61 protein-coding genes, 1 tRNA gene and 1 other RNA gene (2 of these 63 only partly in view) are annotated in these 55,252 nt (G+C 58.2%); 44 read left to right on the top strand and 19 right to left on the bottom strand.

From position 1 onward, the window contains the following. The 4 genes from RYZ18_RS02815 to ssrA form a co-directional block, all read right to left on the bottom strand. A protein-coding gene (locus tag RYZ18_RS02815; RefSeq protein WP_317654857.1) for a methyltransferase type 12 crosses the window boundary here: on the bottom strand, nucleotides 1-320 show its 5' portion. Its footprint begins 241 nt before the window's first position; the window shows 320 of its 561 coding nt (coding positions 1-320); it begins with the start codon at nucleotides 318-320; its stop codon lies beyond the left edge, outside the window. A gap of 63 nt (nucleotides 321-383) precedes the next feature. Further along, complete coding sequence (locus RYZ18_RS02810; RefSeq protein WP_317654856.1) at nucleotides 384-881, bottom strand: SspB family protein; 498 nt, start codon at nucleotides 879-881, stop codon at nucleotides 384-386. Between the two features lie 79 nt (nucleotides 882-960). Continuing rightward, a complete protein-coding gene (locus RYZ18_RS02805) occupies nucleotides 961-1,317 on the bottom strand; it encodes a DUF4345 family protein (protein ID WP_317654854.1) in 357 nt (118 codons plus the stop codon). Between the two features lie 115 nt (nucleotides 1,318-1,432). Next, nucleotides 1,433-1,786, bottom strand: a transfer-messenger RNA (tmRNA) gene (ssrA, locus tag RYZ18_RS02800). A gap of 63 nt (nucleotides 1,787-1,849) precedes the next feature. On the opposite strand from ssrA, the gene RYZ18_RS02795 reads away from it, so the two are divergent. After that, nucleotides 1,850-4,144, top strand: a complete 2,295-nt coding sequence (locus RYZ18_RS02795) for an AAA family ATPase (RefSeq protein WP_317654853.1) — start codon at nucleotides 1,850-1,852, stop codon at nucleotides 4,142-4,144. Between the two features lie 131 nt (nucleotides 4,145-4,275). Here the strand turns inward: RYZ18_RS02795 and RYZ18_RS02790 are convergent, their stop codons facing one another. Continuing rightward, nucleotides 4,276-5,319, bottom strand: coding sequence for an extracellular solute-binding protein (locus RYZ18_RS02790; RefSeq protein WP_317654852.1), 1,044 nt, complete (start codon nucleotides 5,317-5,319; stop codon nucleotides 4,276-4,278). 282 nt (nucleotides 5,320-5,601) lie between these two features. Between RYZ18_RS02790 and RYZ18_RS02785 the strand changes: the two genes are divergently transcribed. From RYZ18_RS02785 to RYZ18_RS02755, 7 genes are all read left to right on the top strand, one after another. Further along, on the top strand, nucleotides 5,602-7,017 hold the full coding sequence (locus RYZ18_RS02785; protein ID WP_317654851.1) for a cryptochrome/photolyase family protein: 1,416 nt from the start codon (nucleotides 5,602-5,604) through the stop codon (nucleotides 7,015-7,017). A gap of 78 nt (nucleotides 7,018-7,095) precedes the next feature. Next, nucleotides 7,096-8,307, top strand: coding sequence for an SAM-dependent methyltransferase (locus tag RYZ18_RS02780; protein ID WP_317654850.1), 1,212 nt, complete (start codon nucleotides 7,096-7,098; stop codon nucleotides 8,305-8,307). An 8-nt stretch (nucleotides 8,308-8,315) separates the two neighbouring features. Continuing rightward, nucleotides 8,316-9,422 carry an NUDIX domain-containing protein gene (locus tag RYZ18_RS02775; RefSeq protein ID WP_317654849.1) on the top strand — a complete coding sequence of 369 codons (1,107 nt, stop codon included), beginning with the start codon at nucleotides 8,316-8,318 and terminating at the stop codon, nucleotides 9,420-9,422. 79 nt (nucleotides 9,423-9,501) lie between these two features. After that, on the top strand, nucleotides 9,502-10,530 hold the full coding sequence (locus RYZ18_RS02770; protein WP_317654848.1) for a cysteine synthase A: 1,029 nt from the start codon (nucleotides 9,502-9,504) through the stop codon (nucleotides 10,528-10,530). A gap of 2 nt (nucleotides 10,531-10,532) precedes the next feature. After that, nucleotides 10,533-12,860: a mechanosensitive ion channel family protein gene (locus tag RYZ18_RS02765; protein ID WP_317654847.1), complete on the top strand. Its 2,328-nt coding sequence runs from the start codon at nucleotides 10,533-10,535 to the stop codon at nucleotides 12,858-12,860. 8 nt (nucleotides 12,861-12,868) lie between these two features. Beyond that, on the top strand, nucleotides 12,869-13,585 hold the full coding sequence (locus tag RYZ18_RS02760; protein WP_317654846.1) for an alanyl-tRNA editing protein: 717 nt from the start codon (nucleotides 12,869-12,871) through the stop codon (nucleotides 13,583-13,585). An 86-nt stretch (nucleotides 13,586-13,671) separates the two neighbouring features. Continuing rightward, a tRNA-Ser gene (locus RYZ18_RS02755) sits at nucleotides 13,672-13,761 on the top strand. A gap of 746 nt (nucleotides 13,762-14,507) precedes the next feature. On the opposite strand, the gene RYZ18_RS02750 is transcribed toward RYZ18_RS02755, so the two are convergent. From RYZ18_RS02750 to RYZ18_RS02725, 6 genes are all read right to left on the bottom strand, one after another. Further along, nucleotides 14,508-15,146 (bottom strand): glutathione S-transferase family protein, encoded by a 639-nt coding sequence (locus RYZ18_RS02750; RefSeq protein ID WP_317654845.1) that lies wholly within the window; start codon nucleotides 15,144-15,146, stop codon nucleotides 14,508-14,510. A 63-nt stretch (nucleotides 15,147-15,209) separates the two neighbouring features. Continuing rightward, nucleotides 15,210-16,154 carry a glutathione S-transferase family protein gene (locus RYZ18_RS02745; RefSeq protein ID WP_317654844.1) on the bottom strand — a complete coding sequence of 315 codons (945 nt, stop codon included), beginning with the start codon at nucleotides 16,152-16,154 and terminating at the stop codon, nucleotides 15,210-15,212. A gap of 68 nt (nucleotides 16,155-16,222) precedes the next feature. Beyond that, nucleotides 16,223-16,903, bottom strand: a complete 681-nt coding sequence (locus RYZ18_RS02740; RefSeq protein ID WP_317654843.1) for a haloacid dehalogenase type II — start codon at nucleotides 16,901-16,903, stop codon at nucleotides 16,223-16,225. A gap of 145 nt (nucleotides 16,904-17,048) precedes the next feature. Continuing rightward, complete coding sequence (locus RYZ18_RS02735; RefSeq protein ID WP_317654842.1) at nucleotides 17,049-17,711, bottom strand: 2-hydroxychromene-2-carboxylate isomerase; 663 nt, start codon at nucleotides 17,709-17,711, stop codon at nucleotides 17,049-17,051. Nucleotides 17,712-18,359: 648 nt separating this feature from the next. Then, complete coding sequence (locus RYZ18_RS02730) at nucleotides 18,360-18,683, bottom strand: hypothetical protein (protein ID WP_317654841.1); 324 nt, start codon at nucleotides 18,681-18,683, stop codon at nucleotides 18,360-18,362. An 86-nt stretch (nucleotides 18,684-18,769) separates the two neighbouring features. Then, the gene (locus RYZ18_RS02725) at nucleotides 18,770-19,321 is read right to left on the bottom strand and encodes a TetR/AcrR family transcriptional regulator (RefSeq protein WP_317654840.1); all 552 of its coding nucleotides are present in this window, start codon (nucleotides 19,319-19,321) and stop codon (nucleotides 18,770-18,772) included. Between the two features lie 137 nt (nucleotides 19,322-19,458). On the opposite strand from RYZ18_RS02725, the gene RYZ18_RS02720 reads away from it, so the two are divergent. Genes RYZ18_RS02720 through RYZ18_RS02710 form a run of 3 tightly spaced genes read left to right on the top strand, consistent with a single transcriptional unit; the run spans nucleotide 19,459 to nucleotide 24,348 of the window. Next, on the top strand, nucleotides 19,459-19,956 hold the full coding sequence (locus RYZ18_RS02720) for a cytochrome b (protein WP_317654839.1): 498 nt from the start codon (nucleotides 19,459-19,461) through the stop codon (nucleotides 19,954-19,956). 4 nt (nucleotides 19,957-19,960) lie between these two features. Beyond that, nucleotides 19,961-21,259, top strand: coding sequence for an efflux RND transporter periplasmic adaptor subunit (locus RYZ18_RS02715; RefSeq protein WP_292267299.1), 1,299 nt, complete (start codon nucleotides 19,961-19,963; stop codon nucleotides 21,257-21,259). Beyond that, nucleotides 21,256-24,348, top strand: coding sequence for an efflux RND transporter permease subunit (locus RYZ18_RS02710; protein ID WP_317654838.1), 3,093 nt, complete (start codon nucleotides 21,256-21,258; stop codon nucleotides 24,346-24,348). Before RYZ18_RS02715 ends, RYZ18_RS02710 begins: the two co-directional genes overlap by 4 nt. A 103-nt stretch (nucleotides 24,349-24,451) precedes the next feature. On the opposite strand, the gene RYZ18_RS02705 is transcribed toward RYZ18_RS02710, so the two are convergent. The 6 genes from RYZ18_RS02705 to RYZ18_RS02680 form a co-directional block, all read right to left on the bottom strand. After that, the gene (locus RYZ18_RS02705) at nucleotides 24,452-24,838 is read right to left on the bottom strand and encodes a hypothetical protein (RefSeq protein ID WP_136340753.1); all 387 of its coding nucleotides are present in this window, start codon (nucleotides 24,836-24,838) and stop codon (nucleotides 24,452-24,454) included. Next, entirely contained in the window at nucleotides 24,835-26,154 is a 1,320-nt protein-coding gene (locus tag RYZ18_RS02700; RefSeq protein WP_317655797.1) for a recombinase family protein, read from the bottom strand. The genes RYZ18_RS02705 and RYZ18_RS02700 overlap by 4 nt, the downstream gene beginning before the upstream one ends. Before the next feature lie 5 nt (nucleotides 26,155-26,159). Continuing rightward, nucleotides 26,160-26,633, bottom strand: coding sequence for a DUF2924 domain-containing protein (locus RYZ18_RS02695; protein ID WP_317655796.1), 474 nt, complete (start codon nucleotides 26,631-26,633; stop codon nucleotides 26,160-26,162). 368 nt (nucleotides 26,634-27,001) lie between these two features. Beyond that, complete coding sequence (locus tag RYZ18_RS02690) at nucleotides 27,002-29,170, bottom strand: ATP-dependent RecD-like DNA helicase (RefSeq protein WP_317654837.1); 2,169 nt, start codon at nucleotides 29,168-29,170, stop codon at nucleotides 27,002-27,004. A gap of 38 nt (nucleotides 29,171-29,208) precedes the next feature. After that, nucleotides 29,209-29,454 carry a hypothetical protein gene (locus tag RYZ18_RS02685; protein ID WP_317654836.1) on the bottom strand — a complete coding sequence of 82 codons (246 nt, stop codon included), beginning with the start codon at nucleotides 29,452-29,454 and terminating at the stop codon, nucleotides 29,209-29,211. 2 nt (nucleotides 29,455-29,456) lie between these two features. Then, nucleotides 29,457-30,134, bottom strand: coding sequence for a LexA family transcriptional regulator (locus tag RYZ18_RS02680; RefSeq protein ID WP_317654835.1), 678 nt, complete (start codon nucleotides 30,132-30,134; stop codon nucleotides 29,457-29,459). A gap of 108 nt (nucleotides 30,135-30,242) precedes the next feature. Here RYZ18_RS02680 and RYZ18_RS02675 point away from each other — a divergent pair, with 108 nt between their 5' ends. From RYZ18_RS02675 to RYZ18_RS02580, 20 genes are all read left to right on the top strand, one after another. Continuing rightward, nucleotides 30,243-30,923, top strand: coding sequence for a hypothetical protein (locus RYZ18_RS02675; RefSeq protein WP_317654834.1), 681 nt, complete (start codon nucleotides 30,243-30,245; stop codon nucleotides 30,921-30,923). A 198-nt stretch (nucleotides 30,924-31,121) separates the two neighbouring features. Further along, nucleotides 31,122-31,331 carry a helix-turn-helix transcriptional regulator gene (locus RYZ18_RS02670; protein WP_317654833.1) on the top strand — a complete coding sequence of 70 codons (210 nt, stop codon included), beginning with the start codon at nucleotides 31,122-31,124 and terminating at the stop codon, nucleotides 31,329-31,331. After that, the gene (locus RYZ18_RS02665) at nucleotides 31,331-31,639 is read left to right on the top strand and encodes a hypothetical protein (protein ID WP_317654832.1); all 309 of its coding nucleotides are present in this window, start codon (nucleotides 31,331-31,333) and stop codon (nucleotides 31,637-31,639) included. Before RYZ18_RS02670 ends, RYZ18_RS02665 begins: the two co-directional genes overlap by 1 nt. A 24-nt stretch (nucleotides 31,640-31,663) precedes the next feature. Continuing rightward, on the top strand, nucleotides 31,664-32,149 hold the full coding sequence (locus tag RYZ18_RS02660) for a hypothetical protein (protein WP_317654831.1): 486 nt from the start codon (nucleotides 31,664-31,666) through the stop codon (nucleotides 32,147-32,149). Nucleotides 32,150-32,254: 105 nt separating this feature from the next. Further along, nucleotides 32,255-33,118, top strand: a complete 864-nt coding sequence (locus RYZ18_RS02655) for an ATP-binding protein (RefSeq protein WP_317654829.1) — start codon at nucleotides 32,255-32,257, stop codon at nucleotides 33,116-33,118. A gap of 19 nt (nucleotides 33,119-33,137) precedes the next feature. Continuing rightward, entirely contained in the window at nucleotides 33,138-33,857 is a 720-nt protein-coding gene (locus tag RYZ18_RS02650) for a hypothetical protein (protein WP_317654828.1), read from the top strand. Between the two features lie 4 nt (nucleotides 33,858-33,861). Then, complete coding sequence (locus RYZ18_RS02645) at nucleotides 33,862-34,089, top strand: hypothetical protein (protein ID WP_317654827.1); 228 nt, start codon at nucleotides 33,862-33,864, stop codon at nucleotides 34,087-34,089. 143 nt (nucleotides 34,090-34,232) lie between these two features. Beyond that, nucleotides 34,233-34,460, top strand: coding sequence for a DUF6511 domain-containing protein (locus tag RYZ18_RS02640; RefSeq protein ID WP_142492988.1), 228 nt, complete (start codon nucleotides 34,233-34,235; stop codon nucleotides 34,458-34,460). Nucleotides 34,461-34,470: 10 nt separating this feature from the next. Next, nucleotides 34,471-35,268, top strand: coding sequence for a hypothetical protein (locus tag RYZ18_RS02635; protein ID WP_317654826.1), 798 nt, complete (start codon nucleotides 34,471-34,473; stop codon nucleotides 35,266-35,268). Beyond that, a complete protein-coding gene (locus RYZ18_RS02630) occupies nucleotides 35,265-36,011 on the top strand; it encodes a hypothetical protein (RefSeq protein WP_317654825.1) in 747 nt (248 codons plus the stop codon). The genes RYZ18_RS02635 and RYZ18_RS02630 overlap by 4 nt, the downstream gene beginning before the upstream one ends. Further along, nucleotides 36,008-37,327 carry an ATP-dependent RecD-like DNA helicase gene (locus tag RYZ18_RS02625; protein ID WP_317654823.1) on the top strand — a complete coding sequence of 440 codons (1,320 nt, stop codon included), beginning with the start codon at nucleotides 36,008-36,010 and terminating at the stop codon, nucleotides 37,325-37,327. The genes RYZ18_RS02630 and RYZ18_RS02625 overlap by 4 nt, the downstream gene beginning before the upstream one ends. Nucleotides 37,328-37,336: 9 nt before the next feature. Then, nucleotides 37,337-39,910 (top strand): VapE domain-containing protein, encoded by a 2,574-nt coding sequence (locus RYZ18_RS02620; RefSeq protein ID WP_317654822.1) that lies wholly within the window; start codon nucleotides 37,337-37,339, stop codon nucleotides 39,908-39,910. A gap of 647 nt (nucleotides 39,911-40,557) precedes the next feature. Beyond that, the gene (locus tag RYZ18_RS02615) at nucleotides 40,558-41,079 is read left to right on the top strand and encodes a hypothetical protein (protein ID WP_317654821.1); all 522 of its coding nucleotides are present in this window, start codon (nucleotides 40,558-40,560) and stop codon (nucleotides 41,077-41,079) included. Beyond that, nucleotides 41,076-41,279 carry a hypothetical protein gene (locus RYZ18_RS02610; protein ID WP_317654820.1) on the top strand — a complete coding sequence of 68 codons (204 nt, stop codon included), beginning with the start codon at nucleotides 41,076-41,078 and terminating at the stop codon, nucleotides 41,277-41,279. Before RYZ18_RS02615 ends, RYZ18_RS02610 begins: the two co-directional genes overlap by 4 nt. Continuing rightward, nucleotides 41,269-41,694 (top strand): DUF6362 family protein, encoded by a 426-nt coding sequence (locus RYZ18_RS02605; protein ID WP_317654819.1) that lies wholly within the window; start codon nucleotides 41,269-41,271, stop codon nucleotides 41,692-41,694. The genes RYZ18_RS02610 and RYZ18_RS02605 overlap by 11 nt, the downstream gene beginning before the upstream one ends. A gap of 93 nt (nucleotides 41,695-41,787) precedes the next feature. Continuing rightward, the gene (locus tag RYZ18_RS02600; protein WP_136340623.1) at nucleotides 41,788-42,012 is read left to right on the top strand and encodes an AbrB/MazE/SpoVT family DNA-binding domain-containing protein; all 225 of its coding nucleotides are present in this window, start codon (nucleotides 41,788-41,790) and stop codon (nucleotides 42,010-42,012) included. After that, nucleotides 42,009-42,401: a type II toxin-antitoxin system death-on-curing family toxin gene (locus RYZ18_RS02595; protein WP_317654818.1), complete on the top strand. Its 393-nt coding sequence runs from the start codon at nucleotides 42,009-42,011 to the stop codon at nucleotides 42,399-42,401. The genes RYZ18_RS02600 and RYZ18_RS02595 overlap by 4 nt, the downstream gene beginning before the upstream one ends. Nucleotides 42,402-42,830: 429 nt before the next feature. Next, nucleotides 42,831-44,063: a DNA modification methylase gene (locus tag RYZ18_RS02590; RefSeq protein ID WP_317654817.1), complete on the top strand. Its 1,233-nt coding sequence runs from the start codon at nucleotides 42,831-42,833 to the stop codon at nucleotides 44,061-44,063. Beyond that, on the top strand, nucleotides 44,060-44,281 hold the full coding sequence (locus RYZ18_RS02585; protein ID WP_317654816.1) for a hypothetical protein: 222 nt from the start codon (nucleotides 44,060-44,062) through the stop codon (nucleotides 44,279-44,281). The genes RYZ18_RS02590 and RYZ18_RS02585 overlap by 4 nt, the downstream gene beginning before the upstream one ends. Nucleotides 44,282-44,353: 72 nt before the next feature. Beyond that, nucleotides 44,354-44,977: a class I SAM-dependent methyltransferase gene (locus RYZ18_RS02580; protein ID WP_317654815.1), complete on the top strand. Its 624-nt coding sequence runs from the start codon at nucleotides 44,354-44,356 to the stop codon at nucleotides 44,975-44,977. A gap of 61 nt (nucleotides 44,978-45,038) precedes the next feature. Here the strand turns inward: RYZ18_RS02580 and RYZ18_RS02575 are convergent, their stop codons facing one another. After that, nucleotides 45,039-45,257 (bottom strand): hypothetical protein, encoded by a 219-nt coding sequence (locus RYZ18_RS02575; RefSeq protein WP_317654814.1) that lies wholly within the window; start codon nucleotides 45,255-45,257, stop codon nucleotides 45,039-45,041. A 5-nt stretch (nucleotides 45,258-45,262) separates the two neighbouring features. Beyond that, on the bottom strand, nucleotides 45,263-45,475 hold the full coding sequence (locus RYZ18_RS02570; RefSeq protein ID WP_317654813.1) for a hypothetical protein: 213 nt from the start codon (nucleotides 45,473-45,475) through the stop codon (nucleotides 45,263-45,265). A 115-nt stretch (nucleotides 45,476-45,590) separates the two neighbouring features. On the opposite strand from RYZ18_RS02570, the gene RYZ18_RS02565 reads away from it, so the two are divergent. The 13 genes from RYZ18_RS02565 to RYZ18_RS02505 all read left to right on the top strand — a co-directional run. Beyond that, nucleotides 45,591-46,187 (top strand): terminase small subunit, Nu1, encoded by a 597-nt coding sequence (locus tag RYZ18_RS02565; protein WP_317654812.1) that lies wholly within the window; start codon nucleotides 45,591-45,593, stop codon nucleotides 46,185-46,187. Beyond that, nucleotides 46,120-46,611 (top strand): phage terminase large subunit family protein, encoded by a 492-nt coding sequence (locus tag RYZ18_RS02560; RefSeq protein ID WP_317654809.1) that lies wholly within the window; start codon nucleotides 46,120-46,122, stop codon nucleotides 46,609-46,611. Before RYZ18_RS02565 ends, RYZ18_RS02560 begins: the two co-directional genes overlap by 68 nt. Next, nucleotides 46,568-49,240: a phage terminase large subunit family protein gene (locus tag RYZ18_RS02555; RefSeq protein WP_317654808.1), complete on the top strand. Its 2,673-nt coding sequence runs from the start codon at nucleotides 46,568-46,570 to the stop codon at nucleotides 49,238-49,240. The genes RYZ18_RS02560 and RYZ18_RS02555 overlap by 44 nt, the downstream gene beginning before the upstream one ends. 8 nt (nucleotides 49,241-49,248) lie before the next feature. Then, the gene (locus RYZ18_RS02550; protein WP_317654807.1) at nucleotides 49,249-49,464 is read left to right on the top strand and encodes a phage head-tail joining protein; all 216 of its coding nucleotides are present in this window, start codon (nucleotides 49,249-49,251) and stop codon (nucleotides 49,462-49,464) included. Nucleotides 49,465-49,469: 5 nt separating this feature from the next. Further along, on the top strand, nucleotides 49,470-50,978 hold the full coding sequence (locus RYZ18_RS02545; RefSeq protein ID WP_317654806.1) for a phage portal protein: 1,509 nt from the start codon (nucleotides 49,470-49,472) through the stop codon (nucleotides 50,976-50,978). Between the two features lie 4 nt (nucleotides 50,979-50,982). Beyond that, nucleotides 50,983-51,945 (top strand): head maturation protease, ClpP-related, encoded by a 963-nt coding sequence (locus RYZ18_RS02540; RefSeq protein WP_317654805.1) that lies wholly within the window; start codon nucleotides 50,983-50,985, stop codon nucleotides 51,943-51,945. A gap of 6 nt (nucleotides 51,946-51,951) precedes the next feature. Then, nucleotides 51,952-52,323, top strand: a complete 372-nt coding sequence (locus RYZ18_RS02535) for a head decoration protein (protein WP_317654804.1) — start codon at nucleotides 51,952-51,954, stop codon at nucleotides 52,321-52,323. 26 nt (nucleotides 52,324-52,349) lie between these two features. Next, nucleotides 52,350-53,363, top strand: coding sequence for a major capsid protein (locus tag RYZ18_RS02530; RefSeq protein ID WP_317654803.1), 1,014 nt, complete (start codon nucleotides 52,350-52,352; stop codon nucleotides 53,361-53,363). Beyond that, nucleotides 53,363-53,674 (top strand): hypothetical protein, encoded by a 312-nt coding sequence (locus tag RYZ18_RS02525; RefSeq protein ID WP_317654802.1) that lies wholly within the window; start codon nucleotides 53,363-53,365, stop codon nucleotides 53,672-53,674. The genes RYZ18_RS02530 and RYZ18_RS02525 overlap by 1 nt, the downstream gene beginning before the upstream one ends. Continuing rightward, nucleotides 53,671-54,300, top strand: coding sequence for a DUF6441 family protein (locus RYZ18_RS02520; protein ID WP_317654801.1), 630 nt, complete (start codon nucleotides 53,671-53,673; stop codon nucleotides 54,298-54,300). Before RYZ18_RS02525 ends, RYZ18_RS02520 begins: the two co-directional genes overlap by 4 nt. A gap of 63 nt (nucleotides 54,301-54,363) precedes the next feature. Beyond that, nucleotides 54,364-54,621: a type II toxin-antitoxin system ParD family antitoxin gene (locus RYZ18_RS02515; RefSeq protein WP_317655795.1), complete on the top strand. Its 258-nt coding sequence runs from the start codon at nucleotides 54,364-54,366 to the stop codon at nucleotides 54,619-54,621. A 12-nt stretch (nucleotides 54,622-54,633) separates the two neighbouring features. Further along, nucleotides 54,634-54,978 carry a type II toxin-antitoxin system RelE/ParE family toxin gene (locus RYZ18_RS02510; RefSeq protein WP_300587391.1) on the top strand — a complete coding sequence of 115 codons (345 nt, stop codon included), beginning with the start codon at nucleotides 54,634-54,636 and terminating at the stop codon, nucleotides 54,976-54,978. A 32-nt stretch (nucleotides 54,979-55,010) separates the two neighbouring features. Next, on the top strand, nucleotides 55,011-55,252 hold the 5' portion of the coding sequence (locus tag RYZ18_RS02505; protein WP_317654800.1) for an acyl-CoA transferase. The gene runs 178 nt beyond the window's last position; the window shows 242 of its 420 coding nt (coding positions 1-242); its start codon is at nucleotides 55,011-55,013; the stop codon falls past the right edge of the window.

Below are 55,252 nucleotides of genomic sequence, written 5' to 3'. Positions count from 1 at the left end.
TGCACATTGTTTAACCCCAACTTGTCGAGATCACAGGCGCTCATGTGATGGACATTCACCCCTGCAAAACTCTCGCGCAGATGGGTGCAAAAGTTGGGGTTCATCTCAACCGAATGCAGCATCTGCGGGGCAATGCCACGGCCCAAAATGGCGCGGGTGATATTGCCCGTGCCTGGGCCCAATTCGATCACGGGGCCTTTATTGGGATCAAGACCTGCAACCATCTCTTGGCACAGCGCCGCCGATGAGGGGGCCAATGCCACAACCTGATGAGGTTTTGACACAATCTGAGAGAGGAATAGGCGCAGATCTTTGTTCATACCGCATCCGATGCAGGGTTATTGTAATTTATTTATGTCGAATATGCGGGATGCCCACAAATTTCAGGTATTTTTTCTGAACCGATCCAGAGATACCACTTCGCCCTGCGCTTTGGCCCCTTTCGGGGCGGGGTCGGGGTCTGTGACGGGGTCATCCTCGGCGGGGGTGTCTGGATCAGGGGTGTCATCTTCGGCTTCCACCGATTCAAACCGCAGACCAAATTCAACCGAAGGATCAACAAAGGTGACAATCGCGTCAAAAGGCACGCGCAGCGCCTCAGGGTTGTCGCCAAAATTCAGAACGATGGAAAACCCGTCCTCATCCACCTCAAGCGCGTCATACCAATGTTGGATCACAATGGTCATTTCTGCGTCATAGCGCTCGCGCAGCCAATCGGCCATTTCCACATCAGGATGGCCCGTGGCGAAGGTGATGAAGAAATGATGGTTCCCGGGCAGGCCGTTATCCGCAACATCCTCTAGCACAGTCTGGATCAGCTTGCGCATCGCGTGATGCATCAAGCGACCATAGGGGATAGAGGCGTTGGAACTCGAACTCATCATCATTGCCTTTGCTGCATCTGCAGCCCCAAGCATAGAAGATTCGGAACGGAAAGAAAGCGCGGTTTTGGCCCGCGCCTCAGCTATTTGCGAGGATCAACCACGCGGCCAATCCCGCTTCGCAGCCAAAAAAGGTCAGGCTTTGACGCGACCACGCCTTGTCGCGCAGGATCGAGGTGATCCGACCAAGCGCCGCCCCCGCATAGGCCAATCCCACCACAACCCATGCCAGCGGGTCATTGATCAAGATCGCGCCCAGACCAAGGCCCACAAACAAACAGCCCGAGGCGGCAGAGACTTCGGTATAGGCCATATTGGTGGGGCCTGCGCGCATATCAAGCACATCCATCGTCCAACGCGTGGCCAACCACCCAAGCGCGCCAAGGGCGATGGTGATCGCGCCCGCCGCGAAATTTAGAATATCAACGATGCCCATCTGACCCTTCCAAGCCCTGTCTTTCCTCTTATTCGGTGGGGACGGGGGAGTGGATCACTTTTCCTTGCATTTGCAAGAAAATCTTTTCCGCGTCTTGATTGGAAATCGGGGGGGAAGTGCAGGCTTCTGTTGCCAGGTGCCTGCGGACCCCGCCTTACGCGGCTAGGCGCAAGGGCTTAGTTTCGGCGACCCGAACTGCTTACGCAGCCAGAGCCATTGCCGGAGCACGGTTGTCATTTGCAACTGTACGATTTGAACCGATAACGGTGGTATCTCACCGAGACAAAGCTAACCCCTTTAGACGTTCGTCGATCCTATTTCGGCCCCATGATCCGCAAATGACGGGGTATGGTGGAGCCGCCGGGTACCGCCCCCGGGTCCGATCCGCTTATTACGAGCGCGTTTATGTCCATAGCCCCCCGAAGGGAGCAGGTGGAATATAGGCGCTGTGGGGGCGGATGGGAAGGGGGGATGGAATGAGGATATAAAGTAACATACATTTTGTGTATGAAAAACGTTTAAGGATTTTGCAATGCAAGAGCGTTCGATCATCATTTCTAAGGTGTCGCAAATTAAAAATGCGGGCGTTTGGAAGAATTTCTCCGCTTCTGCGGAAGTTACTTTTGCGCCAAGAACCCTTCTCTATGGGTTTAACGGCTCAGGCAAGACCACTCTTTCAAGGTTATTTTCTTCGATTGAGCGGGGGGGGCTAGAGGTTCGGCTGCCTGCCGAAACGACTTTTAGCATAGAGACCTCAGACGGCACTGTGGTTACGCAAGAATCAACTTCAAATCCGTTTGGCAATAACTTGCTAGTCTTCAATACGGATTTTGTGTCGAGAAACTTTGAGTGGGATAGGAGCAGCACGAAGGGAATTGCATATCTTAGCGAAAAGAAAGTCGATGCCCGAAAAGAGTTTGATGAAGTAACGCCGAAACTTGCAGTCGCAAAACAGGAGGCTAAGGCTAAAGAAAAGGCGAAGGCCAAAGCTGATAAAGACTTATCGGACTTCAAAACTAGAGTGGCTCGCAACATCCGAGAAGTCGCTTCATCAAGCATATACACACAGTCCTACGACGCTCGAAAAATTCAAGGGCATTACTCCAAAGTATCCTTCGGCGCGGGAAGGAAGTTGTCCGAAGAAGAGCTGACAAAAAACCAAGAAGTGCTTGCTCAGCGGCAACCATTGCCAACGCTTTCGTTCTTCCCAAGCCTTCCTGCTAGCCTAATTGATTGGTTCACGGCTGGCAAAGCTCTGCTTGCTCAGAGCGTATCTAGCATCGCCTTGAAGGAGTTCGAAGCTCACTCTGATGCTCTTCGTTGGGTAGAAGAAGGGCTCCATTATTATGACGAACACAGTGTGAGCGATTGCTTGCTTTGTGGTAACGCTTTCTCTGAAGAGCGACGAGCGCAGCTCCGGCGTGTGTTCGACAAATCGTGGACAGAGGCTTTGCGCGTCCTAGAAGACGCTGTGAGGCAAGGGCAGGCACATCAACAAGCTCTTAGAGACCTCTATAGGTCTATTCCGAAGGAGGCAGAGGTTACCGCGGAAGAGCGGAAGGATTTTGTAGAGAACCGAGTGCTTTTTGAAGCCGCTATTAAGCAGCTTGGCCTTCATGTCGGGGAGCTTATCAAAGGGCTCGGCGTGCGGGCGGCAAACCCCACTAAAGAAGTCGCCATCACTGGAGACATCGCCGATTTCAACATTGAGGAGTGGGTGCAGAATTATATAGCCGTAGAGACCACTCTGACTGAAGTCGTTAAGAGGCATAACGAAGCCTTCACGACTTTTGCCGAAATGCAGGAGGATGCCTTCACGAAAATCGAAGCACACGTGTTGGCGACTAACCAAGGTGGTTGGAGCCGCTTCCAGAAGGCAGTGCGGGACGCTGAAGAGGAGCTCAAGGCTGCCCAAACAGACGAAAAGCGTCTTGCCGAACGTCAGCTAGAACTTCTCAACGATCTACAGGACAACGGTATTGGCGCGGACAAATTGAACGAGCTCATATGGGCCTACCTAGGGCATAAAGAACTTCGCCTAGTCGCCGAAGCTGGCGGCTATAAAATCCTTCGCCCGAGCGGAAAACCTGCAACAGAGCTCAGTGAAGGAGAGCGGACAGCGGTTTCCTTCTGCTACTTCCTAACACAACTTGCTGCCGAGGATCGCAAGGTTGAAGATCTCGTACTGGTCATTGATGACCCGATTTCGAGTCTCGATACCGCCGCTCGAACCCATGCCTATAGTCTGATGACCCGCATGACCAAGAAGTGCGCTCAGGTGATCGTTCTCACCCACAACACGAGCTTCATGAACATGGTGAAGCGCGAGTTTAAAACCCTTCAGAAGCGGGATGCCACTAAACAGGTGACCACGCTCTTGTCGCTCGACTGTCGGAATTCTGGCAATGGGGATGAGCGCGTGACCTCGCTGACCACTATGCACACGTTGCTGGTGAACTATGATAGCGAGTATCATTACCTCTTCAGTTTGGTTCGGGATGCAGCTCGCAAAGGGACGACAGATTATGTGTTCTTGCTTCCCAATGCGACTCGAAAGCTTTTAGAGATGTTCGCAACCTTCTGTTCTCCCGGACAGTCGAGTTTTGCAGGCGCGCTCATGGACCACCACGATACCGTGAAAGACAAGCTCGACGTTCGCGCCCTCGAGCGGCTCGTGCAAATTGAGTCACACGGCACAATAGACGGCCTTGGCACTCTGCCGAACCTTACTCTTGAAGAAGCTATTCGTGCGGCCGAAGCAGCCATAAGTTTCATCGAAGAGGTTGGGAAGGACCACTACACGAAGATGTGCGTGGCTTGTGGATGATGCGGTCACCTAAAGATACAAAACACTGATTTTTAATGCGGTCGATGACTTCACGGGCTGGCCCGAGTGCCCCCCAAACAAAAACGAGCGCCCTTTCGGGCGCTCGTCTCATGTCCACCATCTGACCTTAATCAGAAGCCTGCTTTGATCCGCACAAAGGCCTCGGCCTGTGCTTCGCGGCGGTCGTTGCTGATGGGCAGCTGTGCCAGAACGGGCACGGTCACTTCGCCCAAGCCATTGGCCTCGAGCGTTTCTGCGCCAAGGGCGGCAAGGGCCGCGCTATTGGCGGTGCCAAAGCCGCCATCCAGCAGGGGCTGTGCTGACACCTCGGACTGCATCGCGTTGACGAAGTCATAGGCCTTATCCTCGGACCCTGGTGCATCGGCCATATTCACATAGCCGCAGAGCCAGACGGATGTGCCCTCGACCGTGTTACGCTCGAACCCAACGGGGAAGCCTTCATCGGCTAATGCTACGGGCACCTCGTTCCATGCCCAAGCCACCAGAACCTCGCCCGATGCCATCAACTGGCCCAATTCGGCGGGGTCGGTCCAATAGGTGCGCAGGTTTTCGTGGATCGAACGCAGCCATTCGGTGGCAGCCTCGAACTCGGCATCTGTGGCTTTTGTCCAATCGGTCACGCCTGTCGCCAGATAGGCCAGCGCATAGGCGTCATCCACATTGTCAGGGATCGACAAGCGGCCTGCGAAGGCGGGATCAGTGAAGACCTGCAAGGAGGCCACCTGTTCGGCGGTCACTTCCTCGGTGTTATAGGTGATCGCGGTCGTGCCGTAATCGGTGGGCAGGAAGAACAATTCAGACGTGCCCGCAAGCACATCTTGGCCCACCAGGCTTGCATCGAGATTGTCAAAGGCCGCGATGCGGTTCTGATCCCATGGTTCGATGATGCCCGACTCTTGCCACCGCGGCACGGAGCCTGCGCAAATATGGGTCACATCAGATTTGAACCCAGAGACGAGACGCTGAAACGCTTCGTCCTCATCCCCGAAGAACACGAAGCTGGGGCTTGCGCCATGTTGGTCGATATAGGGTTGGTGGTAACCAGGTTCTTCAAAGCCCGAATAATCGAACACGGTCAATTCGCTATCTTGGGCGAGGGCCACACCAGACATCGCCATCAGTGCAACAGTGCTAAAGAGCATTTTCTTGGTCATAAGCAGCAATCCCGATCCTGTGAGTTAAGGGAAAAATCGCAACGGACGCTAGGGCGAAGCCAACCATCACGCAAGAGGATTCGCGAAATTCGCGCTTTGGGATCGGGCAAGTGCCAAAGCATTAAGCAGTTTGTGACCCGAGATTTTACCCCCCATACCTTGACCCGCCAGATGCTGCACTAGCTTGCACCCAAATGATCGGGTTGGGCCTTGTGACGCCGCCCCAAAACAGGAAATGCCAAGGCCAATCGCGCCAACGGCCAAAGATAAAAAAGAGGGGCCATGACAGACGCGCCTGTCCTATATTGGATCCGCCGTGATTTTCGCCTCAGCGATAATCCCGCGCTCGTTGCCGCCGCCGCCATGGGGCCTGTGATCCCCGTTGTGATTTTGGATGACAGCATTGATCAGATGGGCGCGGCCCCCCGTTGGCGCTATGAAATGGGGCTGCGCGCCTTGGCCCGCGCCTATCATGCGCAGGGTCTTGATCTGGTGATCCGCAAGGGGGCGGCTGATGCGGTCTTGGCGGATCTTGTGGCCACGACTGGGGCCAAGGCGGTGCATTGGAACAGGCTCTATGACCCCCATGCTCGCGCGCGCGACAGTGCCATCAAGACCGCGTTGCGCGATCAAGGCATCGCCGCGCAGAGCCATAATGGCCATCTCCTGTTCGAGCCATGGGAAGTGCAAACAGGGCAGGGCGGGTTTTATCGCGTCTATACCCCCTATTGGCGCGCGGTGATGGGGCGTGATGTGGCGCGCCCCTTGCCTGTGCCCGCCTTGCGCGGGGTCGATCACGCGCTTGACAGCCTATCGGCCGAGGATCTGAACCTTGCGCCGCAGATGCGCCGTGGCGCGGGCGTTTTGGCGCGCTATGCGCAAATCGGGGCCGAGGCCGCCCAAACCCGTCTGGCGCAATTCCTCGGTGACAAGGTGGCCGCCTATAAGGACAAGCGTGATTTTCTCGATCAAGACGCCTGTTCTAACCTGTCCGAGCATCTCTCGCTTGGCGAAATCAGCCCGCGCGAGATTTGGCATATGGGGTGGGAGGCACATCGCCATGGTGCGGCGGGGGCCGAGCATTTTGTGAAGGAATTAGTTTGGCGCGAATTCGCCTATCATCTTCTCTATCATTCGCCCCAGATTGCGACTGAGAATTGGCGCCCTGACTGGGACAGTTTCCCATGGGCCACCGACCCTGATGCCCCGCAGGTTCAGGCGTGGAAACAGGGACGGACAGGCATTCAAGTGATCGATGCTGCGATGCGCGAGCTGTATGTGACGGGGCGCATGCACAATCGCGCGCGGATGTTGGTGGGGTCCTATCTGACCAAACATATGATGTGCCATTGGAAAATTGGGCTTGATTGGTTCGCCGATTGCCTGATTGATTGGGATCCCGCCGCCAATGCAATGGGGTGGCAATGGGTTGCGGGCTCTGGCCCTGATGCGGCCCCTTATTTCCGCATCTTCAACCCAGAAACCCAGGGCGAAAAATTCGACAAGCACGGGCGGTATCGGGCGCGCTGGATTGCTGAGCTATCAAACCCTGCACCGCAAACCGCGCTTGATTTCTTCGAAGCCGCGCCGCGGTCGTGGAATTTGCAGCCCAAAATGGGCTATCCCACCCGCCCAATTGTGGATCTGGCCGAGGGGCGCGCGCGGGCGCTTGCCGCATATAGCGCGCGAAATTCTTAACACATGCAACGATGAGATGAATTCGCTTGAGCCTGCACAGGTTTAAGGCGAAACTGGCTGACAATGTCAGGGGGAACGATGACAATAAAAACAACCACCAAAGGTGAACCAAACCTACCGCGCTATTTTGAGGCGGTTTTTGCCAAATCTGTGGACATGAAAAACGGCCGTTTGGATATGGTTCTGCCCGATGGTCGCATCTTCCGCGCCGAAGGGGCTGGTCAGGGGCCTGTTGCTGAAATTCACATTCACAATGTGGATGTATTTGCGCGCCTGATCCGCGAAGGGGATCTTGGGTTTTGCGAGGCCTATTTGGATGGGTGGTGGTCAACCCCTGACCTGCAAGCCTTCCTTGATCTGGTTCACGCGGGCAATGACGATATCTATGACGGTTTCTTGGGTCTCAAAATCGCCCGCGCCTATGAACGGTTTCGGTTTTGGCTGCAAAGCAATTCCAAATCTCAGGCGCGCAAGAATATCTCTTATCACTATGATCTGGGTAATGATTTCTACAAATTGTGGCTTGATGACACGATGACATATTCCTCGGCCCTGTTCCAAACGGGCCAAGAAAGCCTTGAGGCCGCGCAGATCGCCAAATACGCCTCGATGGTGGATCAGATGGGCGCACAGCCTGGGGATCATGTTTTGGAAATCGGCTGTGGATGGGGTGGGTTTGCCGAATATGCTGCGCGCGAACGCGGCCTCAAGGTCACGGGCCTAACCATCTCGCGCGAGCAGCATGATTACGCGGTTGATCGGATTGCCCGCGCGGGCCTGTCTGATCAGGTCGAGATCAAGATGCAAGATTACCGCGATGAAACGGGGCTTTATGATGGGATCGCCTCGATTGAGATGTTCGAGGCGGTTGGCGAGAAATATTGGCCCGTCTATTTCAAAACGCTGCGAGATCGCTTGAAGCCTGGCAAACAGGCGACTTTGCAAATCATTACAGTTCAGCATCGCCGTTGGCAGATTTACCGCAATACGGTCGATTTCATTCAGAAATATATCTTTCCCGGTGGCATGCTGCCATCGCCCGTTGTTTTGCGCGAAGAAGTTCACAAAGCGGGGCTTGAGGTAGCGGGGTCAATTGAATTTGGCGAAAGCTACAGCCAGACCTTGCGGCGTTGGTATGACACTTTCAACGATCGTTGGGATGAGGTGGCCGCCCTTGGGTTTGATGATCGCTTCCGCAGGATGTGGAATTTCTATCTAACCTCTTGTGCTGCAACCTTTCATTTCCGCAATTGCGATGTGACCCAAATCACGGTGCGCAAGCCAAGCTGAGGGATAGTATGACTGATCTCGCGCTTTACGGCACGCTGCGTGATCCTGATATCCTCAAGATTGTCTTAGGGCGGGCAGGGGGCGAGATGCCATCTGCCCGTCTTTCTGGCTATCGTGTGGCGATGGTTGCGGGACAGCATTATCCCATGATCTGGCCCGAGGGTGGGGCGGACTGCGAGATCGACATTTTGCAAGGGTTGGATGCGGGCGATCTCGCACGGCTAGATTTTTATGAGGATGTGTTTGGATACACCCGCACAACCATTTCCTATGAGGCGCGACCGCTGCAGATTTATCTGCCACCTGAAGGTGGGTCTTGGCCTAAAGGTGGGGCCTTTGACCCTGCAACTTGGGCTGTGGCACATGGCGCGCTGACACGTTTGGCCGCGCAAGACATCATGTCGTCATATGGTATTGAAACGGCCAAGGCCGTTGCTGCCCGTCTGCCAATTATTCGCGCGCGGGCGCAGGCCCATCTGCGTGCGGGCGATCATCCGCCTGCGGGCGAGACCCTCAAGCGCCGCTTGAATATCGCGCATCAAAGTTCTGTATATAATGGATTTTTTAATTTAATCGACATTGCGGCCTCTTACCAACGATTTGATGGTAGCCTGTCTGACCCTGCGGGGCGTTTGATCCTTGATCTGGGCGAAGCTGTCACTGTGCTGCCTTATGACCCCAAGAGGGACTTGGTGCTTTTGATTGAACAATTCCGCCCCGCCGCTGTGATTCAAGGTGACCCAAACCCATGGCTGCTTGAGACTGTGGCAGGCATATGTGACGAGGGCGAAACCTATGAGCAGACTGCACAGCGCGAAGCCCGCGAGGAGGCAGGGGTTGCGCTGAACGCGCTGCATCTCATCGGGCGGTATTACCCAAGCCAAGGGGCGGTTGCGCAAATCCTGATTTCTTACATCGGCCTTGCTGATTTGGCGCAGGATTATGACAGCACCCATGGCCTGTTGGCCGAAGGCGAGGATATTCGCGCCTTTACCTTGCCCTTTGACGAAGCCTTTCGCCTTGTACAGGAGGCGCGCCTCAGCAATGCACCGCTTTTGCTATCTTTAATGGCGCTTGATCGCATGCGTGCCGCGCGGGGCTGGCCCTCACAATAGCGCCAACGCCCCTTGAGTTATCGCCCCATCCCACCTATCCCTTGAGAAAGCAAAGAATTCTGCCAAAAAGGGGCGCGCTATGACCATTTATTCCGATCTTTCTGCTGCGATTGGCAATACGCCCCTGATCCGTCTGAACAAAGTCAGCGATGAGACTGGGTGCGAGATTTTGGGCAAAGCAGAATTCATGAATCCCGGTCAGTCGGTTAAGGATCGCGCAGCGCTTTACATCATTCGCGATGCCATTGCGCGCGGTGATCTCAAGCCCGGCGGCACGATTGTTGAGGGCACGGCGGGAAATACGGGCATTGGTCTTGCGCTGGTTGGGGCCTCGCTTGGGTTTCGCACTGTGATCGTGATCCCCGAAACGCAAAGCCAAGAAAAGAAAGACATGCTGCGTTTGGCAGGTGCCGAATTGGTGCAAGTGCCTGCGGCACCCTATAAAAATCCGAACAATTATGTGCGATATTCAGGGCGTTTGGCGGCTGAACTTGCAAAATCCGAACCTAATGGGGCGATTTGGGCCAATCAGTTTGACAATACCGCCAATCGTCAGGCGCATATTGAGACAACGGGCCCAGAGATTTGGGAACAGACCGGGGGCAAGGTGGATGGGTTCATCTGCGCGGTTGGCTCGGGCGGCACATTGGCGGGGGTTGGTGCCGCGCTGCAACCCAAAGGCGTGCGCATCGGTTTGGCTGATCCTGAAGGGGCCGCGCTTTATAGCTTTTACACCAATGGAACCTTTGACGCGCCCGGAACCTCGATCACCGAAGGGATCGGGCAGGGGCGCATCACCGCTAATCTAGAGGGGTTTACGCCCGATTGCGCCTATCGCATCTCGGATCAAGAGGCGCTGCCAATCGTGTTTGATTTGCTCAGCACGGAGGGCTTGTGCCTTGGCGGCTCATCAGGGGTGAATATTGCAGGCGCGGTTCACATGGCGCGCGAGATGGGGCGGGGTCATACCATCGTGACCATTTTGTGCGACTATGGCACCCGCTATCAATCAAAGCTCTACAACCCTGAATTCTTGCGTGAAAAGGGCTTACCCGTGCCCGCGTGGCTTGACTGCGGTGCGGCGGATTTGCCCGTGGTATTTGAGTAATGATGAAATTCGCACGACCAAGTTTGGCCCTGACACGGCTTTTGATCGCTTTTGCGGTCTTGTGGCTTAGCCTCACAGCCGAGGTTTTGGCACAAGACCCGCCCGATTACACTGCGTGGTCACAACTGAGTGCGCGCGCGCAGGTGATGATTGACGGGGATCGCGCGTCAACCTCGATGCTTGAGGCGGTGCGCGCTGAGATCGTCACGTGGCGCACGGTGTTTTTGGACGCGCAAGATATCAATGCCAGTCGCATCGCAACTTTGCGCGAACAGATCGCGGCCCTTGGCCCTGTCCCCGCAGAGGGGGAGGTCGAGCCTGCTGCGATTGCCGCAGAACGCGCGGATTTGACCCAACGCCTGACCGATGCAGAGGCACCCGCGCGGCGCGCGGAGGCGGCCTATCGCGAGGCGCAAGGCCTCATCGGCGAAATTGATGCGCAAATCGCCGCCCGTCAGGCGGGCGCCTTGTTGCAGCTGGAACCCGCCCCGATTAACCCCGCCAATTGGCCCAGTGCGGTTGCAACACTGCTTGGCTTCGCTTTTGCTGTAGGGCAGGAGGTCGTAACCTATTCACTTGCGCCTGCGCAGTTATCCGCCCTTGGGGCGAACCTGCCGCTTGTGGCGATCTTTGTGATTGTGGGGCTTGTTCTTTTGACCCGTGGCAGGGGGTTTGTGGGGCGGTGGATGCAAGCGCATCACAGCCCAAGCCCGACCCCCACGGCGCGGCTTGCCTTGTTTGGTCTGTCTCTTTTGCATCATGCCATGCCCGTCTTTGGGGTTTGGGCCTTGGCCTATGCGGTGCAGATTTCGGGCATGGTCGGGTTTCGCGCGGCGGTGTTGGTGCAAATGGCCGCCCCGATGGCGCTCAGCTTTATGGCGGCGATATGGCTTGGGCGGCAGGTTTTTCCCTTCGATGAGGCCAACCGCCCCCTTCTGCAGCTAGACGAGGCGACACGCGCGACAGGGCGCCGCTTGGCGCGGGTTTTGGGGGCGATTGTGGGGCTGTGGCTTTTGGTGGGGCAGGTCGCACAAACCGAAAATTTCACCTCCGCTGATCGATTGGTGATCAGTTTCCCAATCGTGGTCTTGGCGGGTCTGATGATGTGGCAATTAGGTCGTCTTTTGGCCCTTCACGTCAAAAATTCAGCCCAGTTGGAGGGCGCGCGCCCCCTGATGCTGCGCATGACACGCGCGCTGTCTTTGGCGGTCATGGCGCTTGGTCTTTTGGGGCCGATTTTAGCGGGGGTTGGGTATTTCACCGCGGGATCGTCCTTCCTGTTGCCGATGTTGTTCAGCCTGTCTTTGCTTGCGGTTCTAGGTATCTTGCAGCGGGTGGTGACTGATGCCTACGGGGCCTTAACCCGCCGCAACGAGGGGTTGGACGAGGCCCTGACCCCGACCTTGATTGGATTTATCTTGGTCTTGGCGTCCTTGCCCGCCTTTGCCCTGATCTGGGGGGTGCGGCCCGCGCAATTATCTGACATTTGGGCGCAGATTGTCTCGGGGTTCACCATTGGCGGCGTAACGATTTCGCCCCGCAATTTCCTGATTTTCGCGATTGTCTTTGCGATTGGCTATACGGCAACCCGCGCGCTTCAAAGCACGCTGCGCTATAACCTTCTGCCAAAAACCCAAATCGACCAAGGCGGTCAAAGCGCGATTTTGGCGGGAACGGGCTATGTCGGCATTTTCTTGGCCGCACTTTTTGCCATCACCTCGGCAGGGATTGATCTATCCTCCCTTGCGATTGTGGCTGGTGCGCTGTCGGTCGGTATCGGTTTTGGCCTGCAAACAATCGTGTCCAATTTCGTCTCAGGGATCATTTTGTTGATCGAGCGCCCGTTCAAAGAGGGCGATTGGATCGAGGTCAATGGTCAGATGGGCTATGTGCGCGAAATCTCTGTGCGCTCCACCCGAATTGAAACCTTTGATCGTTCTGATTTGATTGTGCCGAATGCCGATTTGATTGCGGGCGTGGTCACCAATATGACCCACTCCTCCAACACAGGCCGCCTGATTTTGCCTGTTGGGGTGGCCTATGACAGCGATCCGCAGCTTGTGATGAAAATCATGGCCGAGGTGGCCGAGGCGCATCCGATGGTGATCTTGAAACCAAAACCAACCATCTTGATGGTGAATTTTGGGGCGGATGCGTTGGAATTTGAAATTCGCGCGATCCTGCGAGATGTTAATTTCCTATTGTCGGTGAAATCCGAGATGAACCTTGAACTGCTCCGCAGGTTCCGCGAGGCAGGTATCGAAATCCCATTCGCACAGCGTGATTTGTGGCTGCGCAACCCCGAGGCGCTTGCCGCCCCTAAATCTTGAGTGCTGGTATGAGTGAGCTTTTATTTCTGGAAGATGCCTATCGCAAAACTGCGCCTGCGACCGTTAAAGGGCTGACGGATGCAGGTGGGATCATCTTGGATCAAACCATCTTCTATGCCCAAGGGGGCGGACAGCCGGGCGATAGCGGGTGGTTGGATTACGAGGGCGGGCGCATCGCCATCGCCACCACGATGAAGGGCGAGGGCGGGGATGTTGTTCTCTTGCCTGCCGAACCCGTGGCCCTGCCAAAATCTGGCGCGGCGGTTGAGCAGCGTCTTGATTGGGCGCGCCGCTTTAACCATATGCGCATGCACACCGCCTTGCATCTGTTGTCTGTTGTGCTGCCCTATGGGGTGACAGGCGGGGCGATTGGCGCAGAACGTGGGCGGCTTGATTTCGACATTCCCGATAGTTTGCCCGAGCGTATGATCCTGCAAGGTCAGCTGAACGCATTGGTTGATCGCAACCTGCCCGTAACACAGCACTGGATCACCGAGGCGGAATTGGACGCAAAGCCTGAGATGGTCAAAACCCTCTCGGTCAAACCTCCGCGCGGCGCGGGCCGTATTCGTCTTGTGCAAATCGGCGAAGGGGCGGCCCAGATTGACCTGCAACCTTGCGGCGGCACCCATGTTGCGCGCACAGGCGAGATCGGCAAATTAGAGATCCTTAAAATCGAAAACAAAGGCCGCCAAAACCGCCGCGTCAGCATCGGGTTTGCCTAAACTCGTCCCTCGGTGAAATTCTCTGCGGGGGATGTCAATTCACGGGTTGCACAAGGGGGGTGATATCCTATAGGAGATCGCCCTACGGACAGGTGGCCGAGTGGTCGAAGGCGCACGCCTGGAACGCGTGTAGGCGGGAAACCGTCTCCAGGGTTCGAATCCCTGTCTGTCCGCCACTTGCACATCGCAAACCCGAGATGAGGTCCCTGACGGGGCCTTTTTTCTTTTTGTTTCAAAGGGGTTTAGCGGAGCAATCCGACTTTCGGAGACTGGTATTTCCACCGAAATCGGTCTCTGAACGCCCCGCGTCTCTTTCCACCCGCCCTTCATGGAAATCGAGACGGATTCAAAAAGTGACGTCTTTTCAGCGATTTGATGAAATCCAACTACGCCGCAGTTGACCCCGGTTCGTCTGCTCTCGGTGCGAACAGAGACACCCGAAGGCGGCGTGGTAGTGCGAGATGGTGAGAAAGCCTTGGTAGGTTAGGCCACAACCAAGTCGGGCGACACTGCTCCCGCGACAGTGGTCGACGGATCCCAGACCAGTCATTCGCTGCAGCTTGCAATAAGGACCGAGATGCGGACGAACCTGCCTTGTGCAGTCGCGGCTATTGCTGACGCAGCATTTCTTCGCACCAACAGCAGGTTTCTTGCAGCAATGCAGCGAACTTCACCGGAGCAGCCATTGTTATCCGAGACCTAGTGCAAAATCCAAACTACTTTTTCGCTACGTCCGGGTCCAACAATCGGGTCGCGGACTTTTCGGGCCTTGGAAACAAGATACTGTGACGCAATGAACATCACCCAGCGGGGTCGCGTTCAAAATAGTGCATTGGTCCGGCGGCCTTGGGTGTTGTGCCTCGGTTCAACAAATTCAGGCACGCATTCCCCTTCCATCGGTCATTTCAACACAGGGTTTTGGTTATGGCATTGGAACGTCGGTTGTATATTTGGGAACGGAATAGCCAGCTTGCACCGCTGGGCGTTCAGCGATGCGTAAATACCAGTCCTTGATGTTTGGAAAAGCGTCCAAGTCAACTTCTTGCCATTCAAAGCGCGACACCCAAGGCCAGCATGCCATGTCTGCAATTGAATAGGTGCCACGGCCTGCCCCTGCTATGAAATCACGCCCTTCCAAGCGCATGTTCAGAACAGTGTACAAACGTTGCGTTTCAGCGGCGTAGCGCTTCTCGGCGTATTCCGATTTGCCTTTGTTATATTTCACAAAGTGATGGGTCTGCCCTAGCATTGGGCCCAAGCCGCCCATTTGCCACATCAACCATTCAACCATCGGCCAATATTCGGGGCCCTCGCATTGAAACTTTTTATACTTGTCCGCCAGATACATCATGATCGCGCCGGACTCCATTAAATGAAGACCGGTCTCTTGATCGACGATCGCGGGGATGCGGTTGTTCGGTGCGATTTTTAGGAAATCAGGTGCGAATTGCTCATCCTTATTGATGTCAATTGCATGCACTTTGTAAGGGACGCCAAGTTCTTCGAGGAGGATCGAAACCTTGCGGCCATTTGGTGTCGTCCATGTGTAGAGATCAATCATCTGACGCCTTTTCCATGCGATAGTTTACGTTTCATATCTCTTGATCTTGTGTATCGGAACGCATCACAGCAAGTTTATCCGATAGCCGGACCGTGGGAAATGGACGCACAGGTTGCCCACGTCCTCAGCCGAGCGTTCGATGACTACGGTCTCGGCATCGGCGTAGCGCAAGGTTCCTGCGACGGGTTGCTCGCCGCCATTCACATCTGGCTGCACAGTCACTGGCTGCCCGACCGAAAGCCCCTGTGGATCATGTGGCGCGACACCAGTCTCGGAGGTCGGTTCCAGGCTCTTTGCGCGCAAAATGGCATCCTGCGGATCCATATCGCTACAGGTTCCATGGCCGACGCCTTGGATATTCGCTTCCCAGCGGACAAGGTCTTTGAATTCCGACAGAAATGACGGTCCGTCGGCCCAGCGGCCGCGCAAGAACCAGACCACGTGGTAGAATTGTGCGTCGATCGCCGCGGGCTGCGGACCGAGCAGGAATGCCCGCCCGTCAGACATTTGCGTGTTCAGCCATGACAGCGGTGCGCGCACTTGCGACACCAGATGGGGCAGGTCTTCGTTGGCTTGTTTCAACGCTGCCGCCCAGTCCTCTCCGAGGTATAGCCGCCCACGATCCGCCGCAAAATCCTTATCTAGCTGATCGCCGGCCGCACCCAGAATGTGACGCACGGTTTGGTCGAACAGGGCCCCGTCCGTCCATCGGCTTAGGCACCACATCAAGCCCTGATTGGACGTGGGCATGAAGGTCGGTGAAGGGAACCGCCGTTCAAGTTCGCGGATGATACATTGGCTGTCACAGTAGATGTCTGCACCGATCTGCATGACCGGTGTGCGGCGATAGCCACCGGTCAGCGCCGTCAACATTGGTTTCGGTGGCAGGCGCGGGATTTCCACCTTGCGCCACGCAAGTCCTTTGATGCCAAAGGCAACCCGAACTTTTTCGGCAACAGGGGATTGCGGGTAGGCGTGGAAGATGACCTCGGACGTTGGATCAGACAATTTGTATTCCTTCTCGGAAGCTATGTTCGACCATGTAAAAAGTCGTATTTTGGTTTCGGATTGGATTCTTAGGTGTTCAGTTCAAGGGCGAAGTCCGCAACATCTTGCAGTGATGAGCCAATCCGGTGCGGATTGACGCCCAAGCGGTCCAGCGGCAGCCCATATCGATTGAGCCAGATGGTGCGGTAGCCGAACCACGTTGCGCCACAGATGTCCCAACAGTTCGAAGAAACGAACAGGATTTCTTTCGCATGACAGCCCAAGGCATCCGGTCCCATTTGATACGCTTCCGGCGCCGTCTTGAAACGTTTTACGGCATCGACACTTAAAACATGCTCGAAATATCCCTCAAGCCCGGAGGCCTTGATGGCTTGATCAAGCATCCATGGCGTTCCGTTTGACAGGATCGACAAGGTGATCCCGGCGTCCTTGATGCGAAGCAATTGCTCAGCGTTCTCGGGAAAGGCCGAAAGTTCGGCATATTGACCCATCAGGCGGTCCCGCGAGCCAGGTGTCAGTTCCAGACCAAGTGCCGCACAGGCATAATCCAGGGCGTCGCCTGTCACCTGCCAGAAGTCCGCGTATTTGTCGCACAGGGTGCGCAAGCGGGTGTATTCGATTTGTTTGTCGCGCCAGATAGTAGCCAGCTGTGCGCCTTTTCCGGGGAACAGCTCTTCGGCCAGGGAACTTACCGAATAGACATCGAATAGGGTTCCATAGGCGTCGAATGCGATGGCTTTTAGTGGCATTTACTTGTCCTCGGTCATGTTGATAAAGTTCTCTCGTATTAAATATCCATCTCGATTTCTCCCGGACATGCAAGCTTAATCGAATTCTGGCAAGACCAGCTGCATTTTAGTTGATGGTTTTAGATTCAGCACCAAACCCGACAACTCATGTCTCGCCGTTTCGGACGGCAAGCCCTTTCTGTGTGAGCCGCCAGACCAGCACATCAAATCTGTCCTGACCGAAAAACGCCTCGTTCTCGAACACCATGGTGGGCACGCCCCAATGGCCTACAGCGCGCAGATCGGCATCATTCCGGGTCAGCTTTGCCTCAAACGCCTTCGGCGCATTTTGGATTGCGGTGTCCATATCCTCAAGATCGAGCCCTGCGCGCCGGGCGGCGTCGGCAAGATGGCTACCTTGGTTCCAACCAGTGACTGTGCCATCCCAAAGCAGCGTTGCAACCTCTTGCGCGAATTCAAGACCCTTTCCCCCCTCGGTTGCGGCAATACCTAAATGCCCCAATCTGCGTGCAAGCGGATGATCTTCGGCCAGACGAAGCGTTGTCTGATCCTGAACGATAGGGTCAGGGATGGGGCGTCTGAACGGTAGACCATGAAACGCCGCCGCCCGCGCAGTGTCTTTCAGAAAATATGGCCGCGCGATCGGGTCCATCCGGGCGAAAATCGAAGGATTCCGGATAGCGGCCGGATGTACGACGCGAAGGTCAATTTCCACATCAAATGTCCGGGCCATATCTGCAATCCTCGGAAGCACGATATAAGAATACGGACTGCGGAAAGACCAGTAAAGCGTCACGGTCAAGGTCATCCCTGCGTCTCCTGTCCGGCCCAAACTGCATCGGGGCCATTTAAATTCATGTGGTCTTCAGTGACATTCCTCAAGTGGTATGTCGTTTGACGTCGCTATTGCCTGATTTCACTTGTTGATCAAGCGCTTTGAACCCCAGACGGAATTGTTGGATGACGTCGGCTTGAGACATCATTGCGCCTTATCCCGTTGAGTTCGTGCCGCGCATTTTATCGGCTTTGTCAAAAGTTGAGAAACCTTTCGCTCAGAAATGGTGAGCCGTTTGTTCATGGGAGCTTGAGCCATGCAACCCGAACGGCATCAAGCAGATTAATGGGTTTAGAGCCTAGACTCCGAACTGGGACTTCCAGTTCTCAGAAGCAATCAGGTTCCTTCGTAGCATATGGCCCACGGAACGGTGGCGTTTTTCGCAATTTGCTCTTTGACTAAAAATTATCGCTGCGCCTTGCAAGAGTGGCCGCTTTTCTGGCTGCGGCGCGGTGCGCTCAATTTAGCAAATGCAGGAACTCCAACGCCGCGAGCGCACGCGGCACAAGAAGTGAATTCACGTTGTGGGCTCTCACCAGGCATTAGCTGCAAAATGCACGAACGTCCGCTCCATCTGAACCCGGAACGGTGCCTGCCTCGTTTGAGACCAAACGCCAGCCGTCAATCGAACACGCGCTCCACTTGCTCCGGCCAGCTGTCACCCGCCAGAAAGCACAGATCATACAGGCTGACCGCCGATGCCTCGCGCCCAAGGGTCAGCCGCTTCAGCACCTCCGGTGCCAGATAGGCCAAGCGAAGCTGGCGACTGACATGCCGCTCGGCCAGCCCGACCGCCTCGGCCAGTTCCTGGATGGTGGCGAACTCACCGGCCTCCAAGCGCCGCCGCCAGCCCCATGCCCGGCCGATGGCGCGCAGCACAGTGCTGAAATCGAACTGCGCCGCAGTTGAAGCGGGTTCATCTGCTCTCGGTGCGAACAGAGACACCCGAAAGCGGCGTGGTTGTGCGGGGTGTTGCCCGTGTCGGAGACGTACGTGGTAATTGTTAGTTGTCGCTTAAGTAGGTAAGCAGTCTACCTACGCAGCAGCCCCACTTGGACGTCGAGCAAGCGCACGCCTTCATCGACGAGCGAAAAGCCACGTGCTCCAAGGGTCCATCGAATGGCGACACCCTGCACAAGCGAGGTTAACAAAATGGCGATGTCTTCGGGGCTTTCGTCACCCTGCAGATCCCCTGACGCCTGCTGATCACGGATCGCAGAAACCAAGCGGCCCTGATATGCTCCAAGGATCTCGCGAAACACATTGCGCAAGCCAGGATTTTCTACCTGCAATTCGCGGGAGAACAAGATTGAAGGCAAGGCCGGCGTGTGGGCAATGGCTGATAGCTGTGCTTCGATCAAAGCCTTCAATCGATCATTCGGCCCGGTAGCCAAGGTTTCTGCTGCAGTCCAGGCTGCCTTCAGCTGTTCGGCGATATCCTCGGCCACTGCCAGCCAGAGTTCGTTTTTTGTCGGGAAGTGTCGAAAGATCGCGGGCTGGCTGAGGCCAATGGCGCGAGCGACATCTGTTGTACTTAACCGATCAGGGCCAATCTCATCGGCCAATCGCAACACCGCAGCCACGATCTGCGTCTTTCGCTCTTCTGCGCTCTGTCGGCCAGACATTTGTCACCTCTTGTTAGTTATAACTCACTAACATATAAGGGAGGCGCCAACAACTACTATCCCGAGTCTCCAGTCCAGTTACAAAGGTCCCTGCCATGCATGTCAAAACTGCCCCCTCCGGCTATTCTCGCCTACAAATAGGTTTACACTGGCTGGTCTTTGTGTTGATCGCCCAGCAATACCTCTTCAAGGGTGCGATTTCGGCCGCGTGGGATCGCGTGACTAACGGAATGGAAATCGGGTTCGATCCGCTCGTTCTTACCCATATCGCGGGCGGAGCTCTCGTCTTACTCTTTGCGATGTGGCGACTAGCTCTGCGCGCCCGGCGTGGCGTTCCGGAAGCAATTGAAGCCAACAAGCTGCAAGGTGCCCTCTCCAAACTCACCCATTTTGGCCTCTATGCGTTGATGATCCTGATGCCGATGAGCGGATCGGTCGCGTGGTTCGGAGGTGTTGAGGCCGCTGCGCAGGGGCATAATGTGATGAAAATCGTGCTATTGGCACTGGTCGCCCTTCATGTCGCGGGTGCATTCTACCAACACTTCGTTCTACGCGACGGCACATTGGCGCGGATGCGCCAGGCGAAGGGGTGAACTTATGCGCTTGGCACCTCTCTTTGCGGCCCCGCCCATCGCTCTGGGTATCGCTACAGCAGTCTGGTTGATTTCATCCGCTCCCGGACCAGCACGGGTCGACGGTGCGGTACCTGCACTGCCAGTCCGGGTTATTTCGGCCACGTCAGAGATCATTCGCCCCACCGTAAATGTTTGGGGCAACCTGCGTGCGGCCGAGGTCTGGGTCGCCGTTGCTGAGGTGCAGGGTGAGGTGATCTGGCGTCACCCCGACTTGGAGCCCGGACGCCTGGTCCCGGCCGGGACCGAAGTGCTGCGTATTGACCCTGCCGATTACGAGCTTGCATTGGCGCAGGCCCGGGCAGACCTAGCGGCTTTTAACGCTGAAAGCGCGCAGCTGGCTACCGAGGCGGTCAACACTACCCGGATCTTGGAATTAGAGCGCGAACGGCTGGCTCTAGCCGAAACCGACCTGGAGCGCATTCGCACGCTGACCGCACAGGGCACCGTCCCACAATCCCGCAGTGATGAGGCCGAGCGCGCGACGCTTCTGGCTCGCCGCACTGTCACCGAACTGGAAAACAGCCTCGCATTGATCCCGCCTCGTGAGGCCCGGATCGCAGCACAGATCGCACGCAGCGAGGCCGCCATTGCGCGGGCCTTGAGGGCGCTGGAACACACTGGGATAAGAACGCCTTTCGACCTAAGAGTCACCGAGGTCGGTGCCGAGCTGTTTCAAACCGTCGCGCCTGGTCAGGTCGTTATCCGTGCCAATGGCATCGCAGCCGCTGAGGTCGTGGCGCATCTGCCGATCGACAGCTTTCGCGGCTTATTGGGCGACACACCTGATGCGATCTCTGTTTCAGAGATGATGCGCGCCATGCCCTTCACGCAGATTGATGTGGTTCTCAGTCCGTTGTCAGATCCATCGCAGATGTGGTCAGCCCACATTAGTCGGGTCGAGGGGGCGCTTGACGCCCGCGCTCGGACGGTGCCGGTCGTGGTGGCAGTCGATAATCCATACGCTGGAGCTAACCCACCAAACCGCATGCCGCTGGTTCCAAACATGCAAGTGCTGATTTCCTTCCAAGGCGCGCCGCTCACCGATGCCATTGTAATTCCTGAAACAGCGCTCCACGGCCGTATGGTACGCGTCGTCGGTCCCGGTGGCCTCTTAGAATTGCGCCCGGTCTCTGTTGCCCTTTCTCAGAATGGGCGCATCGTCATCGCCGACGGAATCGAGCCGGGCGAAATCGTCGTCATCGACGACATCGCTCCTGCTATTCCCGGCATGGCGCTGACGCCGATCGAGGTCCAGCCATGATACGTTGGTTCACGGGCCATCCGACGGCGGGCAACCTGCTACTTCTTCTTTTCCTGGCTGCAGGTAGCTTTGCCGCGCCCGGGCTCTTGCGTGAAACCTTCCCCGATTTCCGCGCAGTGGAGGCCGAGATTGTCGTACCCTACAGAGGGGCGGCCGCCGAGGATGTGGAAACAGCTATCTGCGCGCCTCTCTGGGACGGTGTGCAAAGTGTCGAGGGGCTAGAAACCTTCACCTGCACCGCACAGGCTGGTCGCGCGCGAGCAGTAGCCACAATGGCGCCTGGCAATGACGCTTTGCGCTTCGTTAACTCTCTGCGGACCGAGGTTTCGGCTATCGACACCTTCCCAGATCGCGCAGATCCGGCTGTTGTCCGTGAACTACATCGCACCGATCCTGTCACATCAGTTGCGATCTCGGGCGATTTGCCCTTAAGCGAATTGGATTTCTACGCAGACGGACTGTTGGACCGCCTGACAGCTCTGCCTGGCGTTGCCCGTGTTACGCGCGGAGGCTTGGGCACCCGCACACTTACAATTTCTGCCTCGCGCACAGTACTGGAAGGCCATGGGCTCACACCCGCGGCACTTGCTATGGCTATCGCTGCGCAGAACATTGACCTTCCTATCGGAACGCTCGAGGGAGATGGCGCCGAACTTACTGTGCGCTTCACCGCCGAGCGTGACACCGCTGCTGCGCTGGCCACGATCCCCGTTATGGTGCTACCGAATGGCGCTACTCTGACGCTGAGCGACGTGGCGTTGATTGAGGAGCGCTTCGAGCCGCCGCACGATCGTGCCTTCGTCGATGGCGCTCCCGCTATCGTGCTTGACGTGGCGAAAGCGCTCAATGCAGACGCATTGCGTGTGCTGGACGGCGTGGCAACGCTGGTAGCCGAAGAAACTACTCACCTACCTGCCTCTATCCGAGTTGAGGTCGTTCAGGACGTGACATCCATCATCCGCGATCGATTGGTGATGCTGGTGCAGAACGGGGTGATCGGCTTGGTTCTGGTCGTCATCGTCATGAGTTTGTTTTTCCGGCCCGGTTTCGCGATCTGGGCGGCAATGGGCTTGCCCGTCGCTTTTGCCGGTGCATTCCTCTGGATGGCATTGACTGGTCTCAGCTTGAATATGATGACGTTGGTCGCGCTTCTTATGGCAATCGGCATCGTGATGGACGATTCTATTGTGATCGCGGATTCCATCGCGGTCCATGCCGCCGAAAAACCGACAGTCGAGACCGTAACCAAAGGTGTCACAGCTGTAGCCCCTGGCGTTATATCGTCATTCCTAACAACGTTGGCAGTGTTTCTTCCTCTTGCTTACTTGGCGGGTGAATTGGGTGCCGTACTCGAGGTTCTGCCAGTAGTCTTGTTGGCGGCGCTCGCCGCATCGCTTATCGAAGCCTTTTTCATACTGCCCCATCACCTAAAAGGTGGGATGAAGAAAACCACTCCGTCTCGTTTCCGAACCCGTTTTGATGCAGGCTTTGATACCTTGCGTGAACGTGGTGTGGGCCGTCTGGCTGACGCAGCGATAAAGGCACGCTGGCTGGTCGTAGGCCTAGCCATTGGTGCCCTGATCCTGACGGTTGGCGCTCTCATGGGTGGCGTGGTCAAACGGGAGGCTATGCCTGAAATAGATGGCGATGTTCTCGAAGCGCGATTGATGCTGCCTGCCGGTACTCCGCTGGCGCGAACCACAGAGGCAGTTGTACAGGTTGAGGCTGCTCTGGACCGAGTGAATGAGCGCCTCTCGCCCGAACAGCCTGCGTCGCAGGCACTCGTAATCCGTCGCATTACCCGACTTGGCCGCAACCTGTCGACCGGCGAGACTGGCGCTCATGTCGCCACCGTTGCAGTGGACCTTCTCGGCGCCGAGACCCGCGCAAATACATTGGATGAGATAGTCTCGCTATGGCGAGAGGAAATCGGCCCATTGGCTGGAGTATCATCCCTAATCCTGACTGAACCGGGGATTGGCCCTCAGGGTATAGCCGTTGAACTGCGCCTGTCTCACGTTGACCTTGTCACGCTCGAAGCGGCAGGGCGTGCCACTTTGGCTGAACTCGAAAACTACGCCGGTGTGCGTAACGCGATCCTCGACTTGCGTCCGGGCGCGCCCGAGTTGCGACTGACCCTATCGCCGGGGGCAGAGGCGCTTGGCCTGACCGCCACGGAAGTGGCGGGCCAACTTCGTGCCGCCTTTCTTGGCACGCAGCTTACGGAAATCCGGCGCGGCGATCTGGCTTGGGATCTGGAAGTGCGGCTGCCCGACAATGATCGCGCTGCTCGCGCCGACCTAAATGCCTTCGAAATTGCCCTGCCCGATGGAGGGGCCGTGCCGTTATCCAGCATCGTTACCATCGACGAGGCACGCGGATGGGGAGGCGTCACGCGACGTAATGGCCTGCGAACGCTGACTGTCGCGGCCGACGTAGACGGTCGCATCGGCAATGCTGACGCTATCACCGCTCAACTGGCTGAGGGTTTTCTCCCTGATTTGGTGACTACAACCCCTGGTCTCGACTTCGAAGTTGGTGGACAAGCGGCAAATTCAGCCGAGACCGTCGCCTCGATCCTGCGCGGGTTTTTGATCGGGTTGGTAGGTATCTACATCGTGCTCAGCTTCCAGTTCAGAAGCTATGTTGAGCCGTTCATCGTTATGATCACCATTCCGCTTGCGTTTCTTGGTGTGATCTGGGGCCATGTCCTGATGGGTTACAACATTTCCATGCCGTCTCTGGTTGGAGCCGCGTCACTTGCCGGTATTGTTGTGAACAACGCGATTTTGTTGGTCGGCGTCATCAATGAACGCCGCGCAGACGGGCTTTCAGCCGCGCTGGCCGCGGGAGAGGCCGTCAGGTCGCGCTTCCGACCGATTTTTGTCTCGGTGTCGACCACCATCATGGGAATGGCCCCTCTGCTGTTGGAAACATCGACACAAGCCCAGACGCTGAAGCCACTCGTGATCTCGGTCGTCTTTGGCCTTCTGGCGGCGACAGTTCTGATCTTGCTGGTGCTGCCTGCGTTCTATGCAGCGCTTGAGGATATCCGGCCGCGCAAAACCGCAAACCCAATAGCCGGATAGGATGCTGATCCAAAAATTGATTGCGCGAAGAAAGCACTGTCCGATCACTTTACATCATAAATCTACATAAGGTCAGGAAACCAGTGCTTCACGGCCCCAAAATTCATGCCCTAAAAACCCGCTCAGCCTGCTTGTGCCATGTCTCTCCCGCCAGAAAGCATAGATCATACAGGCTGACCGCCGAGGCCTCTCGCTCGCATGTCAGTCGCTTCAACACCTCCGGCGCGAGATAGGCCAAGCGCAGCTGGCGACTGACATGCCGCTCGGCCAACCCGACCGCCTCGGCCAGTTCCTGGATCGTGGCGAACTCACCGGCCTCCATGCGCCGCCGCCATCCCCATGCGCGACCGATGGCGCGCAGGATATGAGGATCTTGGGTCTGGTCCTCGCTGGGGCGGTAGTCGGCGGGCGGTAGGATCTTCGGCCGCCCATTCTTCTTGCGAACTGTCATGGGAATGAGAACGCGGATCGTGTCGTTGGGTTTGGTCATTCCGCTACCTCCATCCGGCGCGGCACCATCATCTCGCGGATGACGCCCGCAATGCCTTCACGGCGAATGTCGACCTCGAGCCCAGCAGTGGTGACCGTGACCCGCCGCACAAGAAGCTGGATGATGCGGGCCTGTTCAGCCGGGAAGAGTTGCGACCAGAGGGCCGTGAACTCGTGTAGGACTGCGATGGCGTCTGTTTCAGATGTCCCGCCGTCATCGCGTTTCAGGGCGGCCAAGACCTGCGTGACGACCTCTGGCGTTTGTAGGATGCGCCGAACTTCGGTCACGACCGCGCCCTCGACCATTCCGGCGGCGAGCCGCATCGGCGCGGTCTCCTCGCCGGTCTCGCGGTTCCGGATCACGTCCATTGACACATAGTAGCGGTAGAGCTTCGCCCCCTTCTTCGTGCTGGTGGGCGTCATGGCGGCGCCGTTTTCGCTGAAGATCAGCCCCTTCAATAGTGCAGGAGTTTGCGCACGGCTGTTGTTGGCTCGCTTGCGGGGGCTTTCCTGCAAGATGGCATGGACCTGATCCCAAAGGTCCGCGTCGATGATGGCGTCATGCTCGCCCGGATAGGCCTTACCCTTGTGCAGAGCTTCGCCGCGATACACGCGGTTGTTCAGCAGCCGGTAAAGATAGCCCTTATCGATCAGCGTGCCCTGCTTGTTACGGAAGCCCTCGTGACGCAGCTCCCGCGCCAGCACAGTGGCGGAACCCAACTCGATGAACCGCTGGAAAATCCGTCGCACAGAGGCGGCCTCGACCTCGTTCACCACAAGCTTGCGATCCTGCACATCATAGCCAAGGGGCACATAGCCGCCCATCCAGATCCCGCGCTTGCGAGAGGCGGCGACCTTGTCTCGGATACGTTCGCCGATGACCTCGCGCTCGAACTGGGCAAACGACAGCAGGATGTTCAGTGTCAGCCGTCCCATCGAGGTGGTCGTGTTGAAGGACTGCGTCACCGAGACGAAGGTCACGCCGTTGCGGTCAAAGACCTCGACCAGCTTCGAAAAATCCATCAGCGAGCGCGACAGACGGTCGATCTTGTAAACGACCACCACGTCGACCAGCCCGTCGTCAATGTCGGCCAGCAGCTGCTTCAAGCCGGGGCGTTCCAAGGTGCCGCCGGAGATCCCACCATCGTCATATTGATCGCGCACTAAGGCCCAGCCCTGGGAGCGCTGGCTGGCAATATAGGCCTCGCAGGCCTCGCGCTGCGCATGAAGCGAGTTGAACTCTTGTTCGAGACCTTCCTCGCTGGATTTGCGGGTGTAGATGGCACAGCGTAGGCGGCGGTTGGGTTTTGAGGTCATGTCCTTCATGCCTCACCTCGCTTCCGCTCGCGCAGTCCGAAAAAACGATACCCATTCCAGCGCGTGCCGGTGATGGCGCGGGCGACGGCGGAGAGCGATTTGAACTTGCGCCCCTGCCAGTCGAAGCCGTCCTTCAGCACGGTGACGGTGTGCTCTATGCCATCCCATTCGCGCAGCAACTTCGTGCCCGCCACCGGATTGCGGGGGTCGGCGATCTGATGCTTGCGCCGGGCATGCCCTTCGACCTCGTCGGCCAGCAAGTCCAGCATGCGACGGGTCTCACGGTCTGGGCCGCCGTAGGTCAGTTCCTGAAGCCGATAGGCGATCCGCAGTTCTAGAAACGCCCGGCTGTTGTTTGGCGCTGAGGTGCTGAGGAGCTTTTCCCATTCGCCTTTCAACTCTTTGACAGACATGGCCTTCAATCCAGCCAAGCGCGATAGCACCGTCTGGTCGATACCTGGATCATGTCCTGGTTGCATTGGGGTTATCTTATTGTGATGCTTCATGAACTCCTCCTGACGGCAAACGTTTTGTACGACGACCACCGCTCTTTCGTGGCGAGAAGTCCACGAAACTGTCTCCGTTCTCGGCAGATAAACCGCTGGACTTCGTGGCGTTCAGCCGAACCACGCCCGCGGCCAAGATGCGCCCGATCTCAGTGAGGCGCGCGTTTGCTGACATACGTTCAGGGCATAAGGGATTGGGCCCCGAAATCGGGGTGACAGCGATGTTTTTCATGGGAGCGTCTTTCTGGTTGCCACTCAGATTGAAGCGCCTTGCAGAATGAAATTCAAACAAAAACAATGACCTGCCGTGTTGCCGCGTAGGTCTGCGTGTTTAATGGTGTTTATGTCGGAAGTGGGGTTTGATGAGATTGTGACGCTTCATTTGGGCGGAGCCATTCGTCGAGTTTAGACCAGCGCCGTCGCCCTGACACATTCTTGACTGCGATCGCCACTGCCTTTTTCTGGCCGACCAAAACTACGAGTTTTTTGCCGCGCGTAACGCCGGTGTAGATCAGGTTTCGCTGCAACATCGCATAATGCTGGGTCATCACTGGGATGACCACAGCGGGATATTCGGAACCCTGGCTCTTGTGGATGGTCGCGGCATAGGCGGGGACCAGCGTGTCTAGTTCGCCGAAGACAAACGTGACGGTGCGACCGTCAAAATCAACTGCGACTTCGCCCTCATCAAGATCGACATCCTCAATCATGCCAATGTCGCCGTTATAAACGTCTTTGTCGTAATCGTTCTCGATCTGCATGACTTTGTCGCCGGGGGCAAAGGTCCAGCCGAAGCGCTCAACCTTTTTTTCTCCGGCAGGATTCAGCGCGGCCTGCAGTTCTACATTGAGGGAACGCGCGCCCACGCCACCGCGGTTCATCGGGCAGAGAACTTGGACATCCTTGATTGGATCGAACCCGAATTTGCGTGGAATGCGTCGGGAGACGAGTTCCACAATGCGCGGCACGGCTTGTTCCGGATCGTCGGCCGGCACAAAATAGAAATCTGTATCGCCATCAGGGGGAGCCAGATCAGGCAGCCGGCCGGCGTTGATCGCGTGTGCAGTTGTGATGATTTTGCTCTGTGCAGCTTGCCGGAACACTTCGGTCAAGCGGACCACTGGTACAGCACCGGATTCGATAATGTCGGCTAGGACCTGACCGGGGCCAACCGACGGCAGTTGATCAATATCGCCGACGACGAGAAGAGCCGCATGGCTCGGCACAGCCTTCATCAAGGATTGCATCAATGACACGTCGACCATCGAGCTTTCGTCTACGACGAGCAAGTCGCACTCGAGTGGGTTTTCGTCATTGCGCTTGAAGCCAAAGCTCTTCGGGTCAAACTCTAGAAGCCGATGGATTGTTTTGGCTTCCATGCCGGTGGCTTCGCCCATTCGCTTTGCTGCGCGGCCAGTGGGGGCGCAGAGAAGCAAGTTGACGGATTTCGCTGCGAGAATGCGGAGGATTGAGTTCACAATCGTGGTTTTGCCGACCCCGGGACCGCCGGTGATCACCATGGTCTTGGAGCGAAGCGCAATCCGAATGGCCTCAGCTTGGCTGGATGCGAGTGTGAGGCCTGTCTTCTGCTCGATCCAGGGCAGGGCCTTATCGGCATCGATGTCTGGCCAGGGTAGGGCGCCTGCACGGATGCGTTTTAGCTGTTCGGCAATGCTGCGTTCTGCGAGATAGAGGCCTGTCAAGAAAATGCAGTCCGTGTCCTCAACGCAATCGGCTGTCACGGTTTCCTCGGCCAGTTCCTCGGCAAGCGCGCCCTCGATCAAAGGCGCCGGGACCTCAAGTAGTTTGCTTGCGAGGCCGATCAATTCTGCCCGGGGCAAGCCGCAATGGCCATCGCCCATGGCCTCCGTCAACGCGAAGGAAATTCCTGCCCGAACGCGAATCATTGCCGTCTTCTCGATTCCGAGTTTCTCTGCGATCAAATCCGCTGTTCGAAACCCTATCCCCCGAATATCTTTGGCCAGACGATAAGGGTTTTCGCTCATCACCTGGACTGCATCTGTGCCGTAGGTCTTGAAGATGCGGACCGCGCGGGCTGTCCCCACGCCATGTTCGTGAAGGAACACCATGATTTCGCGGATCACCTTTTGGTCTGCCCATCCGGCGGTGATTTTGTCGGCGCGTTTTGGGCCGATACCCTCCACTTCACGAAGACGTTCTGGCTCAGCTTCAATGATGTCGAAGACGTCCTTCCCGAACATTTTTACCAGGCGCTTGGCATAGACTGGTCCAATGCCGCGGATCATACCGGAGCCGAGGTATTTCTCAATGCCGTCCAGAGTGGAGGGGGCATGCGTTTTCAGGAAGTGCGCCTTGAACTGAAGGCCGTGGTTGCGATCATTGATCCAGGTGCCGGAGGCGGTGACCCACTCACCGGCAGAAATCATTGCTGCATGCCCCACAGTCGTGACGAGGTCACGATGGCCACGCGCCTTGACGCGCAGAACGCAGAACCCGCTCTCCGTGCTGTGGAAGGTTACGCGTTCCACTAGGCCGGCTAGGACCTCAGTCGTGTCCGCCCCATCGTTCACTCAACAGCCTTGATTTTCGATATCCGTTTGCGCGCCGTATTGGCCATCGCTTCATCGAATTCTGAGCGAGGAAGATTGACTAGCGCAAAACGCGTCTTCTGCCAGGGGCGGTCTTCATCCAGTGCCTCGATCACGAGTTCCACGTTTTGTTCATTGATAAAGCTTTCGACGGTGAGATCGGCATCCTCGAAATCGACTTCGTGTCGTCGGCCATTGTTTCCGCGAGTGATGACGTGGGTCATGCTCACACCTCCCGAGCGAACCAGCGAATCCGTCCGATGATATTAATCTCATCTGCCGTACGCTCATACTCAGGATAGTGCTTGTTGTCTGAGATGACGCGGACTGCAGGTGGATCGCTGTTTGGGACATGCTGCAGGCGTTTTGCGACCAAACCCATGCCGTCATCGAGAACAAAGATGCCGGGAGGATTGGGAGAGCGCCTTGTCATGTCGACCAGAACTGTGTCGCCATCGAATAATGTTGGCTCCATGCTGTCGCCTTCGACGGTCATTATGCGCAACTGGGATGGCGAGGCTTTCAGCCCCTGTTTGATCCAGGACCTCCGGAAGTGGTAGGCGCGGCCTGGGGTTTCGTGCTCATCTAAGACCACAGTGCCTCCGCCCATAGAGGGTCGGACGCCAGCATGTGCGATGGCGACGAAGCTGTCGTCAGGGTTTTCGATGAAAGGGGAGGCTCCTTCCACGTTCCCAATCCCGTGAATGAGCCACTCGAGCTCTACCTTTAGCACCCTGGAGACTTCCGCGAGACGGTCCAGCCCTGGGCGTGTCGAGCGCCCGCGCAGTATGTCATAGACAAACGACCGGTTCACACCGGCCATTTCAGCAACATGCGCGGGGCTGAGCCCGAGCTGGTTTGCGCGAGCCTGCAGGCGCTCTGCAAGTGTGTGGTGTTCGGTCATGTTATCCCCATGAGGGTGTGGATTAGTTCGGATAAGATTGGATTGATCCGGCTTCGTCAAGAGGGTAGAACAAAATTAGAACATTTGGCGAGGGGAATCGGAGGAAAGATGGAAATTGAAAAAGCATATTTTGCACTCTCCGAGATCCTTGAGCGCTGGTCGATTGCAGAAGATGACCTGATCTATCTTGCGGAAAACGACGAGGTGCGCCTCTCAATACGTGTGTTTGAGTTGCCGCTGGAGTTTGGTGATTTCGAAGAGGACGTGGACGGGCGACCATTCCGCATCCCGACAGATCGCGTGTCGTTCAGCGGTGTTGTGGACCTGCATGCGCGTGATGTCTTTCAGCTGTTTCGGTGTGGAGAAGCGTACATAGGAGAGTTCCGGTCTGTTCAGTCCGACTATGCGTCACTCTGGGGCTCTGTCGATGCCGTTTATGTTGTGATCGGCGATCTTTTGATGCGGCGTGATGAGCGTGATCGCTATGAAATCATGAAGGGTTTCTCTACAGGCGGCCGCCTAGAGGAGCCGACCTTCATCGTGTCGCGCGACTATTCTGAGGTGCGCTGCAATGGCCACCGTTTTCAGCTCGGTCCCATTCAAGCCGCCGTCGTTCGTTCCCTACATCGTGCGGCGCAAGCGGGGCAGCCTTGGCAGAATGGCAAGAACATTCTGTCTGGAGCGCGCTCGCGGAGCCTGCGCATGTCGGATGTCTTCAAGTCGAAGGATAACTGGCGTGAATTGATTCGCTCTGATCGTCGAGGAAACTACAGGCTCAACATCGAATGAGACGATCTTCGGCCCCTCACGGTGGGGGATCGAAAGGGGATATGCTGGGGGATAGAGGGGGATGATCATCCCCCTCTTTGCATTTTGACCGTTGTATTTAAGGGATCCATCATCCCCTTTCGCATCCCCCATCGATCCTGACGACATCCCACGGATCAATTTTGCATCTTAGCTCCAAGAACTGAACTGGAGGCCATGATGCACGATAAGATTTGCTTCACGCAAAAGGAGCTCGCCCGACGTTGGACGTTGTCTCATCGCACACTTGAGAGGTGGCGGTGGGAGGGCAAGGGACCTGCCTTCATGAAAATCGGGGGGCGCGTCGTCTATCGGCTGGAAGACATCCTCAATCATGAGAAAGAGCAACTGAAGCTGAATGACTGCATCCGCACCTCGAGGGTGCTGTGATGTCTGGTACTGTCTCTGAAATCACGCTGATGTCGTGGGTTGATGCCGCCGAGCCTGGCGCCTGTCTGGTCTATCACCGTGGGTTTCTAGTGGTTGATACAACCCCCAATGTTTCGACGCTTGGCAAGCCGGCTCTCGAGGCACTGCGGGCAACTGCAAATGCTGCGTACCGGCTTTTTGCGCTCGGCCGCATCCATCTTGTCCAAGAACGCCTTGGCCCGGATCGGTTCGCCTATCTCGCCATCACTCGCCCGCACAAGGGCGCTGTTCCCTCAGCATCTGTGAAGCAGCTAGCGGCAGCTGCCTGACCCATCCCCCGAAAAGGAGCCCCTATGACTTATCCCGATAACACCCCGACCGTGGATGACATGCTCAACATGCCGCCTGGCGATCTGGCACAGATGCCGGTGGAGTTGCTGGCCGCGCTGCAAGCCGAGCTGGATCATGCGAGCAAACAGCTAAAAGCTGCAACCGCCCGGTTCGGTGCGGCCCTTGAGGTGCGCTACGCCACCCGCGCTGCCGAGGCCCGTCGCGCCTGCGGCAAGGACACCGGCACAGTGCGTCTCGCTGATGGCGATTACACTGTGGTGGCCGATCTGCCCAAACGCGTTGACTGGGACCAGGAGGCGTTGGCGCAGATCGCCCGGAACATCGCTGACAGCGGCGAGGACCCGACCGATTTCATCGACACCAAGCTGACGGTCTCGGAGCGCAAGTACGGGGCGCTGCCTGAAGCCTGGCGCAAGGGCTTCGAGCCTGCGCGAACCGTCGACTCTGGCAAGGCCAGCTTCAAGCTCGAGCCGGCCAAAGCCCCCTGAATGCGGCGGCGGGGACGCCCTGACCGAAAGGCGGGGCAGGCTCCCCTTCGGCGCCCGGTCACCCCCCGCCGCTGTTGATTTTTTACCCAACCAAAGGAGCGCGCCATGGCATTGCGCATCATCACCGCCGACGAACGATTGTCGGCATCTGAAAACAAGACGTCGCTGGCGGTATTCGGCCCGCCGGGTGTGGGCAAAACCACGCTGATCAAGACGCTGCCCGCGGATAAGGCGGTGTGTTTCGATCTCGAGGCTGGCATGAAATCCGTTCAGGACTGGCGCGGGCCCAGCATCCCGATCCGCAGTTTCCCTGATTTCCGGGATCTGGTGATCCTGATCGGAGGTCCGGACCCAGCACAGCATCCGGGCAGTTATTACGGGACTGACTACCACGCCCATGTACAGACGAAATATGCCGAAAGCGGTCTGGAAACCTTTCTCAAAGATCGCTCGATCATTTTCGTCGACAGCATCACCGATTTGACGCGTCAGGCGATGGCCTATGCCAAACAGCAGCCGGAGGCGTTTTCGGACCGTACGGGCAAACCGGATGTGCGCGGAGCTTACGGGCTTCTGGGCCGCGAGGTGATTCAGGCGCTCAAGCACCTGCAGCATGCGCGTGGCAAGACCGTCATCTTCGTGGGCGTCCTGGAAAAAGTCACTGATGAGTACGGGGCGTCGTCTTGGGTGCCGCAAATGGAAGGCACCAAAGCGGGGCGTGAATTGCCCGGCATCGTCGATCAGGTCATCTCCATGCAGCTTTTTGGCAAGGATGTAGACGAGGCCTGGACGCTCGATGTGACATCCACCGACCGCCGTCTCGTGTGCAAATCCGGCAATCCTTGGGGCCTACCCGCGAAGGATCGCTCGGGCCGTCTCGACATGACCGAGCCGCCGGACCTTGCAGCGCTGCTGGCCAAAATTGATGGCCGCGCGGCACTGACCCCTCCCACCGCATCCTCCGTCTAAACAGGAAAGGACAACTCCCATGAGTTTTGATTTGAACGACGCCGGACCGCAAATGGCCCCGATGGGCGAGCTGATCCCCGATGGCACCTTTGCCAAGGTGATAATGAAACTCCGCCCCGGTGGTGCAAATGGCGCCAGTGAAATGGATGCGGGGCTCTTGAAGGCCTCGCCACACAGCGATGCGAAGATGCTCGACTGTGAATTCACTGTGACCGAGGGACCCTATGCTCGGCGCAAGTTCTGGCAGAATTTTACCGTTGCGGGCGGCAAGCTCGACGAAAAGGGTCAATCGAAGGGCTGGAACATCTCGAAAAGCGCCTTCCGGGCGATGATCGACAGTGCCCTGGGTCTCAAACCTGACGATTTGAGCGAGGCCGCGCGCGCCAAGCGTGTGATTGCAGGTCTGAAACAGCTTGATGGCATCACATTTGCCGCGCGGATCATGGTCGAGGCCCCGGATAACCCGAACTACCGCGACAGCAATAAGATCGCGAATGTGGTGCTGCCCAATGAGCCGGCCTACGCCGCGATCATGCGCGGAGAAACCGTTTCGCCCGAGCCGGTCAATGCTCCGCCACGCAAATCACCAGCGGCGGTGCCCGCAGCCTGGAACGCACAAGCCTCTGCCCAGACGGGCTGGTCCAACCCACCTCAGCAGGCCCCAGCCGCACAAGCACAGCCTAGTGCGTCCACATCGGCGGCAACACCTGGGGGTGCTCCGGCCTGGTTAAACAGCTGAGCCCATGACCCCGGATGAATGGCAGGCGCATGTCACGCGCGAAGCGGCAAAGGAGATCGGCAAATGGCTCGAGGCCCGCGGAAGACTGGATCGTCCCATCGCAAGCCTGCGGCTCAAGGATCTCGACGCCATGGCCTCGGTGGCCATCAGCCGGTTCGTCGTTCTGGCCTCCGTCAAGATACGGGAGGAACCGGCGGCGCATCCGGAGCTCAAAAACCTGCTGATGGGGTGAGCGGGGTCTGTGCGCTTTGCGGCCGAGAAACCCGGGGCTTCGGTTTCTGCCTACGCCTCCAGTGGTCGCAGTTCCCCTTCCACAAATTCTGTTCGCGCCGGTGTCAGGACATCGGCGCGGACCTTGCCAAGAGGAGCCACGGCATGATTGATAAAACAGCCCGCGAGGCACAGGCCATCCGCGATGCGCGCAAGGATTTTGCGGAAGCATTGACGGCGCTTGGTCTGATGGCCCCGTTTTTTGACCGCACAGCGGCCGAGATTGACCAGCTGATTGAAGCAGCGGTCACCGGATATATCGAGAGCATGCAGACCCAAGGCGCGCAGCCGGAACGCGACGGCCGCCTGCCTGAAGACCCTATTCCATTTTGAGGTGTTCCCCATGATTGATCTGAACCATGGGTCTGGCGCGCAGTACGCGACCTCGCGCTCCATGCCCGACATCAGCACAGCTCTCAGCGATGCGATCGACATCGGCCTTGGCGCCCGACAGCGCAGCGAGCGTCCGCGTCGCTATGTCAGCTCGTCTGGTCTTGGCCGCGCCTGCCTGCGGCAGATTCAATACGATTATCTGGCCGTACCCAAAGACGAAGGTCAGGACTTTGCGCCCAAAACCCTCCGTATTTTTGAGGCGGGCCATCGCGGCGAGGATATGGTCGCCAGCTGGATGCGCCTTGCGGGGTTTGATCTGCGCACCGAGCGCGACGATGGACGGCAGTTCGGCTTCACGGCTCTGGGCGGACGGTTCAAGGGCCACATTGATGGCTTTATCGTCAGTGGCCCGGTCCAGATGTCCTATCCCGCACTTTGGGAAACCAAGGCGCTCGGGGCCTCGAGTTGGAAGGACACGGTCAAACGCGGGGTTATCGTTTCAAAGCCTGTCTACGCGGCGCAGATCGCGCTCTACCAAGCCTATCTGGAGCTGTCCAACCCGGCGCTCTTCACCGCGCTCAATCGCGACACGATGGAAATCTATGCGGAACTGGTGCCGTTCGATGCAGCACTTGCCCAGCAGATGAGCGATCGCGCTGTCGCAGTGGTGCGGGCGTCGGACGCACAGGAAGTATTGCCGCGCGAGGCGGCTGAGCCGGCCTCAGTGGTCTGCAAAGGGGGCATGGCCGCGGGCCATTGGCATCCACCCTGTGCCTGGGCGCAGCGGTGCTGGAGGGCAAAATCATGATCCCCTATGGCTATGAGTTCAAACGGTTGGCACCGCAACTGCGCCTAAAATCAACCTATGGCTTCTTCTTGGACGGAGTTGAGGCAGCGCCAGTTTATTATTTCTCTGATCAGGCTGCATTTGACAGTGATGAGCTTGAGGCTCTCGGTCGGCTGATTATGGCTGAGGATTTGAAGCTGCCACACCCTGAGGTCATCTTCGAGGTAAAGGATCGCCACCCCGACCGTGAGTCCTTGCTGGTGTATGTGCGTCAGTTTGAGGACCGTGTGGAAGCCGCGCTGTTTTCTCGCTGGAAAAAACGCCTGGGCTGGACCGATTGTCTCGCACACGCCGTTTTTGCCAAGCCTGGTTGGGCTGATGTCTCGGTACACCCTGGGATCAAGCAGGATCAGGCCAAAATGTATATGGAAGCCGTTTCAGGTATGGTGTGGCGGTCGTTAAGCATCTTGGCCTTCGCGAGCGATGACAAGCCGCGCAAGGTAATGTCAGCGCTGCGCCGCCCGTACGCCAAGGCAGGCGTGCGTGGGTGGAGCTGGCACCAAATTACCATCGATCTCGCGCGCGCCCGGGCCAAAGCCCAGGACCTTGGCGGCACCCATGCCAGCCCGCGATGGCATATCCGCCGTGGCCATTGGCGCCAACTTGCAGACGGCCGCCGTGTCTTTGTCCGCCAATGTCAGGTTGGCGATCCTGCGCAGGGAGGCGTGGTCAAGGATTACATCGTAAAGGGAACAGCCGCATGACCAGTTTCACGCCTTCTAACAGTCAGGCGGCCGCGATCCGCGCGATCAAGACCTGGTTTGAAACTCGAACCCATGAGCAGCAGGTATTCAGGCTTTTTGGCTACGCGGGAAGCGGAAAATCCACAGTGCTGAAGTTCGCACTCGATGAATTGGGCCTTTCGCCACACCGGAGCGCCCGCGACGGCACCTGCGTGCCGGGCGTTGTTACCGCCACTTTCACCGGCAAAGCCGCGCTGGTCTTGAGCCGAAAGGGCACGCCTGCGCGCACCATTCACAGTCTGATTTATTCTGTGTCGGAGGCCACAGAAGAGGAAATCGCAGCGGCAGCGCAGAAAGTGCGCGAGGCAGAAATCAGCGTCAGATCCTTGTCCGGGTTCGATCGGACTGCGGCGGAAGCTGGAATTGAGGCCATGCGGCAGGCGTTGTCTGCGATGAAAAAGCCCCGCTTTGCGCTGAACGCACAAAGCGATGCCGCTGACGCCAGGCTGATCGTGCTTGATGAGGTGTCCATGGTGGGCGAGGACATGGCGCGGGATTTGATGAGCTTCAAGAAACCCATCCTTGTGCTGGGTGATCCCGGTCAGCTTCCCCCTATCAAGGGAGACGGGGCGTTCACCAATGTCGCTCCTGATGTGATGTTGACTGAGATCCACCGACAGGCCTCCGAGAGCGCCATCATCCGTCTGGCCAACATGGCGCGCGAGGGCCAGCCAATTGGCTTTGGCAGCTATGACGACCATGTCGCCAAAATGCACAAGGCCGATATTACGCCCGATCAGGCGCTAAGGGGCGGGCAGCTGATTTGCGGCATGAACGCGACACGGCTGCAGTTGAACAATGCCATGCGCGGGGCGGCCGGTCTGGCCGGTGGCGTCCTGCCTTCAGGAGCTGCCGAGAAGATCATCTGCCTGAAGAACCAGAATGACCTCGGGTTGATCAATGGCATGTTCCTGACGCTCGAGGACATCGTGGACGAGGGCAGCCTCTACTTCTCGGCTGTGGTGACTGACGAGGACGGCCGTGAGGTGGGAACGCCTCACCCCAATGGCAAACCTGGCCGTCTGCGCATCTACAAGGGACATTTTGAGGACCATATCGATTTTGATCGCACGCGCCATGATCGGGATTGGAAGGAGAAAAAACATCTGATCGAGGCGACCTTTGGCTGGGCGATCACCGCGCACAAGGCTCAAGGCTCGCAGTGGGAGAATGTGATCGTCTGGGACGATGGGCTTGGTCGTAGCGAGCTTGACCGCCGCAGATGGCTCTACACGGCCATCACCCGCGCGGAGCGCGGTCTCGTGCTCCTTGCGTGAGGTATGCCCATGATCGACCTCAACGATGTCTTCGTCCCGGCTGCCCGACATAACCTGACAGCCATCAAGGCGCGGCTTGCAGCCACAGCCCGCGATTGGCTGCCCCCGCTCTTCCCGGAGGCACAGCTGACCCATGACAAACGCGCGATGCGGTGCGCCGACCTCTCTGGGCGCCGTTCTCGCGGTGAGGGCTCCTGTATCATCCATCTCGATGGGCCCTATGCAGGCTGGGGCTTTGACTTTGCGACCGGCGAACGCGCAGGGCCGATCGACATGATCTACCACGCCACGGGCATGAGCGAGGGGCGCCTCTTTGATGAGGCCGCCCGTCTGGCCCGCCTGGAGCGTGACCTGCCAGTGCGACCGGCTGCGCCAGCGCGCCCTGATCACAGCCTTGAAATTCGCCGCATTCTGGACGGGTGCGTGCCCTTGGCAGGAAGCCTTACTGAGACGTATCTGCAGTCGCGGGGGCTTAGAGATCCGGGCTCGCCGGATCTTCTGTTTCACCCTGACCTCACGGATTACGACAGTCGCCGTGGCTGGCCCGGCATGGTCGCGATCCCGCGCCTGGCAAATGGTGATCCAGTCGGCGGCATCCATCGCACCTTCCTGCTGGACGATGGCAGCGGCAAGGCCCCTGCGGGCAAGAAGATGTTGGGCACGATCGCAGAAGCGGCGGTGCGGCTCTTTCCGCTGCCTGAAGATGGTCATCTGGGTGTGGCCGAGGGGATCGAGACGGCGCTCGCGGCTTCCGCGATCTTTGGAAAACCTGTGTGGGCGGCCTTGTCGGCCGATGGCATGGCAAGGTTCAAATGGCCTCAAGACACACGCCGCGTCACGATTTTTGCCGATGCGGGTGAGGTGGGGCGTCAGGCGGCCGCAACATTGTCAGACCGCTTGAACATGGCGGACATCCCGAATGAGGTGATTGCTCCTATCGATGGCGATGATTTCAACGACGATCTTCTGCGTGGGGCCGTTAAGACGGATTACGGCAGTCAAATAACGACCGCCGAGGGCAAGCTCTTGCGCGATGACAGCGGCGTGACGATGCCTGCCACAGATCCGGAGCCTGCCGCCGACGCGCTGGCCGCCGCAACCAAGGGGCTCGCCAATCCGCCCGATCTTGCCGAGTTGGGTGCCCTCATGGGACGCATCGTCAAGGCGCGGCTTGAGCCCATGGAAGAACGACATGTGCTGTCGCTCATCAAGGCGCGCACCGGGATTGCGATGTCGATCCTCGACAAGCAACTCAGCGTTCTGCGCCGCCGTTTGAACAGCACCGGCGATCTGATGAAGCCCGCTGCCCGCCCGGCTTGGGCGAACCGGCTGCGCCTTGATCTTTCGGGAACGCCCGAGCGCAACGAGGCCAATGTCATCATAGCGCTGAGCTCTGACCCGGCCTTTGCAGGCACTATCGCCTTTGATGACTTCCGCCAGGAGGTGGTCGTGTTGCAGCCCGTGCCTTGGGATGAGCAGAACACGGACTATCCGCGGCCGTGGGAGGATAGCGACGACATCCGGCTGGCCGAATGGCTTCAGCATCGGGAAGTGAATGTTGCGCCTCTCGTTGTTGGCCGCTCGGTCGGCGCAGTCGCCCGCGACCACCGCATTCACCCGGTGCGCGCCTATCTCGACCACCTACAATGGGATGGCACGCATCGTCTCGAGACCTGGGCCAGCCGCTACCTGGGCGCTGAGCCGACGGATTTGACCCATGCCATGGGAAGTCTGTGGCTGATATCGGCCATCGCACGCGTCTATCGGCCGGGCGTGAAGGCTGACCACATGCTGATCCTCGAGGGCGAGCAGGGCGCGCGCAAATCGACCGCGCTCAAAATACTGGCAGGCGAAGACTGGTTCACCGACGAGTTGCCAGACCTCGGGTCCAAGGATGCAGCCATCCACATGCAAGGTGTCTGGATCGTCGAAATCGCGGAATTGGACGCCATCGGCCGCGCCGAGGTCTCACGGATCAAGGCGTTCCTGACCCGCACCACGGACCGGTTCCGGCCGCCCTATGGCCGACACACGGTCGAGATCAAACGCCAATGCGTCTTTGCCGGCACGGTGAACCCGGACACTTATCTGCGCGATGAAACCGGTAACCGCCGCTTTTGGCCAATCCGCTGCGGCGATATCGACATCGATGCTCTCGCGCAGGACCGGGACCAGCTCTGGGCCGAGGCCGTGGCTCGGTTCAAGTATGGCGCCATCTGGTGGCTTGAGGACAAGGCACTCCTCAAGGCCGCTAAAAAGGAGCAGGACAAACGGTACCAATCTGACGCCTGGGACGGGGTGATTGACCGTTGGTTGAGCTATGAAAAGCGCCCCATAAATCGCGGCTACGCTGGTGTCGATGACTGGAAGGAGGAGGAATTCGAACGGTTGGAACCGCTTCAGGACGTTTCGGTTGGAGAAATCCTTCAAGGCGCTCTCTCTATCGAGCCCGCGAAGTGGACCAAGTTGGACCAGATGCGCATTGGGGCTTGGCTGAAATCCAGAAACTGGGAGAGGTATCAATGCAGGACGGGAGAAGGACGCGAATGGAGGTACCGCAAGTGGGGCCCAAAGCCGGAATGAATATACCTCGCGCCGCGTGTTTGCTCGGCACTTCGCCTGATGATCTCCTCTTATTCCTGTTCCGGGCCGGATATCTTTACCGCTATACCGGCGTAGGTCAGCCGCGGGCCTATGTGCGGTGGGTGCGTGATGGTTTGTTCGTAAACAGGCCGTACGAGGTTCTAATGACGCAAGCGGGACTTGATCGGATCCGCCTGGCGCGTGAACTCCGCCAGGAACACTGATCAGGTTATCATCCCGTTTACTCGCGAGGGCACCCAGACGGGTGCCTTTTTTACTTTTGGTTGTCACCACCTTGCGTTTGTCACCACCTTGCAGAAAGGGTGGTGACGGAAAAAAATCAGCAAAATCAATCGTGTCACCACTGTCACCACTTTGGCGACCATCTTCTTTCCTTATACATATACAAGTGTGTTAGTCACCCAGTTCACCCTCTCTCATACAGACAAAGGAATTTAGTGGTGACAGCTGGTGACAGTGGTGACAGCGTTGTTTTTAAATAGTTATTTCTGTCACCACCTTTCCTCGAAGTGGTGACAGGTGGTGACAGGTGATCACCTGGTGAATTTTCTTGTCCGTCACGCTGCGACGGGATAAATTGATCAAGACCAAAGCCGAAGGCCCACTCGAATGCGTGAGCCTTCAGAATGAACACAAAAGAACTGATCCCGACAGAGACGCTGCCTGAGACCTTTGGCGGCGCTAAAACCATTTTAGCCCTCGACCTCGGCACCACCACCGGCTGGGCGATCTGCGGCTTCGATGGCCTCATCACCAGCGGCACCGTCAGCTTCAAGCCAGGCCGCTACGATGGCGGCGGCATGCGCTACCTGCGCTTCACCAACTGGCTGACCGAGATTGATCGCCTGTCGGGTCCGATCGAGGCCATCTACTTCGAAGAGGTTCGCCGACACGCAGGCACTGACGCAGCCCACGTTTATGGCGGCCTGCTGGCTGTTCTCACCAGCTGGGCTGAGCTCCGTGTTGTGCCATACCAGGGCGTGCCAGTTGGAACGATCAAGCGCCACGCCACTGGCCACGGTAATGCGAACAAACAGGCCATGATCGATGCTGCCAGGGCGCGTGGATTCACCCCGACCGACGACAACGAGGCGGATGCCATCGCAATCTTGCTCTGGGCCCTTGAGACCCAAGGCGGTGTGGCATGAGGCTCTACCCCAAGGGCTATGGCGGCCAGCGCCGCCATCCCGAGCAGGTCAAGCGGGAGGGTTGGCATGAACAGCATGTACTGGCCGTGTCGCTGGACGACCCGCGCCTGACCTGGCCAGAACGCGAACTGGTTCGCCAGCTGGGCGAGAAGCTTTATGGCAAGCTGCCCGTCCTAAGGGAGGTGCGTCATGAGCGATGAATGGACACGCGCCATGGTGGCCACCCGGCTAGAGCTTGCCGCCGAGGTCATGAATTCTTTGCCGCCTGTGCGCCCACAAGGCTACGTCAGCGCATGGCCTGAATACGTCTCCACGTTTGCTGATCAGGTGGGACAAGAAGCCCGGATGAAAAAGCCGCTGCCATCTCCAGGGATGATCACTGAGGCAGATGAGGCTATGCTTTGGCTGCGGTGGGTCGACAAGGATATCGGCCAGATTCTATGGGCTCGCGCAAACCGTAAGGCTTGGAAGGGCATCTGCTGGCAACATGGCATCAGCCGGGCCACTGCAAACCGGCGGTTCGATTATGGGCTGGCTGTGATCGTATGGAAACTCAACGGCAAAACCGTGCCTCGCAAGCGCTCGATGGAGTTCGTGATCGGGCAGACGGTTTGATGCTTGGGCGCCGTGCTGGGCTGGCGCGGCGCCGAAGCTTGCGTCGATCGTTCAAATCTCGTATATACTAATGTATTCACAAGGGGGTCCGCCATGTTCGAAACTCGCATCCGCAAAGTCGGCAACTCGGCCGTCGTTACGCTATCAGCTGAGATGCTTGCGGCCCTTGATGCCCGCGAAGGGGACACGGTCTACTTGGTGCGTGGCGACGATGGTAGCCTGAAGATCACGCCGCAGAATCCTGAGTTGGCTGCAGCTCTTGCTGCAGCGCAAATCGTCATGGACGAAAACCGTGACATGCTGCAGGCGCTTGCGTGAGCGAGCCGGTATGGGTGCCGTTGCAGGCGGTTCTGATCATCCACGATCGCCAAATCGCACGCCACGGCGGTGCGTCAGGCATGCGCGACATCCAGCTTCTGGAGGCCGCGATGGAGCGTCCGCGCAACAAGGCGGCCTATGGCGAGCCTAGCCTTTATGAGATTGCCGCGGCTTATGCGTTTGGGATTGCGAAGGCGCATGCCTTTGTTGACGGCAACAAGCGGACCGCCTTTGTGACCTCCGCCACGTTTCTGCGTCTGAATGGCTTCGGCTTGCGCCCGGATCCTCTCGACGGTGTCAGGGCGATGGAAGACTTGGCCTCGGGCGTGATTTCCGAAGAAACCTTCGCAACTTGGCTTTCGAAGTTGGTGATCCCTGTCGCTGGTTGACACATGGCATAGGTGTCAACCCCTTTCGTTCCAGCGGGACATTTTTCGGTGAGACACCGGAAAGCAAGACAGATGCCGAGCGAAGAGCTATAAAACGGATAAGATGACCGTCGTGTGGCTGAGACAGCCGGGCCGGTTTGAACGGACTTGTGGGGGTGCAAATGATGACCGGTTGCCAGAAAAAACTGTCTCTGGTCGATTTTGTGAGACACGTAACCCATTGAAATTGAACGGGTCCCTCCTGTTTGTAACCGTATTCGGGGGGGCGAGGCCCGAGGGTTTCCCAGTGACACCTCTGAAAATACCCGTTTCGTTTCGCTTTGACGCGAACCCCAAGAAAACAAAGGCCTGACGGCCTGACAAACCACGCCTGAACCGAAACGGGGGTCTGACCCCATTTCGCTTTCGAGCATCTCCAAGGACATTCCCATGGACGTCGTCGACCTGCCGCTCGAGCAGATCATTCCCTATGCGCGCAACCCGCGGAACAACGCTGAGGCGGTGGCGACAGTTGCAGCCTCGATCCAAGAATTCGGCTGGCGGCAGCCCATCGTCGTGGACGAGGCGATGGTTGTGCTGGCCGGGCACACCCGTCTTGAAGCGGCCCGCAAGCTCGGTTTCGAGACCGTGCCGGTGCATGTCGCCAAAGGGCTGACGGCCTCACAGGCCCGCGCCTTCCGGATCATGGATAACCGCTCGAGCGAGAATGCCGAGTGGGACAAGGACCTACTGAACCTCGAACTTGCTGACCTGCTGGAGGCTGATTTCGACCTTGGCCTGACGGGTTTCACCGACGACGAGTTGAACGCGCTGATGTCGAGCCTCGAGGAAGGCACCGGCCCGCAGGAGGGTGAGGACGATGTTCCGGAAACCCCTGAGGACCCGATCAGCCGTCCTGGCGATCTCTGGATGCTCGGTAACCACCGGCTGCTCTGCGGCGACAGCACGGTCGCCACGGATGTCGAGAAAGTACTGAACGGCGTAAAGCCGCTATTGCTTATAAGCGATCCTCCATACGGTGTGGAATATGATCCCAGTTGGCGCAATCAGGCGGGGGCCGCCAAGACCAAGCGTACCGGCAAGGTGCTGAATGATGATCGCGCCGATTGGCGCGAAGCTTGGGCGCTGTTTCCCGGCGATGTCGCCTACGTCTGGCATGGCGCTTTGCATGCAGCCACAGTCGCCGAAAGCCTCGAAGTCGCAGGCTTCACCATCCGGTCCCAGATCATCTGGGCCAAAGATCGGCTGGTCCTGAGCCGGGGTGATTATCACTGGCAGCACGAACCCGCGTGGTACGCTGTGCGCAAGTCCGGCAAGGGCCATTGGGCGGGAGACCGCAAGCAGACCACGCTCTGGCAGATCGCCAACAAAGACCAGGACGAGAAGACCGTTCACGGCACGCAGAAGCCGGTGGAATGCATGCGGCGTCCGATCCTGAACAATTCCAGCCCAGGTCAGGCGGTCTATGAGCCCTTCATGGGATCGGGCACGACGCTGATCGCAGCGGAAACGACTGGACGGGTCTGTTACGGCATCGAGTTGAATCCGGCTTACGTTGATGTGGCGGTTGCGCGCTGGCAGAAATTCACAGGCAAGCAGGCCATTCTTGACGGAGGCGAGCAGACGTTCGATGCGCTGAAATCTGAGCGCGAGGCTGCATGAAACAGTCGCGCCTCATGTCTTTGGTCGAGGCTATCACCAACGTGGTCGTCGGCTATGGTGTCGCGGTTATGACGCAGATTCTGATCTTTCCGGTCTTTGGGCTGCAAACATCGTTGGGACAAAATCTTGCTATGGGCGGGATATTCACGATCGTCAGCCTGATACGCTCGTTCCTCTTGCGCCGGCTCTTTGAGGCATTCCGCCCCTCCGTCGACTAACGTAATTGGTCCAAAGCTTATCTTTTCCTTTATGAGTTCGGAAATTACACTTTCTCCATAGCGGAGGTCCAAATGACAGCGGATAAGCAGCACTGGGATAGCGTTTACGAGGCAAGGGCGGAGGACGAACTGACGTGGTTTGAGATGACGCCTGCGACATCACTGGAATTTGTCAAAAGGCATCTTCGGATTGGTGACTCGCTTATTGATATCGGTGCAGGGGCTTCTCGTCTCGTGGACACATTGCTGGCCCAAGGTTACGGTCCGCTAACTGTCCTAGACCTTTCCGACGCAGCCTTGGCAGTCAGCAAAAATCGACTGGGTACGAGAGCCAGTGAGGTCAGTTGGATTGTTTCCGACATTACAGCATGGCAACCAAATCAAACATTCTCAGTTTGGCATGATCGAGCGGTCTTCCACTTTTTGACGGGCACCGAAGATCGAGCTAGCTATGCGCGCGCCTTGTCTGAGGCACTTGGCCCAGGCGGTATTGCGATCATCGCCACGTTTGCGGACGACGGGCCTGAAAAATGCTCTGGACTCCCCGTTGCTCGATACTCTCCCGAAGCGCTAGCGCTTGAATTAAACCGGTTGCTGCCAGGCCAATTCGAAATGATTGATGCCAAACGCCACGTGCATGTGACGCCTAAAGGAAATGAACAGCGTTTCCAGTATAGTATCTTCCAGAAAAAGTGACCCTTAGAAATACCCTGGAGTGTCACGACGGGACTGAGTTCAAAGAACGGCAGCGTTGCGCTTAGATCAAGCCGAGGCCTTTCAGGCAGCTGGCTGTGTCCATCAGCTGATGGGTCGGAACCTCGACTGTGATGGTGAAGCTGTCGGCAAAGGTTCTGCCGTAAACGCCCCCATCGTCCATCAGGGCCATTTCGATCTCCTCAAGGACGACGGTGATCCGACTGCGGTCGAAATGCTCGGGCAGGTTTCGGATGGGGAAGCGAATGCTGGTGGTTTCCATGGGGTTCACTCCGCGTGCTCGCCTTCCTTGAAGGCGCTGTCGGTGATGCGCTTCAGGAGTTCGGCGTAGTAGTCGAGGTTGCCGACATGGCCCCAATGGACCGCGTCGAGGTGGGTGTCGAAGTGCTCTGCGCTCAGCGCCTGCAGCCGCGCGAGCATCGTGTCGATCGCAGCCTTCTTAGCGATAAACGCGTCTTTGGCTGTTGGTTGGTGGCTCATCTCGAGGCGTCCTGAGTTGTGTTTTCTGCAGTCGTGAGCTTCGCTCTGGCGGCCAGGCTTATCCAGTGAATTCGACGCAAACCCATACGGTTAATCGCACTCTCGAGGTTTGCGAATGTCATCAGCCACCCAGCCCATTGGCGTGATCGCGCGCCTGCTCGACCTCTCAGAGCGGCGGGTCCAACAACTGAGCAGAGAGGGTGTAATCCCGAAAGCCGAGCGTGGTCAGTACGACCTGATCGGATCGGTCCGCGGCTACGTCCGCTACCTGCGTGATCAGGCGCTGAAGGCACAGGCGGGCGCGCCAGACTATGCTGCCGAACGCGCGCGCTTCATCCGGGCGCGGGCCGACCTCGCCGAAATGGAGGCAGAGGAAAAGCGCCGCTCACTGATTGCCGCCGAACAAATCGAGGCCGCCTGGATCGCCGTGCTCGCGCTCTTGCGCACCCGTCTGCTGGCGCTCCCTGACCGGCTGGCACCACAGGCCTTTGAACAATCAACCGTCGGAGACACTCGGAACCTGATCCGAACTGCGATCCGTGAGGTGCTCGATGATCTCGCGCAGCCAGACATTGAACTTGAAGCCGACATTGACCTTGAGAGGGTCAGCGATCCTGAAGCGGACGGTGGCGAAGGCGCTGGCGGTGCTGAAGCCGCCGCCGGATCTGACGATCAGCGATTGGGCGGATCAGAACCGCCGGCTGAGCTCTGAGGCCAGTGCCGAGCCGGGCCAATGGCGCACGAGCCGTGCGGAATACCAACGCGGGATTATGGAGGCGGTCTCAGACGCCGCCACCGAAACCGTTGTGATCATGTCCAGTTCACAGGTGGGTAAGGCGCTGGCGCTTGATACGCCGCTAGCGACGCCTACAGGCTGGACTACGATGGGCGATGTGCAGGTCGGCGACATTCTTTTTGACGAAACCGGCGCGCCGTGCCGCGTCACGGGCGCCACAGATGTGATGCTCAATCGGAGTTGCTTCCGCGTGCGGTTTTCGGACGGCAGTACGATCATCGCCGACGCCGATCACCTTTGGGCTGTCGACAGCGACATACCCGTGCGCGCGCAGGACGCGATGAAGGACCTGTTCCATGACGATCCACCGCGCGATCCTAACGACGAAGGAGATTGCTGAGACGGCGCATTATTATGGCGCTAAGAAACGGAACCGATATGCCATTCCCGTTGCAGGTGCGCTGCAGCTGCCCGAACAGGCCTTACCTATCCCACCCTACGCCCTTGGCGTCTGGCTGGGGGACGGCCACAGCTACGGATCACAGATCACCTGCCATCAGGATGATCTGGAAATCGCCGACCATCTTCGCGCTTGCGGTCTGGAAGTTGAGGTCAAGTCGAAGGACAAACGGGTCCCGCATATCCTGACGCTGAAGCCAATACTGCCTTGGCCCGACAATATGTGTCGTCGGGGGCATGACATGGATGTGCTGGGCCGCCATGGGAATGGGCAATGCGCCGAATGTGGACGGCAGTTCGCAATGCAGTGGAAGCACGGCCTTCCCGTTGATCCTGTTCTGGAAGCCGGAAAGCCATTCAGTAAGCGCTTGCGGGAGATGGGGCTGGCTAAGGATCGGAAGACGCCAGAGACTGGCAAACACATACCGTCGGTCTACCTGCGCGCGTCGATAAATCAGCGCCTAGCCCTTCTGCAGGGACTAATGGACACAGACGGCTATATCGCGGAATGCGGTCGCTGCGAGTTCATCACGGTTCATCCACGTTTGGCCGAGGGCTTCGGCGAGCTTCTAGCCTCCTTGGGTATCAAGTTCACGGCCGTGGATAAGCAGCCGACGGTGGTGATCGATGGCGAACGGCGGCTTGGAAACCCTGCGACGCGGTTTTCCTTCATGATTTATGACGACACACCAGTGTTTCGATTGGCGAGGAAGCGCGCGCGTCAGGTCTCGCGGGCGGGGCGGCGGACGACAGAAACTGAGCGGCGCCGCATTGTCGCCGTTGAAGCGGTTGAGAGTGTGCCTGTGCGCTGCATTCAGGTGGACAGCCCGAACCGTTTGTATCTGGCCGGAAGGACCATGATACCGACGCATAACACGGAGGTGGTCAACAATTGCGTCGGCTACCACATCGATCAAGATCCTGCACCGATCATGGTGGTAATGCCGACCGAGCGGGATGCAGAGACCTGGTCGAAGGACCGCTTCTCGCCGATGGCGCGGGATACGCCGTGTTTGCAGGATAAGATCGCTAATCCGAAGTCGCGAGACGGCAACAACAAGATCCTGCACAAGCGGTTCCCGGGCGGGCATCTGACCATCGTGGGCGCCAACGCACCTTCGGGGCTTGCGAGCCGACCTATCCGACTGCTGCTCTGTGACGAGGTCGACCGCTATCCATTCAGCGCAGGGGCCGAGGGGGATCCGGTCAACCTCGCAAAGAAGCGGACGGTGACCTTCTGGAACCGCAAGATCGTGCTGGTCTCGACGCCGACGAACAAGGGCGCGAGCCGGATCGAGGCGGCATTTGAGGAAAGTGACCAGCGCAGGTTCTGGGTGCTGTGTCCGGAATGTGGCCATGAACAAATCCTGACCTGGGGACAGGTGAAATGGGACAAAGATGAGAGCGGTGGCCATCGCCCCGAAACCGCGCGCTACCACTGCGCCCACTGCGATGCTCCCTGGAACGATGAGAGCCGCTGGACCGCAATCTCTAAGGGACGCTGGATCGCGGACGCGCCATTCAATGGAACGGCTGGCTTCCATCTGAACGAGATCTATTCGCCCTGGGTGCGACTTGAGGCCATGGCCAAGGGGTTTCTATCGGCGCGCGCCGGTGGGGATGAGACGATGAAAACGTTTATCAACACCTCGCTCGGCGAGACCTGGATGGAAAGCGGCGAGGCCCCGGACTGGCAGCGCCTCCAGGGTCTGAAGGAAGATTGGCGCGCGGGCACGGTTCCGCCCGGCGGGCTGTTCCTGACCGCTGGCGCCGACGTGCAGAAAGACCGGATCGAGGTCGATGTCTGGGCCTGGGGGCGGGGCCTGCAAAGCTGGCTCATCGATCACATCGTCATAGACGGTGGCCCGGGCGATCCGGCGTGCTGGCAGAAACTCTCCGACCTTCTTGGCCGGACCTGGGTCCACGCTAGCGGCACGCCTATGACCATTGCCCGGTTGGCGATCGACACGGGCTATGAAACGGCCGCGGTCTACGCCTGGGCGCGGCAGGTGGGCTTTGGTCAGGTGGCTCCGATCAAGGGCCTAGAGGGCTTCAATCGGGCGAGCCCCGTCACAGGGCCAACCTTTGTGGACGCCACAATAGGTGGCAAACGTCTGCGCCGTGGAGCGCGGCTTTGGACCATTGCGACTTCGACGTTCAAAGCCGAGACCTACCGTTTCCTGCGGCTTGACCCGCCGGAAGTCACCAGCGCGGGAGATGGCGAGGGCTATTCTCCTCCCGGCTTTCTCCATCTTCCGGGCTGGGTTGATGCCGAATGGCTGAAGCAACTGACTGCAGAGCAGCTGGTCACGGTCAAGAACAAGCGCGGGTTTGCTAGGCTCGAATGGCAAAAGCTGAGGGAACGTAATGAGGCATTGGACTGCCGGGTGTACGCCCGTGCGGCCGCGTGGATCCTTGGCGCCGACCGCTGGTCAGACGCCAGGTGGGAGGAATTGGCCGTACAGTTTGCGGTGGCTGGTAGTAAGCGTAAGGCTCCTACTGGGGGCGGCCCTCAATCTGCTCGCAAGGCACAGGTGCGCCGCGTTGCGCGATCAACATATATGGGATGAGTTTGGGCATGGCGGATATTGCGACACTGAGACTCCGCCGCGACGTTCTGACGTCGCAACGCACTTCGGGCGTGGCCCGTGTCAGCTATGATGGAAAGACGGTGGACTATCGCTCGGTCGCTGAGATCGACCGCGCCATTGAAGCGCTCGACCGCGAGATTGCAGCGGCGGAGGGGCGACGCATGGTGCGGCACATCCGCGTGATGGCGACGAAGGGCCTCTAAGCTGAATGGCATTTTTTGATAAATTCCGCCGCCAGAAGCCTGGTGGCCCTGAAGCCATGCGTGCGCGTCTAGAGGGGGCTATGGCCAAGCGCCGGCTTCGGGGTTGGAACCCACCCTTGGAAAACATCAACGCGCTGGTGGCCTCTGGGGGCCCGCGACTGTTGGCACGCTCGCGCGAGTTGGTGGTGACAAACGGCTATGCCGCGAATGCGTGCGAGGCTTTTGCCGCAAACCTTGTGGGTGACGGCATTAAACCGTCCTCGCTGATCCGTGATGCGAACTTACGAGACCAGGTACAAAAGCTGTGGCTTGCCTGGACGGATGAAGCAGATTCCGATGGGCTGACAGATTTTTATGGCCTTCAAGCCATTGTGGCACGCGAGATGTTTGTCGCCGGGGAATGTTTTGTGCGGCTGCGCTCAAGGCGGGCGGAAGATGGGCTGATGGTGCCTTTGCAGCTACAGCTTTTGCAATCTGAGATGCTGCCCTTTGACAAAACTGAGACGGCGCCAAACGGCAACCGTATTCGGTGTGGGATAGAATTTGATCTGATTGGCCGGCGTGTGGCCTACCACTTCCGCCGACACCATCCAGGGGACAGTACTGAGGCGGGGCAGGGCAGCACGTCTACGACGCGTGTGCCAGCTGAGGATGTGCTCCATATCTATCGACCGATCGATGCGGGGCAAATCCGAGGGCTGCCGCATATCGCCCCGGCGATGGTGCGGCTGTTTTTGCTCGATCAGTATGATGATGCAGAGCTTGATCGCAAAAAGACGGCTGCAATGTTTGCGGGCTTTATCACCAAAACCGCCCCTGATGATCCGATGATGGGCGAGGGGGAGGTCGATCTTGATGGTGCGGCCGTGGCCAGCCTTGAGCCTGGTACCATGCAGGTGCTGCTGCCTGGCGAGGATGTGAAATTCTCAAGCCCCGCTGATGTTGGTGGTGGATATGAAGCCTTCCAATATCGCACGCTGCTCGCGGTCTCTGCCTCGCTGGGGTTGCCGTATCACCTTGTGACCGGCGATGTCCGACAGGCCAACTATTCCAGCCTGCGGGCAGAACTTGTGGAGTTCCGGCGGCGGATTGGCCAGTTGCAGCATGGGGTTGTGGCGCATCAACTTTGCCGGCCTGTTTGGATGCGCTGGCTGGAGACAGCGGCCCTTTCTGGGGCCCTTGAGGCGGCCCCGAGTTTGGCGCGTCCTGTGCAATGGATCCCACCACGGTGGGATTGGGTGGATCCTCTGAAAGACATTCAAGCGCAGGTGCTGGCGATGGAAGCTGGCATCACATCACGGCGGAAGGTGGTCGAGGCCACAGGGTACGATGTGGAAGAGGTCGATCAGGAAAACGCCTCGGACGCACAACGGGCGGCTGATCTGGGCCTGATGTATCGCGCAAGCCCAGGTGAGACGCAGGGGGCAAGAGCAACGCCCATCCAAGAGCCCAACCCAAATTCTAGTGACGGACCGCCCGATAGGGATGCGGGCACCGACCTACAACAGGAGTAACCTCATGAAGTCTTGGTATATGATCCGTGCCCGGGGGACGGGCACGGAAGTGCTGATCTATGATGAGATTGGTGCCTACGGCGTAACGGCCAAGGGATTTTTGGCAGAGTTCGGCGCCTTGCCGGATGATGCGGCAATTGATCTGCGCCTCAACAGCCCCGGCGGCTCGGTCTTTGATGCGGTCGCCATTTACAATGCTCTGAAGCGTCATGCGGGCGAGATCACCGTCTGGGTTGATGGTATTGCGGCTTCAGCTGCAAGCTATATCGCCATGGCAGGCGACACCATTGTCATGCCAGAAAACGCCTTTTTGATGATCCATGACCCCTCAGGGCTGGTGATGGGCACGGCCGAGGACATGCGCTCCACTGCCGAGGCGCTCGACAAGGTGAAGGGCAGCCTCATTCAAGGTTATGCCGCGAAATCAGGTGCGACCGACGAAGAGATTGCCAACCTGATGTCGGCTGAAACTTGGCTTGATGCAAAGGACGCGCTGGCTCTCGGGTTTATCGACCGTATGGCCGAGCCTGTGAAACTTGCTGCGTCTTTTGATGTGTCGCGCTTCCGCAATGCACCGCCCGAATTGGTGACAGCTGCAAGCGAACCAGATGCACCTGAAATCGCTGAACCCCAGAACGAGGATGATGCAGGCACCAGCGCGCCCGCTGAACCCGAACACCAGGCCGACACTGCGCCCACAATGACTGACAGCGCGAGCGTTCGCGCCGAGGCCATCGCTCATGCACGGATGGTCATCGATCTCTGCCGCCTTGCGGGGCAGCCGCATATGGCTGGCCGCTTTTTGGAAGAGGACACGGATCTGGACATGGTGCGCAGCAGGCTTTTGGCCGCGAAAGCCGAGGCTGAGGGCCTGCCGCCACAATCGCTGCATGCCCAGCCTGGCAGGGGCGCTGCCAGCAACCCTTGGGGCGATGTGATCGCTCGCACGTTCAAGACAAAAGGATAAGCCATCATGAGCATACTGACAGAAACAAACCACGCCGGTGGCTTTCTCGTTTGGGAGGTGCTGCGCGATTACACGCGGGAGACGGTCACCATCGCATCGGGTGCGGGCAAGCTCGAGCCTGGCACTGTGCTTGGCAAGATCACCACGGGCGGCAAATTCACCAAGCTCACGCCGGCTGCCACGAACGGCAGTCAGAATGCTGCCGGCATTCTCTGGGCTGGCGTTGACGCCTCAGCGGCTGACGCCCCAGGCGTCGTGATCCTGCGCGGCCCCGCACTCGTGAACCGGCATGAGATCATCTGGCCCGAGGGGGCGAGCGAGGCCCAGATCACCGCCGCCACCACGGCATTGGGTGCGCTTGGCGTCATCCTACGCTGAGCCCCCTGACAAAAGGAATTCTACACATGGCAACTATGGATATTTTTGAAGGCGATGCCTTCTCCGTTATTGAACTCACACGGGCTTTGGAAAACATCCCCTTCAAGCCGGCCACTCTTTCTGGCTCTGGGCTGTTTGGCGAGCGCGGTGTGAGAACGCGCACAGTCGTCATTGAGAGCCGGGACGGGACGTTATCTCTGATCCCGTTCTCCGAGCGTGGGTCGAATTATGACCAGCAGCAGCCTGAAAGCCGACAAGTTCGGGCTTTTGTGTGCCGGCAGTTCAAAAAGCAGGATGTGCTTTGGGCCTCTGAGATCCAGGGCATCCGCGAGTTTGGTTCCGAAAGCGTGACGCAGCAGGCGCAGGTAGAGGTCGCGCGGCGACTGCGGCGACTGCGCGCAGATGCTGAGGCGACGTTCGAATATCACCTGCTCAACGCCATTCAAGGCGTGGTGAAAGACCCGCGCGATGGTGGCGTTGTCATCAACTTTGCCAATGATTTTGGGATCATGCCGGCGGCAGAGGTGGATTTTGACCTTGATAACGCATCGCCAGGGTCGGGCGTTTTGCGCAAGAAATGCCAGGCGCTGATTGAAAGCGTTGAGGAAAGCTTGGGCGGCCTTGTAATGGGCCCTGTGAACCTGCGCGCAGAATGTGGCTCTGCCTTCTTTGCGGATTTGGTGGCGCATAAGGAGATCCGCGAAACCTATCTCAACACGGCTGCCGCCAGCGAGTTACGGGGCAGGGTGGTGGACGAGGTGAACTTTGGCGGCATTACCTTCCGCCGCTATGGGGGTAATTCCAATATTGGTGTTCCAACCGACAAGGCATTCTTCTACCCGCAAGGGATCGAGGGGCTTTTTGAGATCTACTTTGCACCGGCAGACACGTTTGAAACCGTCAACACTTTAGGACTTCCGCTCTATGCGCGCATGATCCCTGACCGTGAGCGCGATGAGTGGGTGCGCCTTGAGATCGAAAGCAACCCGCTGCCCATCTGCACGCGCCCACAGGTGCTGCGCACAGCCAAGCGGACCTAATGAGCGCCTTTGCTGACGCCCTCGAGGTCTTGTTTTTTGATGCCAACCTCTCGGTCGAGATATGGCATCGAGACAGCGAGGGGCAGTTCACACGCGCCCGGGGCATCCTGCGCCGTCCTGACGAAATCACTGAGTTTGGGGCGGCGCGGCTTTTGTCAGACACCACCCGGATCGACGTTCGGGTGGCGGATATCCCAGACCCTCGGCCCCAAGAGCAGATCTTGATCGGGGACGAAACCTTTCTGATCCAGGGCGAGCCGCGCCGTGACCGCGAGCGGCTGGTCTGGACTATTGAGCTGACCCCCGCATGAAGCTTGGCCTCGACATTACACCCGACCTCGTCGCAGTGATGGCCGCCGAAATCAAAGCGGGCGAAAAGGCCGTCAGCGCCGCGATGCGCGAAGCTGGCACGAACCTGAAATCCGCCTGGCGCGGGCAGATCACCCAAGCGGGGCTTGGTCGGCGCCTCGCGAACTCGATCCGGAGCCAGACCTATCCAAAGGCTGGTGAAAGCTTGAAGGCCGCCGCGTTGGTCTGGTCGAAGGCGCCGGTCATCGTGGGAGCGCACGACACGGGCCCGCTGATCCGCTCGAAGGACGGGTTTTGGCTCGCGATCCCGACGGCGGCGGCAGGCAAAGGCCTGAAAGGCGGGCGCATCACACCGGGGGAATGGGAACGGCGTCGGGGGCTAAGGCTGCGGTTCGTCTATCGCCGTCGAGGGCCGAGCCTTTTGGTGGCCGATGGGAGGTTGAACAGTCGCGGACTTGGTGTTGCATCGCGCTCAAAGACCGGGCGCGGTAAGGCGACCGTTCCGATCTTCCTACTGGTGCCGCAGGTGAAGCTCGCGAAACGGCTGGACCTGGCGCGGGTTGCAGAGCGCGCGCAGGCGGCGGTGCCGGGGCTGATCGTGGCGAATTGGGTGTCTGAACGGGTTTGACGGGGCCAGTCGACAGGCGGGCGAAATTGGCATATATTGCCAATGAAGCTGATGGAGACTGCCGTGGCCACGAGAAACGTTGTCCTGACTGAAACGCAATCCGACCTGGTCGACCGCTTGGTTGCCTCGGGACGCTATCAAAATGCCTCAGAAGCCTTGCGGGCAGGACTACGCCTTCTGGAACGCGAAGAAGCCGAACTCGGAGACTTGCGCTCGCGGCTGTCGGTTGGCCTTGAGCAGGCTCGCCGAGGGGAATTTGCCGACGGCAGTGGTGAGGACGCCATGCGACGCGCCTTTGCTCTTTCCCGCAATCGGTCCTGATCCGAGCCCAAAATGCCAAAACCCTGGCGCCTCACACGAGCGGCGGAACGCTCCCTCATCGATATCGCGATTTGGACGGTCGAGACTTTTGGCCCCAGGCAGGCTGCTGCCTACGAAGAAGACTTGATTGCCGTCTGCCGGAACATCGCGGCGGGTATGGCGCAGTCGCAGGATTGCCGCCGGATCATCGATCCGGATCTTAATGAAGATCTGCGCTTTGCGCGCGCCGGACAGCATTTTGTCGTGTTCGTCGAAAATGCCGAGCAGGTCATCATAATCGATTTCCTGCACAGCCGATCCGATCTGCCGCGCCATCTGGCAAACCTGTCACCCAGAAAGGGTGACACAGAGCATTGAGAACGAGCCACCCCCGGTGGTCCGGGAGTGACATGCCTTCAATTCGCGAAACCATACTCGCCGCGCTGCACGCGCGGCTTTCGGCACTGCCAGCCAGCGCCCTGCGCGATGATGTGCTGCCGGAGCGCGTCCCAGATGCTGGCCTGCTGATCCTGCGCGACGGCGAGCCGGAGGAGCCCGAGGTGACGCTATCGCCGCTCGCCTATCACTACCAGCATCGCGCCGAAATCGAGGCTGTGGTTCAAGGCCCTGACCGTGATGTCCTATTCGACAC

It is taken from the genome of Roseovarius sp. 10 (assembly GCF_033100315.1).
Lineage (GTDB): Bacteria > Pseudomonadota > Alphaproteobacteria > Rhodobacterales > Rhodobacteraceae > M30B80.
The sequence above is the reverse complement of the archived record's forward strand: the minus strand, read 5'-3'. Positions and strand labels throughout refer to the sequence as shown.

Coding starts and splice junctions, on each gene's coding strand:
- RYZ18_RS02675 (WP_317654834.1), top strand. CDS start 30,243: ATGGAAATTGAAAAAGCATATTTTGCACTCTCCGAGATCCTTGAGCGC.
- RYZ18_RS02720 (WP_317654839.1), top strand. CDS start 19,459: ATGCATGTCAAAACTGCCCCCTCCGGCTATTCTCGCCTACAAATAGGT.
- RYZ18_RS02795 (WP_317654853.1), top strand. CDS start 1,850: ATGCAAGAGCGTTCGATCATCATTTCTAAGGTGTCGCAAATTAAAAAT.
- RYZ18_RS02805 (WP_317654854.1), bottom strand. CDS start 1,317: ATGGGCATCGTTGATATTCTAAATTTCGCGGCGGGCGCGATCACCATC.
- RYZ18_RS02775 (WP_317654849.1), top strand. CDS start 8,316: ATGACTGATCTCGCGCTTTACGGCACGCTGCGTGATCCTGATATCCTC.
- RYZ18_RS02695 (WP_317655796.1), bottom strand. CDS start 26,633: ATGCAACCAGGACATGATCCAGGTATCGACCAGACGGTGCTATCGCGC.
- RYZ18_RS02810 (WP_317654856.1), bottom strand. CDS start 881: ATGAGTTCGAGTTCCAACGCCTCTATCCCCTATGGTCGCTTGATGCAT.
- RYZ18_RS02570 (WP_317654813.1), bottom strand. CDS start 45,475: ATGAGCCACCAACCAACAGCCAAAGACGCGTTTATCGCTAAGAAGGCT.
- RYZ18_RS02610 (WP_317654820.1), top strand. CDS start 41,076: ATGAGGCTCTACCCCAAGGGCTATGGCGGCCAGCGCCGCCATCCCGAG.
- RYZ18_RS02630 (WP_317654825.1), top strand. CDS start 35,265: ATGATCCCCTATGGCTATGAGTTCAAACGGTTGGCACCGCAACTGCGC.
- RYZ18_RS02640 (WP_142492988.1), top strand. CDS start 34,233: ATGATTGATAAAACAGCCCGCGAGGCACAGGCCATCCGCGATGCGCGC.
- RYZ18_RS02660 (WP_317654831.1), top strand. CDS start 31,664: ATGACTTATCCCGATAACACCCCGACCGTGGATGACATGCTCAACATG.
- RYZ18_RS02600 (WP_136340623.1), top strand. CDS start 41,788: ATGTTCGAAACTCGCATCCGCAAAGTCGGCAACTCGGCCGTCGTTACG.
- RYZ18_RS02785 (WP_317654851.1), top strand. CDS start 5,602: ATGACAGACGCGCCTGTCCTATATTGGATCCGCCGTGATTTTCGCCTC.
- RYZ18_RS02665 (WP_317654832.1), top strand. CDS start 31,331: ATGTCTGGTACTGTCTCTGAAATCACGCTGATGTCGTGGGTTGATGCC.
- RYZ18_RS02710 (WP_317654838.1), top strand. CDS start 21,256: ATGATACGTTGGTTCACGGGCCATCCGACGGCGGGCAACCTGCTACTT.
- RYZ18_RS02750 (WP_317654845.1), bottom strand. CDS start 15,146: ATGATTGATCTCTACACATGGACGACACCAAATGGCCGCAAGGTTTCG.
- RYZ18_RS02735 (WP_317654842.1), bottom strand. CDS start 17,711: ATGACCTTGACCGTGACGCTTTACTGGTCTTTCCGCAGTCCGTATTCT.
- RYZ18_RS02670 (WP_317654833.1), top strand. CDS start 31,122: ATGCACGATAAGATTTGCTTCACGCAAAAGGAGCTCGCCCGACGTTGG.
- RYZ18_RS02580 (WP_317654815.1), top strand. CDS start 44,354: ATGACAGCGGATAAGCAGCACTGGGATAGCGTTTACGAGGCAAGGGCG.
- RYZ18_RS02645 (WP_317654827.1), top strand. CDS start 33,862: ATGACCCCGGATGAATGGCAGGCGCATGTCACGCGCGAAGCGGCAAAG.
- RYZ18_RS02575 (WP_317654814.1), bottom strand. CDS start 45,257: ATGGAAACCACCAGCATTCGCTTCCCCATCCGAAACCTGCCCGAGCAT.
- RYZ18_RS02680 (WP_317654835.1), bottom strand. CDS start 30,134: ATGACCGAACACCACACACTTGCAGAGCGCCTGCAGGCTCGCGCAAAC.
- RYZ18_RS02740 (WP_317654843.1), bottom strand. CDS start 16,903: ATGCCACTAAAAGCCATCGCATTCGACGCCTATGGAACCCTATTCGAT.
- RYZ18_RS02625 (WP_317654823.1), top strand. CDS start 36,008: ATGACCAGTTTCACGCCTTCTAACAGTCAGGCGGCCGCGATCCGCGCG.
- RYZ18_RS02525 (WP_317654802.1), top strand. CDS start 53,363: ATGAGCGCCTTTGCTGACGCCCTCGAGGTCTTGTTTTTTGATGCCAAC.
- RYZ18_RS02790 (WP_317654852.1), bottom strand. CDS start 5,319: ATGACCAAGAAAATGCTCTTTAGCACTGTTGCACTGATGGCGATGTCT.
- RYZ18_RS02765 (WP_317654847.1), top strand. CDS start 10,533: ATGAAATTCGCACGACCAAGTTTGGCCCTGACACGGCTTTTGATCGCT.
- RYZ18_RS02685 (WP_317654836.1), bottom strand. CDS start 29,454: ATGACCCACGTCATCACTCGCGGAAACAATGGCCGACGACACGAAGTC.
- RYZ18_RS02635 (WP_317654826.1), top strand. CDS start 34,471: ATGATTGATCTGAACCATGGGTCTGGCGCGCAGTACGCGACCTCGCGC.
- RYZ18_RS02655 (WP_317654829.1), top strand. CDS start 32,255: ATGGCATTGCGCATCATCACCGCCGACGAACGATTGTCGGCATCTGAA.
- RYZ18_RS02605 (WP_317654819.1), top strand. CDS start 41,269: ATGAGCGATGAATGGACACGCGCCATGGTGGCCACCCGGCTAGAGCTT.
- RYZ18_RS02770 (WP_317654848.1), top strand. CDS start 9,502: ATGACCATTTATTCCGATCTTTCTGCTGCGATTGGCAATACGCCCCTG.
- RYZ18_RS02620 (WP_317654822.1), top strand. CDS start 37,337: ATGATCGACCTCAACGATGTCTTCGTCCCGGCTGCCCGACATAACCTG.
- RYZ18_RS02520 (WP_317654801.1), top strand. CDS start 53,671: ATGAAGCTTGGCCTCGACATTACACCCGACCTCGTCGCAGTGATGGCC.
- RYZ18_RS02510 (WP_300587391.1), top strand. CDS start 54,634: ATGCCAAAACCCTGGCGCCTCACACGAGCGGCGGAACGCTCCCTCATC.
- RYZ18_RS02780 (WP_317654850.1), top strand. CDS start 7,096: ATGACAATAAAAACAACCACCAAAGGTGAACCAAACCTACCGCGCTAT.
- RYZ18_RS02650 (WP_317654828.1), top strand. CDS start 33,138: ATGAGTTTTGATTTGAACGACGCCGGACCGCAAATGGCCCCGATGGGC.
- RYZ18_RS02585 (WP_317654816.1), top strand. CDS start 44,060: ATGAAACAGTCGCGCCTCATGTCTTTGGTCGAGGCTATCACCAACGTG.
- RYZ18_RS02530 (WP_317654803.1), top strand. CDS start 52,350: ATGGCAACTATGGATATTTTTGAAGGCGATGCCTTCTCCGTTATTGAA.
- RYZ18_RS02705 (WP_136340753.1), bottom strand. CDS start 24,838: ATGACCAAACCCAACGACACGATCCGCGTTCTCATTCCCATGACAGTT.
- RYZ18_RS02550 (WP_317654807.1), top strand. CDS start 49,249: ATGGCGGATATTGCGACACTGAGACTCCGCCGCGACGTTCTGACGTCG.
- RYZ18_RS02615 (WP_317654821.1), top strand. CDS start 40,558: ATGAACACAAAAGAACTGATCCCGACAGAGACGCTGCCTGAGACCTTT.
- RYZ18_RS02700 (WP_317655797.1), bottom strand. CDS start 26,154: ATGACCTCAAAACCCAACCGCCGCCTACGCTGTGCCATCTACACCCGC.
- RYZ18_RS02565 (WP_317654812.1), top strand. CDS start 45,591: ATGTCATCAGCCACCCAGCCCATTGGCGTGATCGCGCGCCTGCTCGAC.
- RYZ18_RS02555 (WP_317654808.1), top strand. CDS start 46,568: ATGACGATCCACCGCGCGATCCTAACGACGAAGGAGATTGCTGAGACG.
- RYZ18_RS02590 (WP_317654817.1), top strand. CDS start 42,831: ATGGACGTCGTCGACCTGCCGCTCGAGCAGATCATTCCCTATGCGCGC.
- RYZ18_RS02545 (WP_317654806.1), top strand. CDS start 49,470: ATGGCATTTTTTGATAAATTCCGCCGCCAGAAGCCTGGTGGCCCTGAA.
- RYZ18_RS02535 (WP_317654804.1), top strand. CDS start 51,952: ATGAGCATACTGACAGAAACAAACCACGCCGGTGGCTTTCTCGTTTGG.
- RYZ18_RS02715 (WP_292267299.1), top strand. CDS start 19,961: ATGCGCTTGGCACCTCTCTTTGCGGCCCCGCCCATCGCTCTGGGTATC.
- RYZ18_RS02540 (WP_317654805.1), top strand. CDS start 50,983: ATGAAGTCTTGGTATATGATCCGTGCCCGGGGGACGGGCACGGAAGTG.
- RYZ18_RS02760 (WP_317654846.1), top strand. CDS start 12,869: ATGAGTGAGCTTTTATTTCTGGAAGATGCCTATCGCAAAACTGCGCCT.